Origin of the sequence: Roseateles sp. (assembly GCF_052436255.1) — a bacterium.
Classification (GTDB): Bacteria; Pseudomonadota; Gammaproteobacteria; order Burkholderiales; family Burkholderiaceae_C; genus Pelomonas.
In genome coordinates this window covers 1-55,121 of the sequence record NZ_JBQVNP010000016.1, presented here as the reverse complement: position 1 = coordinate 55,121, position 55,121 = coordinate 1, and the positions used below count along the sequence as shown (strand labels likewise).

47 protein-coding genes are annotated in these 55,121 nt (G+C 68.0%); 39 read left to right on the top strand and 8 right to left on the bottom strand.

Annotated features, from left to right (window positions below):
- Nucleotides 1–1,392: methyl-accepting chemotaxis protein (locus ACT6S0_RS06395; protein WP_444763053.1), on the bottom strand; the 1,392-nt coding region annotated here is incomplete at its 3' end.
- Between the two features lie 425 nt (nt 1,393–1,817).
- Between ACT6S0_RS06395 and mraZ the strand changes: the two genes are divergently transcribed.
- From mraZ to ftsZ, 15 genes are all read left to right on the top strand, one after another.
- On the top strand, nt 1,818–2,249 hold the full coding sequence (gene mraZ / locus ACT6S0_RS06390) for a division/cell wall cluster transcriptional repressor MraZ (protein ID WP_444763055.1): 432 nt from the start codon (nt 1,818–1,820) through the stop codon (nt 2,247–2,249).
- Nucleotides 2,249–3,202: a 16S rRNA (cytosine(1402)-N(4))-methyltransferase RsmH gene (gene rsmH / locus ACT6S0_RS06385; RefSeq protein ID WP_444763052.1), complete on the top strand. Its 954-nt coding sequence runs from the start codon at nt 2,249–2,251 to the stop codon at nt 3,200–3,202. Before mraZ ends, rsmH begins: the two co-directional genes overlap by 1 nt.
- An 8-nt stretch (nt 3,203–3,210) precedes the next feature.
- Nucleotides 3,211–3,474, top strand: coding sequence for a cell division protein FtsL (gene ftsL, locus ACT6S0_RS06380; protein WP_444763051.1), 264 nt, complete (start codon nt 3,211–3,213; stop codon nt 3,472–3,474).
- Nucleotides 3,471–5,252, top strand: a complete 1,782-nt coding sequence (locus ACT6S0_RS06375) for a peptidoglycan D,D-transpeptidase FtsI family protein (protein WP_444763050.1) — start codon at nt 3,471–3,473, stop codon at nt 5,250–5,252. The genes ftsL and ACT6S0_RS06375 overlap by 4 nt, the downstream gene beginning before the upstream one ends.
- Nucleotides 5,252–6,730: a UDP-N-acetylmuramoyl-L-alanyl-D-glutamate--2,6-diaminopimelate ligase gene (locus ACT6S0_RS06370; protein ID WP_444763049.1), complete on the top strand. Its 1,479-nt coding sequence runs from the start codon at nt 5,252–5,254 to the stop codon at nt 6,728–6,730. The genes ACT6S0_RS06375 and ACT6S0_RS06370 overlap by 1 nt, the downstream gene beginning before the upstream one ends.
- Nucleotides 6,727–8,118: a UDP-N-acetylmuramoyl-tripeptide--D-alanyl-D-alanine ligase gene (locus ACT6S0_RS06365; protein WP_444763048.1), complete on the top strand. Its 1,392-nt coding sequence runs from the start codon at nt 6,727–6,729 to the stop codon at nt 8,116–8,118. The genes ACT6S0_RS06370 and ACT6S0_RS06365 overlap by 4 nt, the downstream gene beginning before the upstream one ends.
- Nucleotides 8,108–9,286: a phospho-N-acetylmuramoyl-pentapeptide-transferase gene (gene mraY / locus ACT6S0_RS06360; protein WP_444763047.1), complete on the top strand. Its 1,179-nt coding sequence runs from the start codon at nt 8,108–8,110 to the stop codon at nt 9,284–9,286. The genes ACT6S0_RS06365 and mraY overlap by 11 nt, the downstream gene beginning before the upstream one ends.
- 4 nt (nt 9,287–9,290) lie before the next feature.
- Entirely contained in the window at nt 9,291–10,970 is a 1,680-nt protein-coding gene (murD, locus tag ACT6S0_RS06355) for a UDP-N-acetylmuramoyl-L-alanine--D-glutamate ligase (protein ID WP_444763046.1), read from the top strand.
- A gap of 5 nt (nt 10,971–10,975) precedes the next feature.
- Nucleotides 10,976–12,223 carry a putative lipid II flippase FtsW gene (gene ftsW, locus ACT6S0_RS06350; protein ID WP_444763054.1) on the top strand — a complete coding sequence of 416 codons (1,248 nt, stop codon included), beginning with the start codon at nt 10,976–10,978 and terminating at the stop codon, nt 12,221–12,223.
- 106 nt (nt 12,224–12,329) lie between these two features.
- Nucleotides 12,330–13,403, top strand: coding sequence for an undecaprenyldiphospho-muramoylpentapeptide beta-N-acetylglucosaminyltransferase (murG, locus tag ACT6S0_RS06345; RefSeq protein ID WP_444763045.1), 1,074 nt, complete (start codon nt 12,330–12,332; stop codon nt 13,401–13,403).
- Nucleotides 13,400–14,791 (top strand): UDP-N-acetylmuramate--L-alanine ligase, encoded by a 1,392-nt coding sequence (gene murC, locus ACT6S0_RS06340; protein WP_444763044.1) that lies wholly within the window; start codon nt 13,400–13,402, stop codon nt 14,789–14,791. Before murG ends, murC begins: the two co-directional genes overlap by 4 nt.
- Nucleotides 14,788–15,759 (top strand): D-alanine--D-alanine ligase, encoded by a 972-nt coding sequence (locus ACT6S0_RS06335; protein WP_444763043.1) that lies wholly within the window; start codon nt 14,788–14,790, stop codon nt 15,757–15,759. Before murC ends, ACT6S0_RS06335 begins: the two co-directional genes overlap by 4 nt.
- 8 nt (nt 15,760–15,767) lie before the next feature.
- Nucleotides 15,768–16,592: a cell division protein FtsQ/DivIB gene (locus tag ACT6S0_RS06330; RefSeq protein WP_444763042.1), complete on the top strand. Its 825-nt coding sequence runs from the start codon at nt 15,768–15,770 to the stop codon at nt 16,590–16,592.
- A gap of 7 nt (nt 16,593–16,599) precedes the next feature.
- Nucleotides 16,600–17,829, top strand: a complete 1,230-nt coding sequence (gene ftsA / locus ACT6S0_RS06325) for a cell division protein FtsA (RefSeq protein ID WP_444763041.1) — start codon at nt 16,600–16,602, stop codon at nt 17,827–17,829.
- Nucleotides 17,830–17,934: 105 nt separating this feature from the next.
- Complete coding sequence (gene ftsZ, locus ACT6S0_RS06320; RefSeq protein ID WP_444763040.1) at nt 17,935–19,170, top strand: cell division protein FtsZ; 1,236 nt, start codon at nt 17,935–17,937, stop codon at nt 19,168–19,170.
- 353 nt (nt 19,171–19,523) lie between these two features.
- On the opposite strand, the gene ACT6S0_RS06315 is transcribed toward ftsZ, so the two are convergent.
- Together ACT6S0_RS06315 and ACT6S0_RS06310 are read right to left on the bottom strand one after the other, a co-directional pair.
- Nucleotides 19,524–20,345: an alpha/beta hydrolase gene (locus ACT6S0_RS06315; protein WP_444763039.1), complete on the bottom strand. Its 822-nt coding sequence runs from the start codon at nt 20,343–20,345 to the stop codon at nt 19,524–19,526.
- Nucleotides 20,346–20,367: 22 nt separating this feature from the next.
- Entirely contained in the window at nt 20,368–21,063 is a 696-nt protein-coding gene (locus ACT6S0_RS06310; protein WP_444763038.1) for an SDR family oxidoreductase, read from the bottom strand.
- Between the two features lie 110 nt (nt 21,064–21,173).
- Between ACT6S0_RS06310 and ACT6S0_RS06305 the strand changes: the two genes are divergently transcribed.
- From ACT6S0_RS06305 to ACT6S0_RS06280, 6 genes are all read left to right on the top strand, one after another.
- Nucleotides 21,174–21,737 (top strand): TetR/AcrR family transcriptional regulator, encoded by a 564-nt coding sequence (locus ACT6S0_RS06305; RefSeq protein WP_444763037.1) that lies wholly within the window; start codon nt 21,174–21,176, stop codon nt 21,735–21,737.
- Nucleotides 21,738–21,839: 102 nt separating this feature from the next.
- Nucleotides 21,840–23,798 carry a sensor histidine kinase gene (locus tag ACT6S0_RS06300; RefSeq protein ID WP_444763036.1) on the top strand — a complete coding sequence of 653 codons (1,959 nt, stop codon included), beginning with the start codon at nt 21,840–21,842 and terminating at the stop codon, nt 23,796–23,798.
- Between the two features lie 23 nt (nt 23,799–23,821).
- Entirely contained in the window at nt 23,822–24,757 is a 936-nt protein-coding gene (lpxC, locus tag ACT6S0_RS06295; RefSeq protein ID WP_444763035.1) for a UDP-3-O-acyl-N-acetylglucosamine deacetylase, read from the top strand.
- Between the two features lie 7 nt (nt 24,758–24,764).
- Complete coding sequence (locus ACT6S0_RS06290; protein WP_444763034.1) at nt 24,765–25,451, top strand: hypothetical protein; 687 nt, start codon at nt 24,765–24,767, stop codon at nt 25,449–25,451.
- Nucleotides 25,452–25,467: 16 nt separating this feature from the next.
- Nucleotides 25,468–25,701: a hypothetical protein gene (locus ACT6S0_RS06285; protein WP_444763033.1), complete on the top strand. Its 234-nt coding sequence runs from the start codon at nt 25,468–25,470 to the stop codon at nt 25,699–25,701.
- Nucleotides 25,701–25,886: a hypothetical protein gene (locus ACT6S0_RS06280; RefSeq protein ID WP_444763032.1), complete on the top strand. Its 186-nt coding sequence runs from the start codon at nt 25,701–25,703 to the stop codon at nt 25,884–25,886. The genes ACT6S0_RS06285 and ACT6S0_RS06280 overlap by 1 nt, the downstream gene beginning before the upstream one ends.
- Before the next feature lie 275 nt (nt 25,887–26,161).
- Here the strand turns inward: ACT6S0_RS06280 and ACT6S0_RS06275 are convergent, their stop codons facing one another.
- Together ACT6S0_RS06275 and ACT6S0_RS06270 are read right to left on the bottom strand one after the other, a co-directional pair.
- Complete coding sequence (locus ACT6S0_RS06275) at nt 26,162–27,652, bottom strand: carboxypeptidase M32 (RefSeq protein ID WP_444763031.1); 1,491 nt, start codon at nt 27,650–27,652, stop codon at nt 26,162–26,164.
- On the bottom strand, nt 27,649–28,146 hold the full coding sequence (locus ACT6S0_RS06270; RefSeq protein WP_444763030.1) for a YqaA family protein: 498 nt from the start codon (nt 28,144–28,146) through the stop codon (nt 27,649–27,651). The genes ACT6S0_RS06275 and ACT6S0_RS06270 overlap by 4 nt, the downstream gene beginning before the upstream one ends.
- A 72-nt stretch (nt 28,147–28,218) precedes the next feature.
- On the opposite strand from ACT6S0_RS06270, the gene dusB reads away from it, so the two are divergent.
- The 11 genes from dusB to ruvC all read left to right on the top strand — a co-directional run bounded on the left by dusB (nt 28,219) and on the right by ruvC (nt 41,129).
- Complete coding sequence (dusB, locus tag ACT6S0_RS06265) at nt 28,219–29,268, top strand: tRNA dihydrouridine synthase DusB (protein ID WP_444763029.1); 1,050 nt, start codon at nt 28,219–28,221, stop codon at nt 29,266–29,268.
- 13 nt (nt 29,269–29,281) lie between these two features.
- Entirely contained in the window at nt 29,282–29,533 is a 252-nt protein-coding gene (locus tag ACT6S0_RS06260) for a helix-turn-helix domain-containing protein (RefSeq protein WP_444763028.1), read from the top strand.
- A 2-nt stretch (nt 29,534–29,535) separates the two neighbouring features.
- Nucleotides 29,536–31,143: a bifunctional phosphoribosylaminoimidazolecarboxamide formyltransferase/IMP cyclohydrolase gene (gene purH, locus ACT6S0_RS06255; protein ID WP_444763027.1), complete on the top strand. Its 1,608-nt coding sequence runs from the start codon at nt 29,536–29,538 to the stop codon at nt 31,141–31,143.
- Nucleotides 31,144–31,146: 3 nt separating this feature from the next.
- Nucleotides 31,147–34,572: an ATP-binding protein gene (locus ACT6S0_RS06250; protein ID WP_444763026.1), complete on the top strand. Its 3,426-nt coding sequence runs from the start codon at nt 31,147–31,149 to the stop codon at nt 34,570–34,572.
- Between the two features lie 76 nt (nt 34,573–34,648).
- Nucleotides 34,649–36,058, top strand: coding sequence for a coniferyl aldehyde dehydrogenase (locus ACT6S0_RS06245; RefSeq protein WP_444763025.1), 1,410 nt, complete (start codon nt 34,649–34,651; stop codon nt 36,056–36,058).
- A complete protein-coding gene (locus ACT6S0_RS06240; protein ID WP_444763024.1) occupies nt 36,058–36,567 on the top strand; it encodes a hypothetical protein in 510 nt (169 codons plus the stop codon). The genes ACT6S0_RS06245 and ACT6S0_RS06240 overlap by 1 nt, the downstream gene beginning before the upstream one ends.
- Nucleotides 36,564–38,174, top strand: a complete 1,611-nt coding sequence (locus ACT6S0_RS06235) for a GMC family oxidoreductase N-terminal domain-containing protein (RefSeq protein ID WP_444763023.1) — start codon at nt 36,564–36,566, stop codon at nt 38,172–38,174. Before ACT6S0_RS06240 ends, ACT6S0_RS06235 begins: the two co-directional genes overlap by 4 nt.
- Nucleotides 38,175–38,185: 11 nt before the next feature.
- Nucleotides 38,186–38,725 carry a GNAT family N-acetyltransferase gene (locus ACT6S0_RS06230; protein ID WP_444763022.1) on the top strand — a complete coding sequence of 180 codons (540 nt, stop codon included), beginning with the start codon at nt 38,186–38,188 and terminating at the stop codon, nt 38,723–38,725.
- A 52-nt stretch (nt 38,726–38,777) separates the two neighbouring features.
- The gene (locus ACT6S0_RS06225; protein ID WP_444763021.1) at nt 38,778–39,431 is read left to right on the top strand and encodes a lysophospholipid acyltransferase family protein; all 654 of its coding nucleotides are present in this window, start codon (nt 38,778–38,780) and stop codon (nt 39,429–39,431) included.
- Nucleotides 39,428–40,420 (top strand): phosphatidate cytidylyltransferase, encoded by a 993-nt coding sequence (locus ACT6S0_RS06220; RefSeq protein WP_444763020.1) that lies wholly within the window; start codon nt 39,428–39,430, stop codon nt 40,418–40,420. The genes ACT6S0_RS06225 and ACT6S0_RS06220 overlap by 4 nt, the downstream gene beginning before the upstream one ends.
- A 160-nt stretch (nt 40,421–40,580) precedes the next feature.
- Nucleotides 40,581–41,129: a crossover junction endodeoxyribonuclease RuvC gene (gene ruvC, locus ACT6S0_RS06215; protein WP_444763019.1), complete on the top strand. Its 549-nt coding sequence runs from the start codon at nt 40,581–40,583 to the stop codon at nt 41,127–41,129.
- 48 nt (nt 41,130–41,177) lie between these two features.
- On the opposite strand, the gene ACT6S0_RS06210 is transcribed toward ruvC, so the two are convergent.
- The gene (locus tag ACT6S0_RS06210; protein WP_444763018.1) at nt 41,178–41,669 is read right to left on the bottom strand and encodes a PEP-CTERM sorting domain-containing protein; all 492 of its coding nucleotides are present in this window, start codon (nt 41,667–41,669) and stop codon (nt 41,178–41,180) included.
- Between the two features lie 17 nt (nt 41,670–41,686).
- Nucleotides 41,687–44,728: an ExeM/NucH family extracellular endonuclease gene (locus ACT6S0_RS06205; protein ID WP_444763017.1), complete on the bottom strand. Its 3,042-nt coding sequence runs from the start codon at nt 44,726–44,728 to the stop codon at nt 41,687–41,689.
- A 105-nt stretch (nt 44,729–44,833) separates the two neighbouring features.
- Here ACT6S0_RS06205 and ACT6S0_RS06200 point away from each other — a divergent pair, with 105 nt between their 5' ends.
- The 7 genes from ACT6S0_RS06200 (at nt 44,834) to ACT6S0_RS06170 (ending at nt 54,314) form a co-directional block, all read left to right on the top strand.
- Nucleotides 44,834–46,267, top strand: a complete 1,434-nt coding sequence (locus ACT6S0_RS06200; protein WP_444763016.1) for a sodium:solute symporter — start codon at nt 44,834–44,836, stop codon at nt 46,265–46,267.
- 20 nt (nt 46,268–46,287) lie between these two features.
- Complete coding sequence (locus ACT6S0_RS06195) at nt 46,288–46,785, top strand: GNAT family N-acetyltransferase (protein WP_444763015.1); 498 nt, start codon at nt 46,288–46,290, stop codon at nt 46,783–46,785.
- Nucleotides 46,782–48,551 carry an ABC transporter ATP-binding protein gene (locus ACT6S0_RS06190; protein ID WP_444763014.1) on the top strand — a complete coding sequence of 590 codons (1,770 nt, stop codon included), beginning with the start codon at nt 46,782–46,784 and terminating at the stop codon, nt 48,549–48,551. The genes ACT6S0_RS06195 and ACT6S0_RS06190 overlap by 4 nt, the downstream gene beginning before the upstream one ends.
- A 145-nt stretch (nt 48,552–48,696) precedes the next feature.
- Nucleotides 48,697–50,562, top strand: coding sequence for an ABC transporter ATP-binding protein (locus tag ACT6S0_RS06185; protein ID WP_444763013.1), 1,866 nt, complete (start codon nt 48,697–48,699; stop codon nt 50,560–50,562).
- Between the two features lie 256 nt (nt 50,563–50,818).
- Nucleotides 50,819–51,964: an ABC-three component system protein gene (locus ACT6S0_RS06180; RefSeq protein WP_444763012.1), complete on the top strand. Its 1,146-nt coding sequence runs from the start codon at nt 50,819–50,821 to the stop codon at nt 51,962–51,964.
- Nucleotides 51,961–52,470, top strand: coding sequence for an ABC-three component system middle component 2 (locus ACT6S0_RS06175; RefSeq protein ID WP_444763011.1), 510 nt, complete (start codon nt 51,961–51,963; stop codon nt 52,468–52,470). The genes ACT6S0_RS06180 and ACT6S0_RS06175 overlap by 4 nt, the downstream gene beginning before the upstream one ends.
- Nucleotides 52,455–54,314: a hypothetical protein gene (locus ACT6S0_RS06170; protein WP_444763010.1), complete on the top strand. Its 1,860-nt coding sequence runs from the start codon at nt 52,455–52,457 to the stop codon at nt 54,312–54,314. Before ACT6S0_RS06175 ends, ACT6S0_RS06170 begins: the two co-directional genes overlap by 16 nt.
- A 278-nt stretch (nt 54,315–54,592) precedes the next feature.
- On the opposite strand, the gene ACT6S0_RS06165 is transcribed toward ACT6S0_RS06170, so the two are convergent.
- Nucleotides 54,593–55,121: SDR family NAD(P)-dependent oxidoreductase (locus ACT6S0_RS06165; RefSeq protein ID WP_444763009.1), on the bottom strand; the 529-nt coding region annotated here is incomplete at its 5' end.

The window sequence follows — 55,121 nt, the reverse complement described above, 5'->3', positions numbered from 1 at the left end:
GCTTTGCTCGGCGCTGGCGTGGGTGATCTCGCCCATGATGTCGGTCATCCGTTGCACGCTCGCCACCACGCCCTGCATGGTGCTGCCGGCTTTCGTCACCAGCTCGCTGCCCTGGGCGACTTTCTCGACCGAGTCGCCGATCAGGCGCTTGATCTCCTTGGCGGCATCGGCGCTGCGGCCGGCCAGCGAGCGCACCTCGCCGGCAACGACCGCGAAGCCGCGGCCCTGCTCGCCGGCCCGCGCCGCCTCGACGGCGGCGTTGAGCGCCAGGATATTGGTCTGGAAGGCGATGCCGTCGATGACACTGATGATGTCGACGATCTTCTTGGATGAGGCATCGATGCTGCCCATGGTCGTGACGACCTTGGCCACCACCGCGCCGCCCTCGCCAGCCACTTGGGAGGCGGCCTTGGCGAGCTGATTGGCCTGCTGGGCGTTCTGCGCGTTCTGCTGCACCGCGTCCGTCAGCGTCTTCATGGCCGACAGCGTCTGTTCCAGCGACGCCGCCTGCGCTTCGGTGCGCACCGACAGGTCCATGTTGCCGCTGGCGATTTCGCTGGACGCCGCCGCAATGGATTCCGTGCCCTCGCGTACCCGGCCGACGATGCCCTTGAGGCTCTCGTTCATGTCGTGCAGGGCCTGCATCAGCTCGCCGGTCTCGTCGCGGCTGCGCACCTCGATCTCACTGGTCAGGTTGCCCGAAGCCACCTTGCGCGCCACGCTCACCGCGCCGCGCAGCGGCACGACGATGCCGCGCGTGACCAGCACGCCGGTCAGCACGCTGGCAACGATGGCCGCCACGGCCAGGCCGGCCAGCAGCAGCTTGGTCTTGCCGGCCACGCCGTTGGATTTCAGGCCGGCCTCGTCCATGGCGGCATTGCGGGTCTCAACCAGCTTGTCGAGTGCGGCCAGGTACCTGATCTGGGCGGCGCGCACCGAGAACTGGAACTTCAGCGGCGCACCTTCGGTGTCGCCCGAGGCGACGGTCTTCACGAACGAGGCTTGCGCTGGCATGAACTTGGCACGGGCCTCCTTGACGACCTTGAGCTGCTCCAGGCTGGCCTCGTCGCGCAGCAGCGGCTCCAGCTCGGCCATGGTCTTCTCGTGAGCCGCCATCAGCGCAGCGACAGTGTCCAGCTCCTTCTTGATCTGCTCCTCGCCGGTCATGATCAGCGTCGTCATCATGCTGCGCGAGGCGTCGCCCAGTTCAGCCTTGGCCTTGTTGGCCAGCGCCACGGCCTTGTAGTCGCTGCTGATCAGTTGGCTGACCTCGTGGTTCAGTGTCTGGATGCCGTAGTAGCCCAGGCCGGCCATGGCCATCAGGCAGGCGATGACGACCGCGAAACCCGCGGCGAGGCGAGCCCCGATGCGCATGTGGGACAGGAAGTTCATGGGAGCGCCTTGATCGATTGGTGAAACACCGCCTGGCTCGTCGGACCGAGCGGCCGTAACAGCCTGAAATTTCAGCAGAAATCACCGCCCCCCATGCGGTATGAGCGCGCCGCTACAAAGACTCGCCGTGATATGTGCGGCAAAACCCTCGCTTCAATCCGGCGGTTCCGGTATCCCCCTCTGGCGCCAACTGCACGTTCATGCATGCCAACGCGGTGGTTGGCCAGCCGCGTCACTTCAAGCGGAGCTTTTCAATGCAGTGGCAAGTCCTTATTTTTGAACGCTATTTTTTCTACAACTGTATATAATGCCAGTTGTCGCTAAGTGATTGATTTCATTGAAAAAACTTGTGCGCAACCTTGACCGGGTGGGGTGCGGCACTTAAAGTGGGAAGAAGTGTCGTATGGTGGTGAAAAGTGTCGGAAATCGTCTTTCAGGGGGCCTCCAACTTGGCGTTAGACGCCAAGGGTCGCCTGAGTGTGCCCAGCCGGCATCGTGAGGTGCTGCAGCTGATCTGCCAGGGGCGCCTGACCGTCACCAAGCATCCGGACGGGTGTCTGATGCTGTTTCCCCGCCCGACCTGGGAGGCGTTTCGGGACAAGGTGGCCGCATTGCCGATGTCTGCGGCCGGCTGGAAGCGTGTTTTCCTCGGTAATGCGATGGACGTCGACATCGACTCGGCATCGCGCGTACTGATCTCGCCCGAACTGCGCAAGAGCGCCGGCCTCACGAGCGACGTGATGCTGCTGGGCATGGGCAGCCACTTCGAGCTGTGGGATGCGCAGACCCATGCCGCCCATGAGGCCGAGGTGATGGCCGGGCCGCTGCCCGATGCGCTCAAGGACTTCAGCTTCTGATGGGCGCCGACGTGAACGAGAGCGCCGAGTTCCGCCACACCACCGTGCTGCTGAACGAGGCGGTCGACGGTGTGCTTTCGCGCCCGGACGGCGTCTACGTGGACGGCACCTTCGGCCGCGGCGGCCATTCGCGCGCACTGCTGGCCAGGCTGGCGCCGCAGGGCCGGCTGATCGGTATCGACCGCGACCCCGAGGCGGTTGCCGCGGCGGCCGCCATTCAAGACCCGCGCTTTTCCATCTGCCACAGCGCCTTTGCCGACATGGCCGAGCAACTGGCGGGCATGGGTGTTCATCAGGTGGATGGCGTGCTGCTGGACCTGGGCGTCTCCAGCCCGCAGATCGACAACCCGGAGCGCGGCTTCAGCTTTCGCTTCAGCGGCCCGCTGGACATGCGCATGGATACGACCCGCGGCATCAGCGCGGCGGACTTCCTCGCGCGCGCCGAGGAGCGCGACATTGCACGGGTGATCAAGGACTATGGCGAAGAACGGTTTGCTTCACAGATTGCAAAGGCGGTTGTTGCTCGCCGGGAAGCCGGCACGCCGCTCACGCGCACCGACGAGCTGCGCGAACTCGTGGCTCGCACGGTCAAGACCCGCGAGCCCGGCCAAGACCCGGCCACGCGTACCTTTCAAGCCCTTCGGATTCATGTCAATGGCGAGCTTGAGGAACTTGAGCAAGGGCTGAGGGCCGCGCTGCGCCTCCTCGGGGCCGGTGGGCGGTTGTCCGTCATCAGCTTCCATTCGCTGGAAGACCGCCGCGTCAAGCAGTTCATCGCCGAGCACAGCAAGGCCGTGTTCGACCGCCGCGCGCCCTTTGCCGAGCCGGCGCCGTTGATCCTGAACGCGCTGGGCCGCATCAAACCCAGCGACGCCGAAGTGGCCGCCAACCCGCGAGCGCGCTCGGCCGTGCTGCGCATCGCCGAGCGCACCGACGCTCCGCTCAAGACCTGATCGCCGCTGTGGCCAAGCTCAATCTGCTGCTCATCCTGGCGGTGCTGGCGACCGGCCTCGTGCTCGTGCACAACGCTTACGAGTCGCGTCGTCTGTTTGCCGAGCGCGAGCGCACCAAGGCCGAGGGCCAGCGGCTGGCGGCGGACGCCGAGCGCCTGAAGGCCGAGCGTCATGCGCAAGCCACCAACCTGCGCGTCGAGCAGGTGGCGCGCGAGCGCCTGGGCATGCGGCTGATCTCGCCGGCTGTCGTGGCGTCGGGGGTGGCGCAGTGACCAAACCGAAGTCCGGCGCACGCGCCCTGGGCTCGGGCCGGGGCGTCACCTACTCCACCAGCCCGCTGCTGGCGTCCAAGACGCCGCCGTGGCGTTCGCGCTTCCTGGTTGCCCTCGTCGGCCTGGCCTTCGCCGGCCTGCTGGGCCGCGCCGTCTATGTGCAGATCCTGCACACCGAGTTCTTCCAGAAGCAGGGCGAGGCTCGCTACGCCCACACGCTGGAACTGCCAGCCAGCCGCGGCCGCATCAACGACCGCAGCGGCCAGGTACTGGCCGCCAGCGTGGCGGTGCCGTCGATCTGGGCCATCCCGAAGGAAGTCGATGCCGACCCGGAGAAGCGCCAGGCCCTGGCCAAGGTGCTGGGCATCAAGCGCAGCGAGCTCGAAGCCAAGCTCAACCCCGAGACGCGCTTCGTCTGGCTCAAGCGCCTGGCCGATGACGAGACCGCCGCCCAGGTGAAGGCCCTTGGTCTCAAGGGCATCTTCCAGGACCGCGAGTACCGCCGCAAATATCCCGAAGGCGAGGCGGCAGCCCATGTCGTCGGCTTCACCAATGTCGAGGACCGCGGTCAGGAAGGCATCGAGCTGGCCTTCCAGAAGGAGCTGCAGGGCCGCGACGGCTCGCGCTCCGTCGTGCGTGACCGCCTGGGCCGCGTCGTCGAGGACATCGGCGACATCGTGCCGGCCGCCAATGGGCACGACATCGATCTGTCGGTCGACTCCAAGGTGCAGTTCTTCGCCTACCAGCGCATCCGCGACGCGGTGGCCGCCAACAAGGCCAAGGCCGGCTCGGTCGTCGTGCTGGACGCGCAGAGCGGCGAGGTGCTGGCCCTGGCCAACTTCCCGAGCTACGACCCTGGCAATCGCAAGCACCTGTCCGGCGAGCAGCTGCGCAACCGCGCGCTGACCGATGTCTTCGAGCCCGGCTCGACGATGAAGCCCTTCATCGCCGGCCTGGCGCTGGAGAGCGGCCGCGCCAAGCCGCAGACCCTGGTGGACACCGGCAACGGCCGCTATCCCTTTCAGGGCGCGGTCATCACCGACACCAAGCCGCACGGGACGATCACCGTGCACGAGGTCATCCAGATGTCGAGCAACATCGGCACGACCAAGCTGGCCATGCAGATGCCGGCGCGCGAGATGCACGAGATGTTCACGGCCATCGGCCTGGGCCAGCGGCCGCAGATCAGTTTCCCCGGCGCGGTCTCGGGCAAGCTGCGGCCCCACAAGACCTGGCGGCCCATCGAGCAGGCGACGATGAGCTATGGCTACGGCCTGTCGGCCTCGCTGTTCCAGCTGGCGCGGGCCTACACGGTGTTTGCGCGCGACGGCGAGATCATCCCGGTCAGCATGCTGCGCCAACCGCATGACGAGCCGGTGGCCGGCATCCGCGTCTTCAGCCCCCAGGTCGCGCGCGACGTGCGCAGCATGCTGCAGGACGCCGCCGGCCCCGCCGGCACGGCGCGGCTGGCCCAGGTGCCGGGCTACAGCGTCGGCGGCAAGAGCGGCACGGCGCGCAAGCAAGAAGGCCGGGGCTACACCAACAAGTACCGCTCCTGGTTCGTCGGCGTGGCGCCGATCAACAAACCACGCATCGTTGTCGCGGTCATGGTCGACGAGCCCACGGCCGGTGCCTATTACGGCGGCGCCGTGGCCGGCCCGGTGTTCAGCGAGGTGACCGCGCAGACGCTGCGCTTGCTCGGCGTAGCGCCCGATCTGGACGTGAGGAGCCAGATCGTCGCCAACCAGAAGGCGGTGCCCGTGGAAGAAAGCTTTTGATGCTGACTCGTTTGAAGTCCCCCGACGCAGCGGCGCGCTGGCTCGCCGAGTGGTGCACCGGCACGCTGCGCACCGACAGTCGCCAGGTCCAGCCGGGTGACGCCTTCATCGCCTGGCCTGGCTATGCACGCGATGGCCGTGAGTTCGTTGCAGCCGCACTCGCCGCTGGCGCGGCCACCTGCCTGGTCGAGGATGCCGATGTGGAGCGCTTCGGCTTTGTCGACGCCCGCGTCGCCTCGCTGCCCGGCCTGAAGGCCCGCACCGGGGAGATCGCCGCTGCCTTCTTCGGCAAGCCCACCGACACGCTGGACGTCATCGCCGTCACCGGCACCAACGGCAAGACTTCGTCGGCCTGGTGGATCGCGCAGGCGATGGCGCAGTTGGGAAAACGCTGCGGTGTCGTCGGCACGCTGGGGATCGGCGAGCCGCCCAAGCTCGAGTACAACGGCCTGACGACGCCCGACCCCGTGCTGCTGCAGGCGGCGTTTGCGCGCATGCGCGACGACGCCTTTGCCGCCTGTGCGATCGAGGCCTCGAGCATCGGCATCGTCGAGGGCCGCCTGGCCGGCAGCGCCGTGCGTGTGGCGGTGTTCACCAACTTCACGCAGGATCATCTCGACTATCACCGCACGATGGACGCCTACTGGGCGGCCAAGCGGGCACTGTTCAGCTTCCCCGGCCTGCGCGCGGCGGTCGTCAATCTCGACGATCCCAAGGGTGCGGAGCTCGCGGCCGAGCTGGCGTCGCTGGATGTCTGGACCACCGGCGTCGGCCGCAGCGATGCGCGCCTGTCGGCCCGGGACCTGCACTACACCGGCGAAGGCCTGGCCTTTGCGCTGCACGAGCAGGACGCCAAGGGGGGCGAGTCCCTGCCCGTGCAGACCAGCCTGATCGGCGACTACAACGCGGCCAACCTGCTCGGCGTCGCCGGTGCGCTGCGCGCACAGGGCGTCGCGCTGGCCAGCGTCGCCCGCGTGCTGGGCCGGGTGACGCCGGTGCCGGGCCGCATGCAGCGCGTCGGCAATGGCCGCGAGCTGCCCCAGGTCGTGGTCGACTACGCCCACACGCCGGACGCGCTCGACAAGGCGCTGTCCGCCCTGCAAGGCCTGGCCCAGGCACGCGGCGGCGAGCTGGTCTGCGTCTTTGGCTGCGGTGGCGATCGCGACCGCGGCAAGCGGCCGCAGATGGGCGCCATCGCCGCGCGCCAGGCCGCCCGCGTCCTGCTGACCAGCGACAACCCGCGCACCGAGGCGCCCACCCAGATCCTGGCCGATATCGCCGTCGCGGCGCCCGAGGCCATCGTGCTGGAAGCGCGTGAGGAAGCCATCCGCTTTGCCATCACGCAGGCCGGCTCGCGCGACATCGTGCTGATCGCCGGCAAGGGCCATGAGGACTACCAGGAAGTGAACGGCGTGCGGCGGCGCTTCTCCGATGTGGCTGAGGCGCGCGCGGCGCTGCTGGAAAGGGTGGAGCTGTGAGTGGTTTCCTGACGCTCGCCCAGGCGCAGGCGCTGCTGCCAGGATCGACCTTGGTCGGCGAGGGCGCGACGGCCTTCGCCCGCGTGCACAGTGACACCCGCACGCTGCGCACCGGCGACCTGTTCGTCGCGCTGCGCGGGGAGCGCTTCGATGCCCACGACTTCCTGCCCCAGGCCCAGGCCGCGGGGGCCGTGGCGGCCTTGGCCGAGCGCAACCTCGGCGCGCTGCCGGGCCTGCTGGTGCCCGATGCCAAGGCCGCCCTCGGCCAGCTCGCCGCCGCCTGGCGCCGCCAGCAGCAGTTGCCGGTCATTGCCGTCACCGGCAGCAACGGCAAGACGACGACGACGCAGATGATCGCCAGCATCCTGCGCGCCTGGGTGGGCGACGCGGCCCTGGCGACCGAAGGCAACTACAACAACGACATCGGCGTGCCGCTGACGCTGCTGCGCCTGCGCCATGACGACGAGGTCAGCCACCGTGCCGCCGTCGTCGAGCTGGGTATGAACCACCCTGGCGAGATCGCGCCGCTGGCGGCGATGACGCAGCCGACCGTGGCCCTGGTCAACAACGCCCAGCGCGAGCACCTGGAGTTCATGGCCACGGTCGAGGCCGTCGCCCGCGAGAACGGCGTCGTCATCGAGGCCCTGGGCCCGACCGGCTGCGCCGTCTTCCCGGCCGAGGACGCCTGCGCGCCGATCTGGCTGGAGCTGGCTGGATCGCGCCCGCACCTGAGCTTTGCCTTGCGCGGCGAGGCGGACGTCACCGGCGAGGCCATCTGGATCGGCGCGCACTGGGCGGTCGAGGTCCACACGCCGGCCGGCAGCGTGCCGGTCGCCCTGCACATGGCCGGCGAGCACACCGTGCGCAATGCGCTGGCGGCGGCCGCCTGCGCGCTTGCCGCCGGGGCACCGCTGTCCGCCATCGGCCAGGGGCTGGAAGCCTTCCGCGCCGTCAAGGGGCGCTCGGAGCTGAAGACCGACGCACGCGGCCGCACGCTGATCGACGACAGCTACAACGCCAACCCCGACAGCGTGCGCGCCGCCATCGACGTGCTGGCCGGCATGCCCGGTGCGGGCTGGCTGGTGTTGGGCGACATGGGCGAGGTCGGTAACGACGGCCCGGCCTTCCATCGCGAGGTCGGCGCCTATGCGGGCGAGCGGGGTATCGCCCACCTCTGGACGGCCGGCGCCGCCGCGCGCGACGCCGCTGCGGCCTACGGCCCGCGCGCCCGCGCCTTCGACGACACGGCCGCGCTGATTGCCGCCCTTGCAGAACAACCCGACGCGGCCCAGACCCTGGTCAAGGGCTCGCGCTTCATGAAGATGGAACAAGTGGTCGCCGCACTGCAGAAGAACAACACCCCCAACGGAGACCCGCATGCTGCTTAGCCTGGCCCAGTGGCTGCAGGGGCTCTATCCCGACCTCGGCTTTCTGCGTGTCTTCCAGTACATCACCTTCCGTGCGGTGATGGCGGCGATGACGGCGCTGTTGATCGGCCTGGCGTTCGGCCCCTGGGTCATCCGCAGCCTGACGGCGATGAAGATCGGCCAGCCGATCCGCGCCTACGGCGTGCAGCAGCACCTGGCCAAGAGTGGCACGCCGACGATGGGCGGCGTGCTGATCCTGATCGGCATCGGCGTGTCGACGCTGCTGTGGTTCGACTGGAGCAACCGCTTCGTCTGGGTCGTCATGCTGGTCACGATGGGCTTCGGTGCCATCGGCTGGGTGGACGACTGGCGCAAGGTGGTCGACAAGAACCCCGAGGGCATGCGCAGCCGCGAGAAGTTCTTCTGGCAGTCGCTGATCGGTCTGGTCGCGGCGCTCTATCTTGCGTTCAGCGTGTCGGAGACGAGCTTTCTCGGCGTCGTGCAGTTGTTCTTCCGCTGGGTGTCCAGCGGCTTCTCGACGCCGCTGCCGCCGTCGGCCGACCTGCTCATCCCGTTCTTCAAGACCATCAGCATGCCGCTGGGCGTGTGGGGCTTCGTGGCGCTGGCCTACTTCGTCATCGTCGGCACCAGCAACGCGGTGAACTTCACCGATGGCCTGGACGGGCTGGCCATCATGCCGGTCGTGCTGGTCGGCTCGGCGCTGGGCCTGTTCGCCTACCTGACCGGCTCGTCGGTGTTCTCCAAGTACCTGCTGCTGCCCTATATCCCGGGCGCCGGCGAGTTGCTGATCTTCTGCGCGGCGATGGCCGGCGCAGGCCTGGCCTTCCTGTGGTTCAACGCCCATCCGGCCCAGGTCTTCATGGGCGACGTCGGCGCGCTCGCCTTGGGCGGGGGCCTGGGAACGCTGGCCGTCATCACGCGCCAGGAGATCGTGCTCGGCATCATGGGCGGCATCTTCGTGGCCGAAGTGCTGAGCGTGATGATCCAGGTCAGCTGGTTCAAGTTCACGAAGAAGAAGTTCGGCACCGGCCGGCGCATCTTCAAGATGGCACCGCTGCACCACCACTTCGAGAAAAGCGGCTGGAACGAGACTCAGGTCGTGATCCGCTTCTGGATCATCACGATGCTGCTGTGCCTGGTGGGTCTTGCGAGCCTGAAGCTGCGGTAGACACATGAAGCTGGACCTGCCGCAATTCGCCCAACAGCGCGTGCTCGTGCTGGGCCTCGGAGACTCCGGTCTCGCGATGGCCCGCTGGTGTGCGCGCTTCGGCGCGCAGGTCACGGTGTGGGATTCGCGCGAGCAGCCGCCGCAGTTGGCCGCGCTGGGTGATGCGGCGGTCTTCAGCCGCGGTGAGTTGACGGCAGAGATCGCGGCGGGCTTCAACGCGGTGCTCAAGAGCCCCGGCCTGTCGCCACTGGACGAGCGCCTGGCAGCGGTCTATGCCCACGGCCCGGCGGTGCGGGGTGAACTGGATCTGTTCGCCGATGCGCTGGCGGCGTTGAAGGCCCAACACGGCTATGCGCCCGCCGTGCTCGCCATCACCGGCACCAACGGCAAGACGACGACGACCTGCATGACCGGGCTGCTCGTCGAGCGCGCCGGCAAGCGCATGACCATTGCCGGCAACATCGGCCCGACGCTGCTGGACACGCTGAGCGAGGCGCTGGACAAGGAGCCCGAGCCGGTGCCGGTCCAAACACCGGGCCAAGTGATTGCGGCCGAGATCGAAGACGCACCTGTCGAGGAAGTCGTGGAAACGCAGGCGGTGCTTCCCGACGAAGACACGCCCTTGCCCATCGAGCCCCCGCCCCCACGCGGCCCGGTGTTCGAGACCCTGCCCGAGGTCTGGGTGCTGGAGCTGTCCAGCTTCCAGCTCGACGGCGTGCAGGGCTTCGAACCCACCGCCGGCGCCGTGCTGAACCTGACGCAGGACCACCTCGACTGGCATGGCGACATGGCTGCCTACGGCCGGGCCAAGGCGCGCGTCTTCGGCCGCGAGTCGGTGCTGGTGGTCAACCGCGATGACGCCGATGTCGAAGCCCTGGTGCCGGCGCCGGTGTTCGTCAAAGGCAGCCGCGGCAAGCCCGGCCGCACCATGTCGCGCCGGGTCGTGCGCTTCGGCCTGAACCCGCCGCGCTCGGCCGGCGACTTCGGCCTGGTCGACGAGGGCGGCCTGACCTGGCTGGTGCGCGCCCTGGAGCTGGACCCGACGATCAAGCGCAGACGAGGCGACGAGGCAGAGCCGCTCATCATCCAGCGCCTGATGCCGGCCGACGCGCTGCGGGTGCGCGGCCGCCACAACGCCGCGAATGCGCTGGCGGCGCTCGCGCTCGCAACCACCGCCGGCTGCGAACTGGCGCCCATGCTGCACGGCCTGCGCGAGTACCGCGGCGAACCGCATCGCGTCGAAGCGGTCGGCAGCATCGACGGCGTCGAGTTCTACGACGACAGCAAGGGCACCAATGTCGGTGCCACCGTCGCTGCGATCACGGGCCTGGGCGCCGATCGCGCGCCGGCCAAGCTGGTGCTCATCCTCGGTGGCGATGGCAAGGGCCAGGACTTCGCGCCGCTGGCGCCGGGTGTCGGCCGCCATGCCCGCGCCGTGGCGCTGATCGGTCGCGACGGGCCGCAGATCGAAGCGGCACTCGCCGGCACCGGCGTGCCGCTGCAGCGCCACGAGACGCTGCAAGCCGCAACGGCCTGGTGCCTGGCGCAAGCGCAATCCGGCGACAGCGTGCTGTTGTCCCCCGCCTGCGCCAGCCTGGACATGTTCAGGAACTACGCCCACCGCGCCGAGGTCTTCGTCGCGGCCGTGCAGCAACTCGCCGATGAGCGCGGAGTGACGTTGTGAACGCGATGCTGAGCGGCGTCTCCGCCAGGCTGCAGTCCCTGTGGAAGCGCGACGGCGCCGAGGACGCCAGCGTGCCGGTGCGCGACTGGGTGTCCACCTCGGCCGGTCGCCCCACGCAGCTGCAGGGCTTCGACATCACGATGGTCTGGGTCGTGCTCGCGCTGATGGCCGTGGGCCTGCTGATGGTCTATTCGGCCTCCATCGCGCTGCCCGACAACCCGCGCTTCGCCAAATACCTGCCGACGCATTTCCTGACCCGCCACATGGTGGCCATCGGCTTTGCGCTGACGGCCGGCCTCATCACCGTGCAGATCCCGGTCGCGCTGTGGGAGCGCTATGCGCCCTGGGTCTTCGTCATCTCGCTGGTGCTGCTGGTGATCGTGCTGATCCCGGGCGTCGGCAAGGTCGTCTACGGCGCACGGCGCTGGATCCCGCTGGGCGTCATGAACTTCCAGCCCTCGGAGCTGGCCAAGTTCGGCATCGCGCTGTACGCGGCCAACTACATGATGCGCAAGATGGACGCGCGGGAGAACTTCTTCCGCGCCGTCACGCCCATGGCCATCTCGCTGGCCTTCGTCGGCCTGCTGCTGCTGGCCGAGCCCGACATGGGCGCCTTCATGGTCATCGCGACGATCGCGATGGGCATCCTGTTCCTGGGCGGCGTCAACGGCCGCATGTTCCTGCTCATCACGCTGGTGCTGGTGGGCGCCTTCGTGCTGATGATCAGCTTCAGCGAGTTCCGCCGCGAACGCATCTTTGCCTACCTCAATCCCTGGGACGAGAAGTACGCCCAGGGCAAGGCCTACCAGCTGACGCACAGCCTGATCGCCTTCGGTCGCGGCGAGTGGTTCGGCCAGGGCCTGGGGTCCAGCGTCGAGAAGCTGCACTACCTGCCCGAGGCCCACACCGACTTCCTGCTGGCCGTCATCGGCGAGGAGCTGGGCTTTGCCGGCGTGGCGATCATCATCCTGGCCTTCTTCTGGCTGACGCGCCGTTGCTTCCTGATCGGTCGCCAGGCCATCGCGCTGGACCGCGTGTTCGCGGGCTTGTACGCGCAGGGCATCGGCATCTGGATGGGCGGCCAGGCCTTCATCAACATGGGCGTCAACCTGGGCGCGCTGCCGACCAAGGGGCTGACGCTGCCGCTGATGAGCTTCGGCGGCTCGGCCATCCTGATGAACTGCGTGGCGCTGGCGGTGGTGCTGCGGATCGACTTGGAAAACAGGCAACTCATGCGAGGGGGCCGCGCGTGAGCAATACGAAAAGCGACCACAGAGGCACAGAGGCACGGAGGAAAGCCAGGAGTTCCTCGGTGTCTGCGTGCCTCTGTGGTTGCATTTACTTTGAGGTGACGGTGGCATGACCCGCCACCTCGTCGTCATGGCCGCAGGCACCGGCGGCCATGTCATCCCCGGGCTCGCCGTAGCTGAAGAAATGCAGCGCCGCGGCTGGACCGTGTCGTGGATAGGCACGCCGCACGGCATGGAGAACCGCCTCGTGCCGGCGCGCGGCATCGAACTGGACGCGCTGCCCTTCGCCGGCCTGCGTGGCAAGGGACTCAAGCACACGCTGCGCGGCATCGTCGGTTTCTTCAAGTCGCTGGGCCAGTCGCGGCGCGTCTACGAGCAGCGCCATGCGACGGCCGTGCTCGGCATGGGCGGCTATGTCTGCGTGCCGGCCGGCCTGACCGCGGCACTGACCGGGCGCCCGCTGATGCTGGTCAACGCCGACGCGGCGATGCTCAAGAGCAACGCCGCGCTCAAGCCGTTTGCGCGCCGCATCGCCTTCGGCTTCGACGGTGCGGCTGCGGCTTCGACGCGCGGCGCCATCGTCAGCGGCAATCCGGTGCGCGCCGAGATCGAGGCGCTGCCGCTGCCGTCCGAGCGCTTTGCTGACCGCATCGGTCCGCTGCGTCTGCTGGTACTGGGCGGCTCGCTGGGCGCGCGTGCGATCAACGAGGCTTTGCCTGCGGTGCTGGCGCTGTGGCCCGAGGAGCAACGCCCGCAGGTCCTGCACCAATCGGGGCAGGACCATCTCGGCGCCGTCTGGCAGGCCTACACCGATGCGGGCCTGACGGCCGAAGTGCGCCCCTTCATCGATGACATGGCCGCGGCGCTGGCCTGGGCGGATGTCGTCGTCTGCCGCGCCGGCGCCATCACCGTCAGCGAGCTTTGCGCGGCCGGCTGCGCCGCGGTGCTGGTGCCGCTGGTCGTCAGCACAACTTCGCACCAGCGCGACAACGCCGTCTTCATGGCCCAGCACGGCGCGGCCATCCATCTGCCGCAGACCGAGCTGACGCCGGCCAGTCTGCACGAGCTGCTGAGCCGTCTGGACCGCAGCGCGCTGCTGGCCATGGCCGAGAAGTCCCGCGCGCTGGCGCGGCCCCGTGCCGCCGCGCGGGTGGCCGACGAGATCGAAGGAATGCTCAAGTGAAGCACGCCGTACAGAGACTGCACTTCGTCGGCATCGGCGGCGCCGGCATGAGCGGCATCGCCGAGATCCTGCACAACCTCGGCTTCAGCGTCACAGGCTCGGACGCCGTCGAGAGCGCGACGACCGAGCGCCTGCGGGCCTTGGGCCTGCGCGTCGAGATCGGCCACGCGGCGCCCAACATCGGCGACGCGCAGGCCCTGGTGACCAGCACCGCCGTCGCCGCTGAGAACCCCGAGGTGCAGGCCGCGCGCGGCCGGCAGATCCCGGTCGTGCCTCGCGCCATCATGCTGGCCGAGTTGATGCGGCTGCGCCGCGGCATCGCCATCGCCGGCACGCACGGCAAGACGACGACGACGTCGCTGGTCACGGCCATCCTCGTCGAGGCCGGCCTGGACCCGACCTTCGTCATCGGCGGCAAACTCAATGCCGCCGGCGCCAATTCGCGCCTCGGGCAGGGCGAGTTCATCGTCGTCGAGGCCGACGAGAGCGACGCCTCCTTCCTCAAGCTCAGCCCCGTGCTGGCCGTCGTCACCAATATCGACGAGGACCACATGGACACCTACGGCCATTCGGTCGAGAAGTTGCACGAGGCCTTCGTCGAGTTCCTGCACCGCATGCCCTTCTACGGCGCGGCGGTGGTCTGCGCGGACGACCCCGGCGTGCAGGCGGTGATCGGACGCATCGAGCGCCCTGTCGTCAGCTACGGCCTGTCGGCCGGCGTCAGCGTGCGCGCGGTCGACGTACAGGCGCTGGCCGATGCGCAGATGCGCTTCACCTGTCAGCGCGAGGCTTGCGAAGACATCGAGGTGCTGCTGAACCTGGCCGGCGAGCACAACGTGCGCAACGCCCTCGCGGCCATCGCCATCGCCACCGAGCTGGGCTGCGCGGACGCCGACATCCTGAAGGCGCTGGCCAACTTCTCCGGCGTGGGTCGCCGCTTCGAGAAGCACGGTGAATGGCCGGCCGCAGATGGCGGGCGCTTCGCGTTGATCGACGACTACGGCCACCATCCGGTGGAGATGGCCGCCGTGCTCGCCGCCGCGCGCGGCGCCTACCCGGGCCGCCGCCTCGTGCTGGCCTTCCAGCCACACCGCTACACGCGCACGCGGGACTGCTTCGCCGATTTCGTGCGCGTGATGCGCGGCGCCGATGTCGTGCTGCTGACCGAGGTGTATTCGGCGGGCGAGGCGCCCATCGAGGGCGCCACCGGCGCGGCGCTCGCCGAGGCCGTCGGCACGCCGCATTTCGTGCCCGGCGTGGCCGACATGCCGGCCGCGCTGGCGGCGCTGACGCGCGCCGGCGATGTCGTCATCGGCATGGGCGCGGGCTCGATGAGTTCGCTGCCGGGGCGGGTGGCGGCGCATTTCCCTGAAGGAGCTTCGGCATGAACCCGCCGATCAACCTGAACATCGATGCGAAAAGCCTCGGCCGCGTCGCCGTGCTGCTGGGCGGCCACAGCGCCGAGCGGCCGGTGTCGCTGATGAGCGGCCATGGCGTGCTCGCGGCGCTGCAGTCCATCGGCGTGGACGCCCACGGCTTCGACCCCGCCGAGCGACCGCTGCAGGCGCTCAAGGACGAGGGCTTCACGCGCGCCTTCATCGCGCTGCATGGCCGCGGCGGCGAGGACGGCACGATCCAGGGCGCCCTCGAATGGCTGGGCATCCCCTACACGGGCTCCGGCGTGACGGCCTCCGGCGTCGCGATGGACAAGACCATGACCAAGCGGCTGTGGGCCAACGAGGCCTTGCCGACGCCGCAATACCTGGCCCTGTCCCGCACTGAGCTGACGCGTGAGCGCATCCGCACGATTCCCGACGAACTTGGTCTGCCCGTCGTCGTCAAGCCGCCGCATGAGGGCAGCAGCATCGGCATCACCAAGGCCGCCGGCTACTCGGACATGCAGGGCGCCGTCGAGCTGGCGCTCGGCTTCGATGACGAGCTGTTGTTTGAGCAATGCATCGAAGGCCCCGAGGTCACCAGTGCCGTGCTGGGCCAGGGCGCCGGCGCCGTCGCGCTGCCGGTGGTCGAGATCCGCGCCGAGGGCGGCGACTACAGCTACGAGAACAAGTACGTCTCCAATGACACGAAATACCTGTTCGGCACCTTGCCCGCAGCGCTCGAAGCCGAGATCCAGCAACTCGTGCTGCACGCCTACCGCCTGCTCGGCTGCCGCGGCTGGGGCCGCGCCGACCTGATGCTGCGCAAGGCCGACATGAAGCCCTTCCTGCTGGAGATGAACACCAGCCCGGGCATGACCTCGCACTCCCTCGTCCCCAAGGCCGCGCAGGCCGTGGGCATCGACTATCCGCACCTGTGCCTGTGGCTGCTCGCCCAGGCGCGGCTCGACCGCGCGTGATTGACTGGATGAACTCCGCCGCCGCCGCCGCGCTGCCGTCCGACGTCCGCCTGATGAATGCGGTGTCGGCCCTGCTCGTGGCGGCCCTGCTGGCAACGGCGGCCTGGGCGGCCCTTCGCTGGGTGGTGGGCCTGCAGGTGTTCAACCTTCGTGCCGTGCAGGTCGAAGGCGACGTCAGCCGCAACAGCGTTGCATCGCTGCGTGCCAACGCACTCTCGCGTCTGCAAGGCTCCTTCCTCAGCATGAACCTGGCAGAAGGTCGCGCCGCCTTCGAGGCCGTGCCCTGGGTGAGGCATGCGCAACTCACACGCGTCTGGCCGATGCGGCTCAAGGTCACGCTCGAAGAGCACCGCGCCGCCGCCTATTGGGAGGCGCGTGCCGACGGGGCCGACTCGGCCACCGAGGCCGCAGCCGAGCGGGCGCTGGTCAACAGCTTCGGCGAGGTCTTCCACGCCAACCTCGGCGATGTCGAGGACGAGACCTTGCCCGTGCTGGCCGGCCCTTCGCATGCCGCCGACAGCATGCTGCGGATGTGGGGCGCCCTGTCGCCGGCCGCCCAGCGGCTGGGTGAAAGCATCGAGCGTCTGGATCTGTCGGGCCGCGGCTCCTGGCGCGCCACCTTCGGCAACGGCGCCGTCGTCGAACTCGGCCGCGGCAGCCAGGCCGATGTCGTCGAACGCTTTGGCCGCTTTGCCCAATCCATCCCGCAGGTCAGCGCGACCTACGGCAGCCCGCTGCTGTCGGCCGACCTGCGCCATGCCGACGGCTACGCGGTCAGGCTGCGCGGCGTGACGACAGAAATGCCGGGTAAACCCGTAAATAAGAAACGCTGAGGACGATATGGCCAAGGAATACAAGGATTTGGTCGTCGGGCTGGATATTGGGACCGCCAAGATCATGGCAGTCGTCGCCGAGGTTTTGCCGGGCGGGGATTTGCGCATCGCCGGGCTCGGCGTCGCGCCCTCCAACGGCCTCAAGCGCGGCGTGGTCGTCAATATCGACGCGACCGTGCAGTCCATCCAGCAGGCCTTGAAAGAGGCCGAAATGATGGCCGACTGCAAAATATCCCGGGTTTACACGGGGATCACGGGTAGCCATATCCGTGGCCAGAACTCCACCGGCATGGTCATCGTGCGGGACAAGGAGGTCACGCCGGTCGACGTGACGCGGGTCGTTGAAACCGCAAAGGCCATCAATATCCCCAACGACCAGCGCCTGCTGCTGGTCGAGCCGCAGGAATTTGTCATCGACGGCCACGAGGTGAAAGAGCCCATCGGCATGAGCGGGGGCCGGTTGGAGGTCAAGGTCCATATCGTGACCGGTGCCCAAAGTGCCGCCGAAAACATCGTCAAATGTGTGCGCCGCTGCGGCTTGGAGGTGGACCAGCTGGTTTTGAACCCGAGCGCCTCCAGCCATGCGGCGCTGACCGCCGACGAGCGCGACCTGGGCGTGGCCCTGGTGGATATCGGTGCCGGCACGACGGATGTGGCGATATTCACCGGCGGCTCCATCCGGCATACCGCCGTCATTCCGATCGCCGGCGACCTGATCACCAGCGATATCGCGATGGCCCTGCGCACGCCGACCAAGGACGCCGAGGAAATCAAGGTCGAGTACGGCGTGGCCAAGCAGCTGCTGGCCGACCCGTCCGACCAGGTGGAAGTGCCCGGCCTGGGAGACCGCAGCCCGCGGATGTTGTCCAAGCAGGCGCTGGCCGGCGTCATCGAGCCGCGCGTCGAGGAAATCTTTTCCCTGGTCCACCAGGTCATTCGCGACAGCGGATATGAGGAATTGCTGTCCTCCGGAATTGTGCTGACCGGCGGATCGGCGGTGATGCCCGGCATGGTCGAACTCGCGGAAGACATTTTCCTGAAACCCGTCCGGCGCGGTCTGCCAACCTATTCCGGCGCGTTGTCGGACATGGTGGCCAACCCGCGATCGGCCACCGTCATGGGTTTGCTCGAAGAAGCCAGGCTGTCGCGCAGCCGGGGTTTCAAGGCGGCGCAGCAGGCGGGCTCCGTGCAAACCCTGCTCGGCCGTATCAAGGACTGGTTCATGGGGAATTTTTGACCCCCTAAAAACCACGGTCGGCCTCGACTTGCCACGAAAAAGTTGTTTCAGCAACTAGTCATTCATTCAGTGCCACGGCACAATTGCACCAGTTAGGAGGTTTATATGCCCATCGAGATGATCGAAGAGTTTGACCAAGGCACCCAAATCAAGGTGATCGGGGTCGGTGGTGGCGGCGGTAACGCCGTGGATCACATGATCGCCCAGGGCGTTCAAGGGGTGGAATTCATCTGCGCCAATACCGATGCGCAGGCGCTCAACCGCTCCAAGGCCGACCAATTGCTGCAACTCGGCACGTCGGGCCTTGGCGCAGGTGCCAAACCCGAAATGGGCCGTTCGGCCGCCGAGGAAGCCGAATCTCGCATTCGTGAATCGATTGCCGGCGCCAATATGTTGTTCATCACTGCCGGCATGGGCGGAGGCACCGGCACGGGCGCTGCGCCGGTGATTGCGCGCGTCGCCAAGGAAATGGGCATCCTGACCGTCGGTGTCGTCACCAAGCCCTTCGAATTTGAAGGTGGCCGGCGCGCCAAGGCTGCCGACGCCGGCCTGGCCGAACTCGAAGCCAATGTCGACTCGCTGATCGTCGTGTTGAACGACAAGCTGCTTGACGTGCTGGGCGACGACGTCACCCAGGATCAGGCCTTCGCGCACGCCAATGACGTCCTGAAGAACGCCGTTGGCGGCATTTCGGACATCATCCACATCCCAGGGCTGGTCAACGTCGACTTCGAAGACGTCAAGACCGTGATGAGCGAACCGGGCAAGGCGATGATGGGCACGGCGCAAGCCGGCGGCCCGGACCGCGCCACCAAGGCCGCCGAGGCCGCCGTGGCCTGCCCGCTGCTGGAGGGCATCGACCTGTCCGGCGCACGTGGCGTGCTGGTGCTGATTGCCGCGAGCCGCGCCAACTTCAAGCTGAGCGAATCACGCAACGCGATGAACGCGATCAAGCGTTACGCCTCGGAAGAAGCCCACATCATCTATGGCACGGCCTATGACGAGAGCCTGGGTGACCAGCTGCGCGTGACCGTCATCGCCACCGGCCTGACCGCCGGCCGGGCCCGCCAGCAGGCGCCGCTGCAGGTCATCCAGACCCAGCCGGTGGTGCGCAATGGCACCGACGGCATGCCCGTGTTGACCCAGGCCGTTTCTATGGCTACGCCGAACGCGCAGCAGGCCAATGTCGGCCTGGGCCTGGGTGACTTTGCCAACGCCAATGTGCCGAGCGTCTGGCGCCATGGCCGGTCCGGCAGCGCCGCTGCCAAGGTGGAGGCGCTGTCGTCCAACGGCATGGACGAGATCGAGATCCCGGCCTTCCTGCGCAAGCAAGCGGACTGAGCACGGTCTCCATAGAGAAGGGCGGGCCAGACGGCTCGCCCTTTTTTGCTTGGCTCTTTGCGCGTCAGGTAGTGATGCCTCTACGTGACAGAGTCTGAAGTGCGGTTTGCTGTAGTCGCCTGCAAGTGACTCTCACAGAACGCATGGTCGGATCGCCGCGTTGAAGCGCTCTCAGCCAACGCACAAAGAGCTCTTGTTTTGTCGGGAGGCGCGGGCGCATGAAGCGCGCATCGCCGAGCAGGGCGACAGGGCCGCGCGCCAGTGCGAGCCCCGCCAGCACCGGCGCAACGAACCGCGCGGATGTTTGGTGGACAAGGTGGCCAGCGTCAGCAGCCAGGGGCGGGGAACGGCGCTCATCGCGGCCGCCCGGCGGCGACGAAGGCGACGCTGCGCGCGATGACGTCGGCATCCGCGAGCAGGCGACGGTGGCCCAGGCCGGCGGCCGTGTCGAGCAGCGAGCCGTCCCAAGCGGCGTGCAACGCCTGCGACGCCGCGAAAGGCACGGTGCGGTCCTCGGGATCGTGCACGATCAGGCCGGGATGGCGCAGGCCGTGCTGCAGCCGCTCCAGGTCGACGTAGGCCATGCGCGTTCCGATGAATCGTTCGACCCAGCCGGCGAACGCGGCGGCGTCTACAGGATCGAGACCGTGGGCCCTGGCGATGCCCTTGATCATGGGCGTCAGCGACGACGGCCCGGCGAGATGCACGCTGCGCCGGACCTGCCGCCCGTGGGCGAAGGCCAGCAGCGCTGCGGCCGAACCCATCGAATGGCCGATGACGGCGTGGACGTCGCCGATGGCCGACATCAGCGCCCGCAGCGCCCGGCCGGCGTGCACGACGCTGGATGCATGCCCCCCCGAATCTCCGTGAGCCGGCAGATCGAACAGCGTCACCGAGAAGCCTGCCTCGACCAGCGGCCGGGCGAAGCCGAGCAGGTGGGCGCCGCGGCTGTTCCAGCCGTGCACCAGGACGACGCGCGGGCCCGCACCCAGTGTCCAGCGCGCCAGCTTGATGCCCTCATGGCGCAAGGGCGGCTCTGCCACGCCGGCCAGCAGCGCGCGCTCGCTGGCGCTCAGCGCGATGCGCTCCGGCGCCGAGAAGGCATGGCGTGCGGCCGCCATGCGGCCGTTGACGTCGACCGCCGGCGAGGCGGCAAGGGCAGGGGACCCGACCATGGCATTCTGCTGTTGCGAAAGATCAGGCGGCGTAGGCCGGCGCCGACGTGGCCAGGCTCTGCTTGACGTGCCGGCTGAGTTCGTCGGCCAGCACTTCGAAGGCCCCGGCCTCGATGCCATCGAGCGCCAACCGGGCGACATCGGCGGGAGCGGACTTGGGCGCGTCCAGGCCGCGGGTCATGTCGGTGTCCATGTAGCCGACGTGCAGGCTGGTCACCTGCGTGCCCTGGGCTTTCAACTCGTTGCGCAGGCCGTTGCTCAGCGCCCAGGCCGCAGACTTGCTGGCGCTGTAGGGCGTCAGGCCGGGCAGCGTCAACCAGCTCAGCACCGACAGCACGTTCAGCACCGCGCCACCGCCGTTGGCCTGCAGCGTCGGCGCAAAGGCCTGGGTGAGCGCCCAGACGCCGAAGACGTTGGTCTCGAAGTGCCGGCGTGCCGTGGCGATCGCGTCGGCGGCGAGCACGCCCGCGCCCTGGGAGACGCCGGCGTTGTTGATCAGCAGCGTGACATCCGTGCACCGTGCGGCGGCCGCGGCGACCTGGGCCGCGTCGGTCACGTCGAGTGCCACCGGCACGACGCCGGGCAGGTCGATGCTGTCGGGGTCGCGCGCGGCGGCATAGACCTTGGCGGCACCCGCGGCGAGCGCGGCCTGGGCAAAGGCGCGGCCGAGGCCGCGATTGGCACCGGTGACGAAGACGACGGCGTTCTTGAGCTGCATGGTGTTTCCTTCACATCCGTGTATTCATGTCGACTGACATGATTGAGTTAAATGTCGTTCAACATATAAACTCCGTCAAGCCCATCTGCCAGAAACCCCAGGAGACCGCCATGAAGGTCAGCCGCGCCCAGGCCGAAGAGAACCGCGAACGCATCCTCGACAGCGCCGCCCAGTTGTTCCGTGAGCGCGGCTTTGACGGCATCGGTCTGAACGACCTGATGCAGGCCGCCGGCCTGACGCGCGGCGGCTTCTATGGCCATTTCGAGTCCAAGGAGGACCTCGCCGCCCAGGCCAGTCAGCGCGCGCTGGCGACCAACCGGGCGCAGTGGCAGCAGCAGGCCGAGCGCAACCTGTCGGCCTGGGTCAAGGCCTATCTGTCGGACGCGCATCGCGACCACATCGGCGCCGGTTGCGGCCTGGTGGCGCTTGCCGGCGATGCGGCGCGCGGCGGGCCGGCGGTGCAGCAGGTCTTCGCGGAAGGCGTCGAGAGCATGGCGGCGACGCTGGCCTCACAGATGCCCGGCGGCGATGCCGCCGAACGCCGCAGCCAGGCGCTGGCGATGCTGTCGACGCTGGTTGGCGCGCTGCTGCTGTCGCGTGCGGTGGGCGATGTGGCGCTGTCGCGGCAGCTGCGCGAGGCGGCGCGCAAGAGCCTGCCCGTGGCCGCCGGCTGAACGGTCGCCCCAGCGGATCGGGCGGTCACGCCGGAGTGGGGGGCGGCCACCCCCCTGTGGCATGCTCGCGCCCCATGTCAATCGCCAGAAGAATTCATCGGGATGCGTGAGTTGGGCCACACGCTGCGCAGTTGGCTGTTGTTGCTGCTGTTGGTGGCCTGTCTGCCCGCGCTGGCGCAACGCCTGCCCCAGCCCAGCACGCGCATTGCCGGTGACGATTCGGCGCCTGCGGAGCTGGCCACCAGCGCCTGGACGCGCGACCAGCTCGACACCTGGTGGGCGGCGCTGCGACAGCACACGGTGAGCGGCGGCGCCCATCTGGCGCTGCCCGCAGAGCTGCTCCCGCCTGCCGACGGCGCCGCCTGGCAGCCGGTGGCCATGCCCGACGTGCAGCCACGCCCCGGAGCTGCCATGGTCAGCAATGCGCGAGGCTACGAGATGCGCTGGTACCGCCTGCACGTGCCGCCCGGCCGCAAGGCGGCGATGGCCCTGTATATGCCCCGCCTGGTCACGTTGTCGGCCGCCGTGCTGGCGCGCTCGGACCAGGGCTGGCAGCTGCTGCTGGACAACCAGCATGCCGAGCGTGAGCAATGGGTGCAACCTATCTGGCTGCCGCTGCCGGGCGTGGGGGCACAGGGGCTGGACATCGTCGTCGCGCTGCCGGTACCGGCGGGCAGCTTCCACACCGTGTCGCGCATGTGGGTGGCGCCGCGCGACCAACTGGAGAAGCGCTGGCTTTGGCGCGTGCGCGCGCAAACCGGGCTGCCGCAGGCCGTCAGCCTGACGCTCGCCGTCCTCGGCCTGTTTGCGCTGACGCTCTGGGTGCGCCGGCCCGCCGAGGCCATCTACGGCCTGTTCGCACTCGGTGCGGCGGCCTGGCTGGTGCGCAACCTGCATTACTACGTCAGCCTGCCGGCGTCGGCGGTGGCGCAGGACTGGTTCTGGTGGGCCACGCATGCTTCGATGGGCTGGGTCATGCTGACGGCGCTGCTGTTCGCGCTGCGCTTCGCGAGCCGACGCATGCGCTGGCTGGAATGGGCGCTGATCGCCAGCGTGCTGGCCGTCAGCATGCTGAGCATGCCGCTGTGGCTGCGCCAGCTCGACATGGTCGTCCTGCAATATGCGGTGACGGCGGGCGTGGCGGCCATCGGCACGGCCTGGGTCGCCTGGCTGGCCTGGCGCGAGCGCCGCACCGAGCTGCGCGTCATGGCGCTGGCCTTGATCATCGGCGTGCTCATCGGCGCCCATGACCTGGCCGTGCTGGCGGGCTGGGCCTGGCCCGAGCATTTCTTCCTGATGCCGTTCGCGACGCTGATCGTCATGCTCAGCTTCCTGCATGCCGTGCAGCGCCGCTACGTCGGTGCCGTCGAGCAGGTCAAGGCCGAGAACAGCCAGCTGCAGGAGGACCTGGACGAACAGGTCTCGGTGCTGCATGCCCAGAATGCCCAGCTGCGCGAGGCCGAGCGTCAGCAGGCGCTGCTGCTGGAGCGCCAGCGCATCATGGCCGACATGCACGACGGCCTGGGCTCGTCGCTGCTGTCGGCGCTGGTGGCGATGGAGCAGGGCAGCATGTCGCACGAGCAATGCGTGGAGGTGCTGCGCGAATGCGTGGACGACCTGCGTCTGGTCATCGACTCGCTGGAACCGGTCGGCCACGACTTGGTGTCGCTGCTGGCGACGATGCGCTACCGCCTCGGCAAGCGCCTGCAGATTGGCGGCCTCAAGCTCGATTGGGATGTGCAGGACCTGCCGCCGCTGCCCTGGCTGGAGCCGCCCGACGCCCTGCATGTGCTGCGCCTGATGCAGGAGGCGCTGAACAACGTGCTCAAGCACGCCCAGGCCAGCCGCGTGCGCATGGTCACCCGCCACCACGACACCTATGTCGAGATCCGCGTCGAGGACGACGGGGCTGGCTTCGACCTGCAGACCATCCAGCACGGCCGCGGCCTGAAGAGCCAGATCAAGCGTGCTCAGCGCCTGGGCGGCAAGCTGCGCATCGACTCCAGCCCCGGCATGGGCACGCGGCTGTCGCTGCGATTGCCCGTGGAGCGAAAGGCCTAGGGTCTTCCCCGACAATCGCGCCCATGGTCAAGCAACGCACCCTGAAGTCGATCACGCGCGCTGTCGGCGTGGGCATCCACAGCGGCCAGAAGGTCGAGCTGACGCTGCGGCCCGCGCCGGTCGACACCGGCATCGTCTTCCGCCGTGTCGACCTTTGCCCGCCGGTGGATATCCCGGTCGGCGTCATGTCGGTCAGCGACACCCGCATGGCCACGACCATCAGCCCCGGCGGCGACCCGGGCGCGCCGAAGGTGCAGACCATCGAGCACCTGCTCTCCGCCTGCGCCGGGCTGGGGCTGGACAACCTCATCATCGACATCAACGCTGACGAGGTGCCCGTGCTGGACGGCTCGGCCGCCAGCTTCGTCTTCCTGCTGCAGTCCGCCGGCATCCTCATGCAGGACGCGCCCAAGCGCTTCCTGCGCGTGAAGAAGCGCGTCGAGGTCCGTCAGGGCGAGGGCAAAAAGCTGATGTGGGCCCGGCTGGAACCGCACCATGGCTACACGCTGAGCTTCGAGATCGAGTTCGACAACCCGGCCGTGGCGGCCACCGGCAGCCAGTTCGTGTTCGACATGGGCTCGGGCGCCTACAAGAAGGACATCGCCCGCGCCCGCACCTTCGGCATGACGGCCGACATCGACTTGATGCGCTCGCGTGGCCTGACCTTGGGCGGCTCGATGGACAACGCCATCGTCGTCGACGACTACAAGGTGCTCAATGCCGACGGCCTGCGCTACGACGACGAGTTCGTCAAGCACAAGATCCTTGACGCCATCGGCGACATGCAGGTCGCCGGCATGCCGCTGCTGGCTGCCTACACGTCCTTCAAGGGCGGCCATGCACTGAACAACAAGCTGCTGCGCGCGCTGCTGGCGGATGAGTCGGCCTATGAGGTCGTCAGCTTCGATGACGCGCGCGAGGCGCCCAAGGGCTTTGCCGAGCTGGCCCCGGCCTGGTAGCTCAGTGATGACGCCGAACCAGATTGACAAACTCGGCGAACGGTTGCGCGACACGGTCACTGAATCTGACTTGCGCGCGCTGGATGTTTATCGGAACTCCTTTGCACCAGCCAGCACGGAAGTGCTGAACGCCCTCCGCAAAGACTTCCAGCTGGAGTCCACCGCGCGGCCCGCCAAGTCCACGCGAGCCATCGTGGCGAAACTTCGCCGTGAAGGCACGCGGTTGTCCACAATGCAAGACATCGCAGGCTGCCGAGTCGTCGTTCCGACGCGCCGTTCACAACGGGCTCACGTCGAATTGCTCGTGGAGCGTTTTCCAGCGCACAAGCTGATCGACCGCCTTTCAAAGCCGAGTCATGGCTATCGCGCGCTCCACCTCGTGATAAAGCTGCAGGGCCGCTGGGTGGAGATCCAGGTCAGGACTGAATTGCAGCATCTGTGGGCGCAGCTTTGCGAATTGATTGCAGACCGCCGTGGCATAGAGATCAAGTACGGCGGCGGCAGCGCAAATGTGCGTCAGTGGCTGGACTGGCTCTCAGCGGCGGTCGACATCATCGAGCGGTACGAGGAAGATCCAACCGTCGGGCCAGTCCTCGGCCGACACGAAGTCCAGCTGTTGCCGGGTTTGCCGCCTACGCGCCTGGACCGCCAAGGCTTGAAGGACGTTCTGGAATCAATCGGCCCTTTGATTTGAACCACGCATGATTTACTTGATCGACTACGACTGGAAAGCGGAGCGGCTTGTTGGCATGGTGTCATTCGATGACACCTGCCGGCCAGCTGCGCAGGCCGCCCGCAGCGCGCTTGAGATTCAATTGCTGAAGGAAAAGCAGGAGCGCGAAGTGGTGCTTCTGGAGGCCTTGGACGAAGCCGGCCTGCGGCGTACGCATGCGCGCTACTTCAAGTCCCTGGAAGAAATGCTGGCGCAGGCTGCAAGCGCCTGATGCTGATCGCCCGCCTCGTCATCGGCCTGCTGCTGTTTTCGGCCGTGCTCTGCTTCGCGCTCTCCATCGCGACCGGGCAGCTGCGCTGGCGGCGGATGGGCATCGTCATCATGAAATGGACGCTGATCGCTGGCCTGGCCTTCTTCGCCGTGCTGATCCTGGAGCGGCTGGCGCTGCTGTTGTGATGGGCTTCACGCCTTGTCATGCCGCCCCCTCGGCTTGCGGGGATGGCAGCGCGAGCCGACGTGTTCAGAATGACTTCATGGTCGCTGATCGAAGTAGCGGCGGCCTAGCCCGGGTAGAGCAACAAAGCCTGGGCGCCACGCGCGGAGATGGCCGGGGGGCCGGGGAAGCGCAGTGGGTTTGACACAGAGAGATCGTTGGACGTGATTGGGCCGCCCCCGCCGGGGCGGCCCTCTTTTTTTGCGCCGACGCCGGATAGCTGGCGCTGCGGTGCGGCTCAGGCGCCCAGATAGCGACCGCGCAGGTGTGCTTCGAAGTGGGCGGGGTTCAGCGCCTCGCCGCTGGCCCGCTGCACGAGTTCGGGCGTCTCATGGCGGCTGGCCGCCTGCCAGACATGGGTGGACAGCCAGTCGAACACGCCGCCCAGCTCGCCGCGGGCGATCTGTTCGTCGAGCGCCGGTTGGCGGGCCCGCATGGTCGCGAACCATTGCGCCGCATACATCGCGCCCAGCGTGTAGCAGGGGAAGTAGCCGAACAGCCCGGCCGGCCAGTGCACGTCCTGCATCGGGCCGTCCTTGAAATTGCCGCGCGTGTCCAGGCCGAGCAGCTCGGCCATCTTCGCGTCCCACAGTGCCGGGATGTCGTCGACCTCGGCGTCGCCTTCGATCAGCGCCCGCTCGATATCGAAGCGCAGCAGGATGTGGGCAGGGTAGGTCACCTCGTCGGCGTCGACGCGGATCAAGCCGGGCTGCACGCGCGTCAGCAGCTTGTGCAGGTTGCCGGGCTCGAAGGCGGGCTGGTCACCGAAGTGCTTGACCAGCAACGGCGACAGCAGGCCGGCGAAGGCCGGGTGGCTGCCCAGTTGCATCTCGAAGGACAGGCTCTGGCTTTCATGGATACCCATGGAGCGCGCGCGGCCGATGGGCTGGCCGAGCAGCTCGCGGGGCAGGCCCTGCTCATAGCGACCGTGGCCGGTCTCGTGGATGGTGCCCATCAGGGCGGGCAGGAAGTTGTCTTCGCGGTAGCGCGTCGTCATGCGCACGTCCTCGGGGACGCCGCCGCAGAAGGGGTGGGTGCTCTCGTCCAGGCGGCCCGCGTCGAAGTCGAAGCCCAGTAGCTTCATTGCGTCCAGGCCCAGCGCCTTTTGCGCCGCAGCGGGGAAGGGACCAACCGGCTCGATGACGGTCTCGTTGGCCTGCCTGGCGATGACATCGCGGATGAGCCCCGGCAACCAGCTGCGCAGCGGTGCAAACGCACGTTCCACATCGGCGCTGCGCATGCCCGGCTCGTACATATCCAGCAGCGCGTCGTACTTGGACAGGCCCGCGCTTTGCGACAGCAGCTCGGCCTCCTGCCGCGCGATCTTCAGCACCTCGCGCAAGTTCGGTGCAAAGCCGGCCCAGTCGTTGGCCGGGCGCTGGCTGCGCCAGGCATGCTCGCAGCGGTTGTTGGCCAGGCTCTTGGCCTCCACCAGCGCCTGCGGAAGCGCATTGGCGGCGCGCCAGGCGCGGCGGATCTCGCGCAGGTTGGCGCGCTGCGTGTCGTCAAGCGACTCGGCAGCGGCGGTGTCCAGCAGGCCGGCCAGCGCCGGGTCGGTCGCCAGTTGATGCAACAGGCCGTCCATCTCGGCCAGGGCCAGGCTGCGCGCCTCGTTGCCCTTGGCCGGCATGTTGGCCGCCTGGTCCCATTGAGCGATGGCCTGCAGGTGCCCAAGGCGGTGCAGGCGTTGCTGGCGGGCGGCGAGGTCTTGGTAGGCGGTAGTGTTCATGAAATCCAGGTCTCGGGAATCAGCCAAATCAGGGCGACGGTATAGATCAAAAAGCGCAGGAACTTGCCCAGCGCCATCCAGCCCACGCAGGGCCAGAACGGCAGCTTGAGCCAGCCGGCCACGGCGCAGAGCGGGTCGCCGACGATGGGCAGCCAGCTCATCACGCAGGCCTTGGGGCCGAAGTGCTGCAGCCAGCGCATCGCGCGTGAATGCGAGGGCTCGCGGTGCTTGACGGCCTCGACCGCTTTCTCGACGCCATAGCCCATCCACCACGACACCGCGCCGCCCAGCGTATTGCCGACGGTGGCCACCGCGATGACCGCCCAGAACATGCCCGGGTCGGCCTTGACGACCAAGTAGACGGCCGGCTCCGAGCCCAGCGGCAGCAGCGTCGCCGACACGAAGCTGATGACGAAAACCGCGACCAGGCCGACCTGGGGCAGGGCCAGGGCGGCGAGCAAGCCGCTGATGAACTGCGAGAGCCAGACTTCCATCGCGGCATTGTCGATGCCGTCGGCTGGCTACAATCGCGCCTCATTTTTGAGCAGACCTCCGTGCAGACCGGCGTGCAAATTGGCCCCCACCTTCTCCCCAACCGGCTCTTCGTGGCGCCGATGGCGGGGGTGACGGACCGGCCCTTCCGCCAGCTCTGCCGGCGCCTGGGCGCGGGCTATGCGGTCAGCGAGATGGTGACCTCGCGCAAGGAGCTGTGGAACAGCCTCAAGACCTCGCGCCGCGCCGACCACAGCGGCGAGCCGGGCCCCATCGCCGTGCAGATCGCCGGCACCGATGCGGCCATGCTGGCCGAGGCGGCCGTGCACAACATCGAGCGAGGCGCGCAGATCATCGACATCAACATGGGCTGCCCGGCCAAGAAGGTCTGCAACAAGTGGGCGGGCTCGGCGCTGATGCGCAACGAGGCGCTGGCGCTGGAGATCGCCGAGGCGGTCGTGGCCGTATGTGCGCCGCGCGGCGTGCCGGTCACGCTGAAGATGCGCACCGGCTGGAGCGCGGATGAGCGCAACGCGCTGCGGCTGGCGCGGCTGTTCGAGGCCGCCGGCATCGCCATGCTGACCATCCACGGCCGCACGCGCGAGCAGGGCTACAAGGGCCTGGCCGAATACGACACGATTGCCGCGGTGAAGGCCGCGCTGGCCATTCCCGTCGTCGCCAACGGCGACATCGACAGCCCCGAGAAGGCCCGCGACGTACTGGCCTACACCGGCGCCGATGCGCTGATGATTGGCCGCGCCGCACAGGGCCGGCCATGGATCTTCCGCGAGGTGACGCATTTTCTGGCGACAGGCGAACACCTAGCCGCGCCGACCGTCGCGGAGGCGCGCGACTGGTTCACCGAGCACCTGCACGACCACTACGGCCTGTACGGCGAGCTCAGTGGCATGCGCAGCGCCCGCAAGCACATCGGCTGGGCCGTGCGCGGCCTGCCGGGTGGCGAAGCCTTCCGCCAGCACATGAATACCCTGGAGCACTGCCAAGCGCAGTTGCAGGCGCTCCGCGACTGGTTCGATGAACTCGGCCAGACCCATGACCGCCTGCCCCCCGCCGCGGCCGCCAACGACGACCAAGTCCCGGCCGACGAAGCCGGTGTCGCCTAACCATGCTCCTGTCATGAGTGCCCAGAAAAACCCCCCGCCCAACCCCATCGACGCCTGCGTGCGCGACAACCTCGAAGCCTTCTTCCGTGACCTCGATGGCCAACAGCCGCATTCGATGCATGAGATGCTGATCAAGCTGGTGGAGAAGCCGCTGTTCGAGATCGTCATGCGCGAGGCCAGCGGCAACCAGAGCAAGGCCGCCCAATGGCTGGGCATCAACCGCAACACGCTGCGGCGCAAACTCAACGATCACGAACTCGGCTGAACATGACCCAACTCACTGCCTTGCTGTCCGTCTCCGACAAGACCGGCATCCTCGAATTCGCCCAAGCGCTTCACGCCCTGGGTGCCCGGCTGCTGTCCACCGGCGGCACCGCCAAGCTGCTGGCCGAGGCCGGCCTGCCGGTGACGGAGGTGGCCGAGCACACTGGCTTCCCCGAGATGATGGACGGCCGCGTCAAGACGCTGCACCCCAAGATCCACGGCGGCCTGCTGGCGCGCAGCGATCTGCCCGAGCATGTGACCGCGATGGCTCAGCATGGCATCACGCGCATCGACATCCTGGCCGTCAACCTCTACCCGTTCGAAGCCACGGTGGCCAAGCCCGGCTGCACGCTCGAGGACGCCATCGAGAACATCGACATCGGCGGACCGGCCATGGTGCGCAGCGCGGCCAAGAACTGGCGTGACGTGACGGTGCTGACCGACGCGGCCCAGTACGCCGGCGTGCTCGATGAACTCAAGGCCAGCGGCAGGACCAGCGACAAGACGCGTTTCGCCTGCAGCGTGGCCGCCTTCAACCGCATCGCGCAGTACGACGCGGCCATCAGCAACTATTTGTCGGCGCTGAACGAAGACGGCAGCAAGGCTGAATACCCCGCGCAGATGAACGCGACCTTCGTCAAGGTGCAGGACCTGCGCTACGGCGAGAACTCGCACCAGAGCGCGGCGCTCTACCGCGACCTCTACCCGGCACCCGGCTCGCTGGTCACGGGCAAGCAGCTGCAGGGCAAGGAGCTCTCGTACAACAACATCGCCGATGCCGATGCGGCCTGGGAGTGCGTGAAGAGCTTCGACACCCCGGCCTGCGTCATCGTCAAGCACGCCAACCCCTGTGGCGTGGCCATCGCGGCGACATCTGCCGAGGCCTACGGCAAGGCCTTCAAGACCGACCCCACCAGCGCCTTCGGCGGCATCATCGCCTTCAACCGCGAGGTGGACGCTGCGGCGGCCCAGCTCGTCGCCAAGCAGTTCGTTGAGGTGCTGATGGCGCCCGCTTTCAGTGCCGAGGCGCTGGACATCTTCAAGGGCAAGGCCAATGTGCGCCTGCTGCAGATCGCCCTGCCACCAACCCCGGAGGGCGCCTCTGTCGGGTCGCGGAGCCCGCGCCCCTGGGACCAGGGCCGCAATGCCACAGACAGCAAGCGCGTCGGCTCGGGCCTGCTGCTGCAGACCTCGGACAACCATTTCCTGACGAAGGAAGACCTCAAGATCGTCACGACGCTACAGCCCACGGCCCAGCAGCTCGACGACCTGATGTTCGCCTGGACGGTCGCGCAATACGTGAAGAGCAATGCCATCGTCTTCTGCGGCGGCGGCATGACGCTCGGCGTCGGTGCCGGCCAGATGAGCCGGCTGGACTCCGCCCGCATCGCCTCCATCAAGGCCCAGCACGCCGGCCTGGCGCTGACGGGCTCGGCCGTCGCCAGCGACGCCTTCTTCCCCTTCCGCGATGGCCTGGACGTGCTGGCCGATGCGGGCGCGACCTGCGTCATCCAGCCGGGCGGTTCCATGCGCGACGCCGAAGTCATCGCTGCCGCCAACGAGCGTGGCATCGCGATGGTGCTGACGGGCGTGCGGCACTTCAGGCACTGAGCGATGGCAAGCCGGCCGACGCCGGGTGACCCGGGCGGGGAGGGCGGGGAGGGGGCCTGGCCTGGCGACGGCGACCCGACCCTTCGCCTGCGCGACGAGGGCCCGATGCGCGCGGTGGTGCTGGCTGCGCTGACGGCCGGCGAAATGGCCGCCTGGCACAGCGACCTGGTCACGCGTGAACGCTGGTGGTCGGCGCAGATGTTCGTCCTGCACGGGCTGTCGGGCGATGCACCCGTGCCGGCCGACTACATGGACCTGGTCCTGCCCGAGGACAGGCCGGTCGTCGAGAGGGCGTTCAGCGAGTCCATCACCCAGGGCTCGCATCGCGTGCAGTACCGCGTCGTCTGGCCGGACGGCTCGGTGCACTGGCTCGAAGGCCGCGGGCAGGCCCACCGCCGGCACGGCCAGCCGGCCGAGATCAGCGGCGTCTGCCAGCTCATCGACAACCGCAAGCGCGAGGAGGCCGACCTGGCCTTCCTGGCGGCCGCCAGCCTGGAGTTCGCGCGCAGCATCGACTATGAGGACACCTTGCGGCGCATCGCCGCGATGGCCGTGCCGCATTTCGCCGACTGGTGCGCGGTCGACATGCTCGACGACGAGGGCATGCTGCGTCGCGTTGCAGTGGCCCATGTCGAAGCTGCCAAGGTCGCACTCGCTCAGCAGCTGCACCAGACCTACCCGCCGGCGCAGGACGGCGCGAGCGGCGTCTGGCAGGTGCTGCGCAGCGGCCAGGCCGAGCTGGTGGCGCAGATTACCGAGGACATGCTGGTGCAAGGCGCTGCCGATGCCGCCCACCTGGACATCCTGCGCCAGCTCGGGCTGCGGTCGTACATGGGCGTGCCCATCACGATGCAGCAAGGCGTGGCCGGCGTCCTCACCTTCGTCTCGGCCGAGTCCGGGCGCATCTACGGCCGGCGCGACCTCGACATCGCGGCCGACCTGGCTTCGCGCGCCGCGGTGGCGATCAGCAACGCGAAGCTGTTCCAGGAGCTGCAGCGCTCGCAGCGCCGGCAGGAGTTCCTGCTCCGGCTCACCGATGTGCTGCGCACCAACGGCAGCACGGCGCAGGTGCTGCAGCAGGTCAGCGAGATGGTGGGCCTGCATTTCGGCGTCAACCGCGTCGGCTACGGCCATGTCGATGAGCACCTGGACCGCATCGACTTCGACATCTGCTGGACGGACGGGAGCGTGCCCGCGCTTGGCGGCCGCTTCCCGGCGAGTGCCTTCGGCCCGCAGGTCATCGCCCGGCTGCGCGCCGGGCACACGGTGGTCATCGGCAATGTGCGCCAGCATCCGCTGACCAGCGAGCCGACGACGGTCGAGACCTCGCACGAGGTGGACACCCGCGCCATCCTGGTGGTGCCGCTGTTCAAGGCGGGCCGGCTGCGCACCATCGTCTATCTCAACCAGCGGATGGAGCGCGACTGGGCGAGCGACGACGTGGCGCTGATGGAAGAGGTGGCCGAGCGCACCCGCGAGCTCATCGAGCGCGGCCGCACCGAGGAGGCCCTGCGCAGCAGCGAGGCGCGCTGGCGCGGGCTTTTCGAGCGCATGAACGAAGGCTTCTTCGTCGCCGAGGCCATCCGCGACGACGCCGGCGAGATGGTCGACTTCTGGTTTCTGCAGGCCAATCCGGCCTTCGAGAAGCTGACCGGCGTCGCCACGTCGGCCGCCATCGGGCGGACCGTCCGGGAAGTCATCCCGGGCGTGCCGCAAGCGATCATCGACACCTACGCCCGCGCGCTGGCCGACCAGGCGCCGCAGGAGTTCGAGGTTCACGTGCCCGCGCTGGGCGACCGCTGGTATGAGGCGCGGCTGATGCGGCTCGGTGCCGAGCAGTTCTCGGTGCTGTTCGTCGAGATCACCGACCGCAAGCGCGCCCAGCAGGCGCTGGAGCAGAGCGCGAGCCGCTACCGCACGCTGTTCGAGTCCATCGACGAGGGCTTCTGCCTCATCGACGTGTTGTTCGACGCCGCCGGCCGACCCGTGGACTACCGCTTCGCCGAGGTCAACCCGGCCTTCGAGCGCCAGTCCGGGCTGGTCGCGGCCCAGGGTCGCACCGTGCGCGAGCTGGTGCCCGACATCGAGACGGCCTATATCGACACCTATGCAGGGGTGGCGCTGACCGGCGAGTCGCTGCGTTTTGAAAGCCACTCCGACTCGCTGCAGCGCTGGTTCGACACCTTCGCCTTTCGCGTCGGCGAGCCGCATGACCGCCGGGTGGGCCTGCTGTTCACCGACATCACCGCCCGCAAGCGCGTCGAGGAGGCGCTGCGCCTGGCCGATGTGCGCAAGAACGAGTTCCTCGCCACGCTGGCGCATGAGCTGCGCAACCCGCTCGCCCCGCTGCGCAACGGCCTGATGATCCTTCGCAACGCCAACGCGGCCGATGCGGCGGCGGTCCGGGCGCGCGAGCTGATGGACCGCCAGCTGTCGCATCTGGTGCGGTTGGTGGACGACCTGCTGGATGTGTCCCGCGTCAGCCAGGGCAAGGTCACGATGAGGAAAAGCGCGACCTCGCTGCAGGCCGTGGTTGAGACGGCGCTCGAGACCGCGCGCCCCGTCATCGATGCGGCCGGTCACCGTCTCAGCGTCGAGCTGCCCGCCCAGACCGTGCCGCTCGATGTCGACCCGACCCGCATCGCCCAGGTGCTGTCCAACCTGCTCAACAACGCCGCCAAATACACGCCGACCGGTGGGCGCATCCAGCTGCGCGCCGCAGTGTGCGAAGGGCCCTCCCTTCGCATCGAGGTCGAGGACAACGGCCTGGGCATTCCGGCCCACATGATGGAGGACATCTTCGAGCTCTTCACCCAGGTGGGCAGCGCGCTGGAGCGGTCGCAGGGCGGGCTGGGCATCGGGCTGTCACTGGCCCGGCGGTTGGTCGAACTGCACGGCGGCAGCATCCATGCGCGCAGCCCCGGCGCCGAAGGCGGCAGCATCTTCGTCGTCGAGCTGCCGTTGCCGCCCAACCTGGACTTGCAGCAAGGGTCGGGCGGCGCCGCCAGCGATGCCGACGGCGCGCCGGGGCGGCAGCGCCGCATCCTGGTGGTGGACGACAACGTCGATGCGGCCGAGAGCCTGCAGATGCTGCTGGCCCTCGGCGGCCACGAGGTTCACATCGCCCATACCGGCGCCACGGCCCTGGCGGCCGTGGCCAAGCATGCGCCTGACCTGGTCTTTCTCGACATCGGCCTGCCCGACATGACGGGCTATGCGGTCGCCCAGGGCATCCGTGCCCAGCCGCTGGGTGCCGGCGTCGTGCTGGTGGCGCTGACCGGCTGGGGCAGCGCGCATGACCAGCAGCGCGCACGCGCGGCCGGCGTGGACCTGCACCTGACCAAACCGGTCGCTGCCAAGGACCTGGCGCATGCGCTGGGTTTGCAGCACGCGGCCAGCAACTCTGCGCGCTTAGACGCCGGCCTCTAGACCGCCGCCGGCAGCGGGAATCGTGGCCGCCGTGGGTTAGCCTTCCGCACTCCAACAGAGTGCCGGAGACAAGCCCATGGACACCGCGCTGCAGGAACGCCTTCATCTGGCGCTGCTCGCGCAGCGCCGCGCCTTCCAGGCCGAGCGCATGCCGACCTACGAGGTGCGCCGCGACCGCCTGCAACGCCTGCTGGCCATGACCCGCCAGCATGGCCAGGCCCTGGCGGCCGCCATGGCCCAGGACTTCGGCCACCGGGCGCGGCAGGAGTCGCTGCTGGCCGACATCTTCACGGTCGAGGCCGGCACGCGCCATGCGCTGCGCCATCTGCGACGCTGGATGAAACCCCGCCGCGTGGCCACGCCACTGCACTTCCTGCCCGGCCGCAATCTGCTGATGCGCCAGCCACTCGGCGTCGTCGGCGTCGTGTCGCCCTGGAACTACCCCTACTACCTGGCCATGGAGCCCGCCGTCGCGGCGCTGGCCGCCGGCAACCGTGTGCTGATCAAGCCGTCGGAGCTGACGCCTGCCACGTCCGAGCTGATGGCCCGCCTGGTCGGCGAGCGTTTCTCGCCCGAGGAGATGCAGGTCATCACCGGTGACGCCGAAGTCGGCAAGGCCTTCACCGAGCTGCCTTTCGACCACCTCTTCTTCACCGGCTCCACGGCCGTGGGCCGCCATGTGGCCCAGGCGGCCGCCAGGAACCTGACACCCGTCACGCTCGAACTGGGCGGCAAGTCGCCCGCCATCATTGACCGCAGCTGCGACCTGCAGCTCACTGCATCGCGCCTGGCCTTCGGCAAGCTCTTCAATGCCGGCCAGACCTGCGTCGCGCCCGACTATCTGCTGGTGCCGCGCGAACTGGTCGAGCCGCTCGCCCAGCAGATCCTGGCCGAGATGCGGCGCATGTATCCGCGCATCGCCGGCAATGCCGACTACACCAGCATCGCCACGCCGCGCCACCACGCGCGGCTGCAGGGCCTGCTCGCCGATGCCGCCGCGCGCGGCGCGCGCGTGCTGCGCAGCCATGAGGAGCAACCCGCAGATCGCCGCCTCGTGCCGGCCCTGCTGCTGGACGTGCCGCCCGAGGCCACCGTCATGCAGGAAGAGATCTTTGGCCCGCTGCTGCCCGTCATCGCTTACGAGCATGTGGACCAGGCGCTGGCTCACGTCAACCGCGGCGACCGCCCGCTGGCGCTCTACTGGTTCGGCCAGGACGGCGCCGCGCGCGACCATGTCATGCGCCAGACCCATGCCGGCGGCGTGACCATCAACGACTGCCTGTGGCACCTCGGCCAGGAAGACCAGCCGTTCGGCGGCGTGGGCGCCAGCGGCATGGGCTCGTACCACGGTGAATGGGGCTTTCGCACCTTCAGCAAGGAGAAGCCGATGTTCATCCAGTCGCGCTTTGCCGGCACCAAGCTGTTCCAGCCGCCCTATGGCGCGACCTTCGAGCGCCTGCTGGGCCTGTTGAAGAAAGTGATTTGATGCAGCGCCGTGGACTCTTGAAGTTGGGCCTGGGCGCCGCCGTCGTCATCGGCGTGGCGGGTGCGGGCATCGCGCTGATCAGGCCGGGGCTGGTCGACAGCCGGCTCAGCCCGGGCTCGCGCAAGCTGATGCGCGCCGCCGCCCAAGGCGTGCTGGGCGAGCTGCTGCCGCCCGCCGGAGCGGCGCGCGAAGCGGCCCTCGACGCCCAGCTCGCCCGGCTCGACGCCTTCCTCGTCGGCATGCCGGCGCACACGCGCAAGGAGTTGTCTGACGCCCTGGGCCTGCTCGGCACCGCCGCCGGCCGCTATGCCCTGGTGGGGCTGTCCAAGCCTTGGGACGAGGCGAGCGCCGAAGACATCCAGCAAGCGTTCAACGCCATGCGGCTGTCCTCGTCCAACACCCGGCAGCAGGTCTATCACGCGCTGCGCGACCTCAACGCCATCGCCTTCTTCACCGAGCCGGGCAACTGGCTGACCGCGGGCTACCCCGGCCAGCGCCCCATCCCATGAGTTCACTGCCTGATCCCATCCTGGAAGGCCTGCAGCGCGGCTGGAAAGTCCACGGCGGCCCGCATGCGGCGCTGCCCGCCGCGCTGGACTGCGACGTCGCCATCATCGGCAGCGGCGCCGGTGCGGGCATCACAGCCGAGATGCTGGCCCGCGCCGGCCTGCAGATCGTCATCGTCGAGGAAGGCCCGCTGCGCTCCAGCAGCCAGTTCAAGCAGCGCGAGCTAGACGCCTACACCGAGCTCTACCAGGAGTCCGGCGGCCGCAAGACGGTCGACCAGGCCATGAACATCCTGCAGGGCCGCTGCGTCGGCGGCTCGACGACGGTCAACTGGACCGGCTCGTTCCGCACGCCACCCGATGCGCTGGCCTGGTGGGGCGACAAGTTCGGCCTGACCGACTTCAACGAGGCCGCGATGGCGCCCTGGTTCGAGCAGGTCGAGCGGCGCCTGAACATCGGCGACTGGCTGACCGAGCCCAACGAGAACAACGACGTGCTCAGGCGCGGCGCGGGCAAGCTCGGCATTCCGACCAAGGTCGTGCGCCGCAACGTCAAGGGCTGCTGGAATCTCGGTTCCTGCGGCATGGGCTGCCCGACCAATGCCAAGCAGTCGATGCTGGTCAGCACCCTGCCCGCCGCGCTGGACCTGGGTGCCACGCTGCTGGTGCAGACGCGCGCGACGCGCTTGGAGCTGCAGGGCGGCCAGGTCGCGGCGCTCATCGCCGAGCCCGTGGCGCTCGACGGTGGCGTCAAAGGCGTGCCGCTGCGCATCACCGCCAGGCACTATGTCGTGGCCGGAGGCGCCATCAACTCGCCGGCCCTGCTGATGCGTTCGGGCGCGCCCGACCCGCACGGCCTGCTCGGCAAGCGCACCTTCCTGCACCCGACGGCCGGCGGCGTCGCGTTGTTCGACCACGAGGTGGCCGGTTGGGCCGGGGCGCCGCTGTCGGTGTTCAGCGACCATTTCCTGCACACCGGCCCGCTCGACGGCCCGGCGGGCTACAAACTGGAGGTCGCGCCGGTGCACCCGGCCTTCGCGCTGACCAACGGCGGTGGCGTCGGCCCCGAGCTGGCCCAGCGCGCGCGCGACATGCCGCGCACGCAATTGATGATCGCCCTGCTGCGCGACGGCTTCCATGCCGAGGCGGCCGGCGGTGCCGTCAGGCTGCGCAGCGATGGCACGCCCCAGCTCGACTATGCGTTGACCGACTACCTGCTCGAGGGCGCGCGCCGGGCCTACGCGACGATGGCCGAGATCCAGTTCGCCGCCGGCGCCAGGACCGTGCGCCCCGTGCATGAGCAAACCGCCGGCTACGCCAACCTGGCCGACGCCAAGGCCGGCATCGCCGCGCTGACGATGAAGCCCTTCCTCGCCACCATCGGCAGCGCCCATGTGATGGGCGGCTGCACGCTGGCGGCCGACGCGGCCCGGGGCGTCGTGCGGCCCGACGGCCAGCACTGGCAGCTCGGCAATCTGTCGATACACGACGGCTCGCTATTCCCGACCAGCCTGGGCGCCAACCCGCAGCTGACGGTCTACGGCCTTGCGACGCGCATGAGCAGCGGCCTGATCCAGCGCCTGGGCGGCAAGGCGGTGACGCTGGCTTGAGAATCGTCGGCATGCCGACGACTCCCGCCATTCGCTTTGCCACCGCCGATGACGCCGCACCACTGGCGGCCTTCGCGGGCCAGGCCTTCACCGACACCTATCGCGGCCTGGACGACCCGCAGGAGATCACCGACTACGTCGCCGAGCACTTCCAGCCCGGCGTCATGCACAGCGTCATCCGCGACCCGGCCTGCACGACGCTGCTGGCCCGGGTGGGCCAGCAGTTGGCCGGTTATGCGATCCTGCGTGCCGAGCCTGCACCTGACTGCGTGACAGGGCCTGCGCCGTTGCAGCTGTGGCGCCTCTACCTGGGCAGCGGCTTCATCGGACAGGGCCTGGGCGCACGGCTGATGGCCGCCGTCCATGAGCAGGCCCGGCGCCGCGCCGCGCAGACACTCTGGCTGGGTGTCTACGACCGCAATGTGCGCGCCGTCGAGTTCTACAAGCGCTTTGGCTTCAGCCAGGTCGGCGGCAAGGAATTCCTGTTCGGTGGGCGCGTCTACATCGACCCCATCTACGCCGCGGCCGTGCGTGCGCCGGCAGCGGCCTGATGTAGGTAAGCCCTGCCATGGCCAACGGGGCCGGCACTGATAATCCGCCCCCATGACGCCAGCCGCCTTCACCGGCCAGTTGCTCGCCTTCATCGCCCGGCTCATCACGGGTGCGCAAGGCCACTGGAAGGGCTGCCCGCCAAAAGCCGAGCAGCGCATCTACATCGCCAATCACCAGAGTCACTTTGATCTCGTGCTGATCTGGGCCGCCTTCCCGCACGAGCTGCGCGCCCAGACCCGCGCCATCGCCGCGCGCGACTACTGGACCCGGAGCGCCTTCAAGCGCTGGCTGACCACCGAGGTCTTCAATGCCATCTATGTGAGCCGCAGCCGCGCCACGCCCGACGAAGACCCGCTGGAGCCGCTGGTCGAGGCGCTGGCCAATGGCGACTCGCTGGTCATCTTTCCCGAGGGCACGCGCTCCAACAAGGGCAACCCCATGCCCTTCAAGAGCGGCATCTTTCATCTCGCCCAGCAGTTTCCGCATGTGCAGCTGATCCCGACCTGGATCGACAACGTGCAGCGCGTCATGCCCAAGGGCGAGGTCGTGCCGGTGCCCATCCTGTGCACGGTCACCTTCGGCGCGCCCATCCAGCTGCAGCCCGGCGAGAGCAAGGCCGATTTCCTGTGCCGGGCCCGCGAGGCCGTCATGGAACAGCGGCCCGACCCCGCCCTGGTGGGCCGCCTCGCCGAGGCCGATGGATGAAGTGGCTCGCGCAACTGACCGCCAGCGAGCAGGTGGCGCTGCTCTTCGTCGTGCTGTTCGGCTTCCTGCTATTGCTCACGGTCGGCCTGTTCCTGAACTCGCTGCGCGAGCGCGAAGACGAGGAAGCCCGGCGCGCCTCCGAGCTGACCTGGGAACGCGTGCGCCGCGACCTGCGCGCGGCCTGGATCGGCGGCTGCATGTTCTGGGTCGCGTGGATCTCCGGGCCCATGGGCGCGACGCTGCTGTTCGCGCTGTTCTCCTTCCTGGCGCTGCGCGAATTCATCACGCTGATGCACACGCAGCGCAGCGACCACCGCACGCTGATCGTCGCCTTCTTCGGGCTGCTGCCGGTGCAGTACATGCTGTGCGGCACGCGCTTCTTCGACCTGTTCACGGTCTTCCTGCCGGTCTACGGCTTCCTGGTGCTGCCCATCGTCAGCGCACTGGCCGACGACCCCAGCCGCTTCCTCGAACGTAACGCCAAGATCCAGTGGGGCGTGATGGTCTGCGTCTACGGCCTGTCGCATGCGCCGGCCTTGCTGCTGCTGGACTTCCCCGGCTACACCGGCCGTGGGGCCTTCCTGCTGTTCTTCCTCGTCATGGTGGTGGCGGCCTCGCAGATCGCCCAGGAGATCGCGACCCGCTCGCTGCGCCGCCGCCCGGTGGCGCGGCGCATCAGCCGCAGCTTCTCGATGCGCGCCTGGTGGATAGGCACCCTGACCGGCGCGCTCGCCGGTGGCCTGCTGTTCTGGATCACGCCCTTCAAATTCGGTCAGGCACTGGCCATGGCCTTCATCACTGCAGCGGCGGCCGGCTTCGGCGGCCTCGTCATGAAGGCGTTGAAGAAGGATGCCGGCGTGCGCTACTGGGGCAACCGCAGCTCCATCACGGGCGCGGTGGGCCTGCTGGACCGGATCGCGGTGCTGTGCTTTGCGGCGCCGGTGTTCTTCCATTCGGCGCGCTGGTACTTTGCCGGCGCGGCAAGATGATGCCCCTCGCCCAGCCCCGCGCCGCTGAACGCGGGCGCGCCTGGTTGGTCCCCCGAGGGGACGAGGCCACTGGCGGCATCGAGCCGCCAGCAGCCTCAGGCGGGCCGGCTTGGGGCGGCCCGGCGCGCGGCCCGAAGACCAAAGACACCGGAGAACTGAAGTGAGGATCCTTGGCATCGACCCGGGCCTGCAGACCACTGGCTTCGGCGTGATCGAAGCCGACGGCCCACGTCTGGCCTATGTCGCCAGTGGCACCATCAAGACCAATGCCGTCGCGACCGGCGACCTGCCGGCGCGGCTGAAGATCCTGTTCGACGGCATCCGCGAGGTGGTCACGCGCTACCAGCCGCAATGCGCCGCGGTCGAGATCGTCTTCGTCAACGTCAACCCGCAGTCCACGCTGCTGCTGGGGCAGGCGCGTGGCGCGGCCATCACGGCACTGGTGTCCAGCGACCTGGCCGTCAGCGAGTACACGGCGCTGCAGATGAAAAAGGCCATCGTCGGCCATGGACATGCCAAGAAGGAACAGATCCAGGCCATGGTGCAGCGCCTGCTGAACCTGCCCGGCCTGCCCGGCACCGATGCGGCCGACGGCCTGGGCATCGCCATCATGCATGCCCACGCCAGCGTCAGCTTCGAGGCCATGAGCCGCAGCACGACGCTGCAGCGGCGCCAGCATGCGCAGTTCAAGGGCGGCAGGACTTACTGACGGCAAAACGGCCCGCCGAGGCGGGCCGTTCTAGCCGAGCGAGTTCGCTCAGGCTTTGCGGCGGCGGGCCATGAAGCCGATCAGGCCCAGGCCGGCCAGCATCAGCGCATAGCTTTCGGGCTCGGGCACCGGAGTGGTGGTGAAGCTCAGGTTCGCCGAGCCGAAGTTGGTTGCGCTGGTTTGGTAGAAGGCGTAGGGAGATCCAAAGCCATCGTTGAGGTCGACGTTCATCGCGCCCGTGAAAGATGCGTTGAGGCCGCTGACGGCTCCAGCGCTGAACGTCACGTTGGGCACTCCCGTGACCTCTTGCCCAAGGGTGAAGCTTTGGCCGCCCAGCGAGAAGCTCAGGCTCAGCAGGGGCAGGCTCGCGGTGTTGGCGCCAAGGCTGGCGTCGTCGAAGCTGAAGCTGCCGAAGAAGGTCTGACCGAGCAGCGTGCCAGCGTCAAAGGAGTCGCTGGTGAAGTTCACGACGACGGTTTTGGCCTGGGCTGAAAGCAAGGCAGCGCCGAGGGCAACGGTGATCAAGGTCTTGCGGAACATGGCGTGGCTTTCTCTGTTCAGAATTTGAAGTTGGCGGCGGACAACAGCGCGGCGCAGGAGACGTTGAGTAGCTGGGCCAACGGGCGGGCACGCTGCGCGCCGGAACTGCCATCGGGGTCGATGTTGACGACGGCATTTGCGCCGGACGCCGTGCAGCTCACATGGCCGCTGGCCAGCGGGTCCGCCGACGCGATGCTCAACGACGTGAACAGCTTTGTCAGTACCAGCGTGTCCTTTCCAGGCACGAAGTCGGTAATGGTGTCGCCAGCGTCCAGCATGTTGCTATAGACGAACTGATTCATGCCGCCCTTGCCGGTCAACGTGTCGCGCCCCAGGCCGCCTTCGATGACATCGTCGCCATCCGTGCCGACGATGACGTCGTTGCCCGCAGTCCCGTCGAGCTTCTTGACGATGCTCAACCCGATCAGCACCGGGTCATGGTCCGACGCACGGAACACATTCGGCTGGTACCAGTCATTGCCGGCGGCCTTGTCCTCCGTGTTGTAGTCGGTCCAGGCGGGTTCGTCGGCATTGATGTGCCAGCTGGTGGCGCCCACGGTCTTGGCGGCAATGCTGGCGGTGCCCAGGGCGTGGTCCAGGCGGCCGGCACCGGCGTCGAAGACATAGCTGTAGTCGGCCGGGTCGAACTTGGCCACCAGGTCGACGATGCCGCCGTTGGCCAGCAGCTCCATCGGGTCTTCCTTGGCATAGGCGTTCATGTCGCCGACGAGGATGACGTCCTCGGTCTGGGCCGTGGCCTTGACGGTGGGCAGCCAGGCCAGCAGGCGCTGGGCCTGGTCCTTGCGGGTCTGGTTGTGGCAGCCCTGCAGGTCGCCCTGGTCGGCGTTGAGGCCCGAGCCGCAGCTGCCCTTGCTCTTGAGGTGGTTGACCATGACGGCGAACTTCTCGCCGTTGGCGGCGACGAAGCCCTGCGCAAAGGTCGGGCGGCTGTTGACGGCGTTGGTGTCGGACATCGACGCGCCGATCAGGCCCAGCTTGCCCGGCTTGTAGATCATCGCCACGCGGATGGCGTCACTGCCGGTGCCGGCGGCCGGCAGCGGCACGGCGGCATAGGTGTTGGCGCCCAGCATGGCGTTCAGGCCATTGACCAGGTCCTGCACGGCGAAGTTGCTGCCGCTGTTCTGGATCTCCATCAGGCCGACGACGTCGGCGTTCATGCCCGAGAGCATGCCCAGGATCTTGGTGCGCTGGCGGTTGAACTCGGCCAGCGTGTTGGCGCCGCGGCAGTTGCTGCCGCAGCTCGGGCTGCCGGGCACGAAGGCGCCGCCGCTGCCGCTGGTGAAGTAGTTCAGCACGTTGGCGCTGCCGATGCGGATGTTGCCGCCCACCGCCGGTGCGAGGGTGGGGCGGGCCAGCGGGCGCGCGAACACCGGCGCTGCCGTCGGGTGGATCTTGTACGACAGCGGGCCGTTGGCCGAGTCGGTGGCCGGGCCGAAATCGACGACGCCGGTCACGCCCTCGACGGTGTCACCGCCGCGCACGGTGCCGTCCTGCCAGAGGTAGGGCGTCGGGTTGGGGAACTTGAGCGCGCTGCCGTCATCCAGCACGACGCTGCGGGCCAGGTTGGCCGCCAGCAGGGCGTGGGCATCCGGGCCGGGCCGCAACACGTTGGTGGGCGTCAGCGTGCGGCCGCCGGCCGAGACGGTCAGCTGGCCCCAGCTGCCGACGAAGTTGGTCTGGTTGACGGTCAGCGTGTCGGTGATCTGGACCAACATGCCCTCGTAGCGTTCCATGTCGGACTGGCTGGCCAGGCTGGCCAGGCTGACCGGCATCGGCTGGGGCAGCTGGTTGCCCGAGCTGATGATGCTGATGGCGGAGACGTTGGTCAGCTCGGTCAACGGGTTGGCCTGGCTGGCCGCGCTGGTCGACACCGAGTACTCCATCACCTTGGCCGAGACGGTGATGCGGTCGCCCACAGCGACCGTGGGCGCCGTGCTGGTGAAGACGAAGATGCCGTCCGATGTGGCGGCGTCGCCGTCGCCCAGCGGATCCTGCAGGTAAAAACCGTTGTTGAGCAGCTTGGTGACGATGCCGCTGGTGGTGACGCTGGCGCCGTCCATCGGGCTCTTGGCACCCGCGCCCTGGATGGCCGGGATGCTGACCACGCCGCTGACGGTCAGCTTGAAGCTGCAACTGGCCGTCTGCGCTTCGTCGTTGTCCCACTTCAGGCTGAGGTTGTAGCTGCCGGCAGCCAGCGTGTTGGACACGTTGAAGGCCTGCGTTGCGGGCACGTCGTCGGCGCTGGAAGCGACGAAGCTGTCGAGCGTCACGCCGCCGGGCAGGCTGCCGACGACGGTCGCGGCGGTCACGCGACTGTCGCTGTCCTTGGCGCTGACGGTGAAGCTGGAGGCGGTGCCGTTGACGGCGACCTGGTCGGGGCAGCTCGGCACGATGGGCGCATTGCCGCCGCCACCGCCGCCGCAAAGATTCAGCGGGCTGCTGGTGTTGCGCGGCGCCGGTGTGCCGCGGCTGAAGTCGCTGGCGTTGTCGTCGCTGTCGGTGCACCCGTTGGCGGCACGGAACAGGCTGGTCGCGCTGGTGGCGGCGATGGAGGCCGCGCCCTCGAAGAAGTTGGCCGTGCCATAGCCCAGCAGGTCGACGATCAGCGCCAGCTGGCTGGCGTTGCAGACATTGGAGCCGCCGTTGCAGCCGATGCTGCCGGTCTGGCTGGCGAGGATCACCTTGCCATTGGTGCCCGACAGGTCGGTCGTACCGGTCGCGTCGGCGGTGATCAGATCCGCGCCGGTCGCGCTGGTGGGGCCGAGCTTGACCAGGTAGTACTGACCGGGCTGCAGCGTCACGCTGGTCAGCGGCACGGCGACGAAGTTGCCGGTGCCGGTCGCGCTGGCGTACTGCACCGACATGCCGCCGAGCGCCACGGGAGCGGCCCCGGCGTTGAACAGCTCGACGTAGTCGTTCTTGTAGACATTGCCATTGCCGCCGTAGACCTGGCTGATGACGACGCCGTTGGCCGAAGCCAGCACGGCCGGCGCGGCGAAGGCCGCTGCAAGGAAGGACACCAGAGGTTTGAGGCGCATGACTATTTAGTAAAAATTACCGCGATGGGCGGCGATGCTAACGAGCGTCTGTGACGGTTTGGCCCCGCGCATTCGGGGGGGTGACCTCGGGCATCATCCGGGCCCATGTCACCTGCACTGCTTTTGATCGGGGTTCTCACCTACTTCGCCCTGCTGTTGGTGCTGGCGCGGTGCGTCTCGCACGGTTCCGGGGCTGAGGGTTTCTACGTGGGGGGCAGGGAAAGTCCCTGGCCGGTCGTCGCCTTCGGAATGATCGGCACGTCGCTGTCCGGCGTCACTTTCATCAGCGTGCCGGGCTCGGTGGCGGTCAACGGCTTCACCTATCTGCAGATCGTCATCGGCCAGTTGGCCGGCTATGCCGTCATCGCCTTCGTGCTGCTGCCGGCCTATCACCGGCTCAGGCTGGCCTCCATCTACGGCCTGCTCGGCGAGCGGCTGGGCCCGGCCGCTCAGCGCCTGGGTTCGGCCTTTTTCATCCTGAGCCGCACGCTGGGCGCGACGGCGCGGCTCTATCTCGTCGTGGCGGTGCTGCACACGTTGATCCTGGCGCCGCTGGGCGTGCCCTTTGCCATCGGCGCGGCGGTGGTGCTGGCGATGATCCTGCTCTACACCGTCGAGGGTGGCGTGAAGGCGCTGGTCTGGACGGACACGCTGCAGACCGCCGGCATGCTGACGGGCCTGTTCGTCTGCATCGCGCTGCTGTGGCAGACCGGCGCCCTGGCCCAACTCGACGCCGCCGGCCTGAGCCGCGTCTGGGTCGGCGACCCATTGAGCCGCGACTTCTCCGCCAAGGCCCTGCTGGCCGGCATGTTCATCGCCATCGCGATGACGGGGCTGGATCAGGAAATGATGCAGAAGAGCCTGTCGGTGGCCAAGCTGCGCGACGCGCAGAAGAACCTGCTGGTGTTGGCCGTGCTGATGCTGATCGTCGTCGGCGCCTTCCTGCTGCTGGGCGGGCTGCTGACCCTGTTTGCGCAAGCCAACGGCATCGCGGTCAAGGGCGATGCGCTCTTCCCCACCGTCGTCATGCAGCACCTGCCGGGCTGGGTGCAGATCGTCTTCGTGCTGGCCCTGGTGTCGGCCCTGCTGCCCAGCGCCGACGGCGCGCTGACGGCCCTGACTGCCAGCACCTGTCTGGACCTGCTGCGCGTACCGCGCGAGGACACGCGCACGCGGCGGCGGGTGCATTACGGCTTCGCGCTGCTCTTCCTCGCGCTGGTGCTGGGCTTCAAGGCGCTGGACAGCACCAGCATGATCTATCTGATCCTGAAGCTGGCGGGCTACACCTACGGGCCGCTGCTGGGGCTGTTCGCATTCGCGATGTTCACGCCGCGGGCCGTGTCGGGGCGGGCCCTGGTGGCGGTCTGCATTGCCGCGCCGTTGCTGTGCGCGGTGCTGGACTTCGGGCAGCCTTGGCGTGGGTACCAGATCGGGTTGGAGCTGTTGCTGTTGAACGGGCTGCTGACCTGGCTCGGGCTCTACCTGGTCAGGTCGAGCGATGCACGGGTGCCGCTGGCGTCGTCCAGGCCGAACAGATGACACTGAGGGAGGGCGGGGCCGTGGGCGGCGAGACGAAAGTGCGACAAGCGACTGCCGCGGACTTGCCGCGGCTGTGCGAGGCGAGGAACACCGACCGCCTGTTCAGGGCCTATCTGCATGAGTGCGATGGTCAAAGGGCCTATTTCCTGTTGGCCGAGACCGCGGGGCGCATCGCCGGGTTCGGCCTGCTCTACCTGGACGTCACCAAGAACGGCAAGAAGAAGTCGCGGCTGCCGAAGCTGAGCGACCTGTATGTCGTCGAGCAATACCGACGCAGGGGCGTCGCCACGGCATTGATCCAGGCCCGGGAGGACATCGCCCGGCGGCATGGTCATGCGGAGCTCTACGTCAGCATCGACCCGTTCGAAAGCCCGGAAATGCGCTTGCTGGCCCACAAGCTCGGGTATGAGGCATTGCAAAGCGAGCCTTATCGCGCCTGCGCTGTTCATCACGACACCCAGGGCGTGGCGTCTGAAAAAACCTACTTCCGGCTGGACTTCAAAAAATGCCTGACATGACGCCGCGTAGCCTGGCCACGATGCTCGCCGCCTTCGTGCGCGAACACTGGCGCAACTATGCGGCGGCGGGCGCCATGCTCAGCTGCATCGCCGCGCTGACGGTCTGGATCCCGCGCCAGGTCGGCCATGTCGTCGACGACCTGGTGGCCGGCGGGCTCCAGGGCGACGCCCTGCTGAAGCAGCTCGGCCTGCTGGTGCTGGCCGGCCTCGTCATCTACCTGCTGCGTGCGGGCTGGCGGTTGACCTTGTTCAAGGCGTCCTTCCGCCTCGGCGCGCGGCTGCGCACGCGGCTGTATGGGCGGCTCGCGCTGCAAGGGCCTGCTTACTTCCAGTCTCAGCGCACGGGCGACCTGATGGCGCTGGCGACCAACGACATCGACACCGTCGAGCAGGCCGCGGGCGAGGCCATGCTGGCGGGTTTCGACGGCACACAGACGCTGGTGCTGGTGCTGGCCATGATGACGATCGGCATCGACTGGCGCCTGGGCCTGGCGGCGCTCGTGCCCTTCCCGCTGATGGCCCTGGCCTTCTGGTGGATCTCGCGGCACCTGCACCAGGCCGCGCAGGATTCGCTCGGCGCCTTCAGCGGCCTGAACCAGCAGGTGCAGGAGAGCCTGTCCGGCGTGCGCACCGTGCGGGCGCTGGGCCTGGTGGCGCGCAGCGAGGGGCAGTTCGGCGAGCTGGCCGGCAAGGCCGCCGAGGCGACCTTCCGCTCGCAACGCTGGGAGGCTGCCTACGAGCCAGCCGTCGGCATGACGCTGTCCGCCGCGTTCGCCATCGCGTTGGGTGTCGGCGGCTGGCTGGTGGCGCGCGGCGAGCTGAGCATCGGCCAGCTGACCGCCTTCACGATGTACCTGGGCCAGCTGATCTGGCCGATGTTCGCGGCCGGCTGGGTGCTGGCCCTGCTGGAACGCGGCCGCGCGGCCTGGGCGCGGCTGGCGCCGGTGCTGGACGCGCCGCTGACGCTGGCCGATGAGGGCAGGGCGGCCTTGGCGGGCTCAGCGGCCGACACGACGCTGCGGGCCGAGGGGCTGACCTTTGCCTTCCCCGGTGCCAAGCGGCCGGCGCTGGAAGGCGTGGACATCACGCTCGCACCCGGCCGCACGCTGGGCATCGTCGGCGCCACCGGCGCGGGCAAGTCGACGCTGGAGCGCCTGCTGCTGCGCCAGGCGGAGCCCGATGCGGGCCGGCTGACGCTGGGCGGCGTGGCGCTGCCCGAGCTGCCGCTGGCCACCTTGCGCGCCCACATCGCCTGGGTGCCGCAGGAGCCCTTTTTGTTCTCGGCCTCGGTGGCCGACAACATCGCGCTGGCAAGACCTGGCGCCACGCCGGCCGAGATCGAAGCCGCCGCCCGCCTGGCCTCGGTGCACGACGACATCGCGCGCCTGCCGCACGGATACGCGACCGAGGTCGGCGAGCGCGGCGTGACGCTGTCGGGCGGCCAGCGCCAGCGGGTGGCCATCGCGCGGGCGCTGCTGTCCGACGCTTCGCTGCTGGTGCTGGACGACGCGCTGTCGGCGGTAGACACCGGCACCGAGACCGACATCCTCAGCCACCTGCGCGAGCTGCGCGCGGCGCGCCCCGACCGCAGCGTCATCGTCATCGCGCACCGGCTGTCGGCGGTGATGGATGCCGACGAGGTCATCGTGCTCAAGCAGGGCCATGTCATCGAGCGCGGCACTCATCAGCAACTGCTGGCATTGGGTGGCTGGTACGCGGCGCAATGGCGCTATCAACAGATCGAGGCCAGCCTTGAAGCCGCTTGAGATGAAAACCAAAGGCAACCACAGAGGCACAGAGACACCGAGGAACGCGCAGAGGCCTTCCCTTCGCATCTCTGTGCCTCTGTGGTTGCATTTCCGTACCCGTTTCATCCGCTGCGTGTGGCGCATGGCGCCATGGACAACTGAAATGACGAAGGACCCAGTGCCCGCCTCGCCCTGGCAAAGCGTCGGCCTGCTGCTCGACGCCGCCAAGCCCGAGAAGCCCCATCTCATCCGCGGCGGCCTCTGGCTGGTCGCTGCGGCGGCCCTCGAAGTGCTTGCCCCCATCCTCGGCAAGCGCTACATCGACCACCACCTCTTGCCGCGCCAGTTCGACATCACCGAGATGGCCACGCTGCTGGCGCTGATGCTGCTGACCGGCTGGGCGGCGAGCTGGATCCGCTATGCCCAGCTGTCGCGCATGGCCGGCGTGGCGCGGCGCTCGGTCCTGCGGCTGCGCGAGCGGGTCTATGCCCATGTGCTGGCCCTGCCCATGGCCTTCTTCGACAAGGCCATCACCGGCCAGCTGGTCAGCCGCGTCACCAACGACACCGAGGCCGTCAACCAGTTGTACCGGCAAGTCCTCTACGTGATGCTGGACTCGACCATCGTCGTTGCCGGCTCGCTGGTGGCCATGGCCTTTCTCGACTGGCGGCTGATGCTGATCGTCGCCACCCTGGTGCCGGTCATGGTCGTCATCATCCTGGCCTATCAGAAGCTGTCCGCACCTGCGGTGCAGCGCACCCGCCAGCTGCGCAGCGACATCAATGCGCAGATGGCCGAGAGCATGGCGGGCATGGCGGTGCTGCAGGCCAGCGGCGCGGCGGGGCGCTTCGGCGCGCGCTTCGAAACGACCAATGCCGAGCACCGCCTCTCGCGCATTGCCGAGCTGCGCGCCAACGCCTGGCTGCTGCGCCCGGCGCTGGACCTGATGAATGTGCTGCTGCTCGTCACCGTCATCTACGCCTTCGGCCGGCGCGAGCTGGTGGGGCCGATGGGCGTGCTGGAGGTGGGCCTGCTCTACGCCTTCCTCAGCTACATCGCCCGCGTGGTCGAGCCGCTGATCCAGATCACCATGCAGTTCGGCCAGCTCCAGCAGTCCATGGTGGCGGCCTCGCGCGTGCGCTCGCTGCTGGAGGAGGACGAACATCGCGGCCTGGCCCAGGACGGCCGCGCCATCGCGCAGGGCGGCATCCGCATCGAGGGCATCAGCTTCGGCTACGACCCCGCGCGCCCGGTGTTGCACGGCGTGGATGTGGACATCGCGCCCGGCAGCTTTGTCGGCATCGTCGGCCACACCGGCAGCGGCAAGAGCACGCTGCTGTCGCTGCTGCTGCGCTTCTACACGGCGCAGGCCGGGCGCATCACGGTGGATGGCCAGCCGCTGGCCAGCGTGCCCGATGCGGCCTTCCGCGACGCGGTGGGCCTGGTGCCGCAGGAGCCCTATCTGATGTCGGCCAGCGTGCGCGACAACATCGCGATGGGCCGGCCGGGCATTGCCGAGGCGGACATCCAGGCCGCAGCCAAAGCAGCCCGGGCACACGACTTCATCAGCGCGCTGCCGCAGGGCTACGACACCTTGCTCGGCGAAGGCGGCGCCCGCGTGTCCACCGGCGAGAAGCAGCTGCTGGCCATGGCCCGCGCCCTGGCCGGTGCGCCGCGCATCCTGTTCCTGGACGAGGCCACCAGCAACATCGACAGCGCGACGGAGCAGCGCGTGGGCGAGGCGCTGACGGCGCTGCGCGGGCGCGTGACGGTGGTGGCCATCGCGCACCGGCTGTCCACCATCCGCGCGGCCGACCAGATCCTGGTGCTCAATCACGGCCACCTGCAGGAGCGCGGCAGCCACGAGGCCCTGATGGCGCTGGACGGCGGCCTGTACCGCCGCCTGGTGGAACTGCAGACGCTGGAGCAGGCCGAGGAGGAGGACGGCGGTGTTGCCCGCGTGGGCCAGCACGTAGGTCCGAACTCGGTTGCCGAGCGGGCTGGGGCCGGCCTGCCGGGACCGGGTTGAAGGGTCAGCGACGAGCGCCGCCGAGGCTCTGGTGATGGGCTCCTGAGGGCGCGGTTAAGCAGACGTGGCGGCGATGGTTTCACACGGTGGGGGACGGTTTGAGGCTGGAAGCGGTCAGTCGCCAGTGGCTGCTTGGATGGTCACCTGGTGGCAGCCCAACTAACGACTTGAGGGTGTCTGAGGAATCCGGGGCTATTCGTCCCAGTAGCGGCGCTGAAGCGGTTGCGACCGTTCTCCGTAGGTAGACTCCGTGCACGTGGCCGCTCAAGCGCCATGGCTGGAAAGGGGGGATGGAGCGCATGCGCCGAAGAGCGCGGCCTCCCAGGCGATGGCGAAGTCAGCATCAGTGCCGCGCAAGCCGCGGAAGAACAGCTTTGAAGTGAAGCGCGGGGTAGTGCCTCCGTCATCGCTTGTTCTCCATTTCTCCCCTGACCAGTGGGAAAAGTTCATTGAGGAAGCCTGCCTGCAACGCAAGCTCCCCAACGCAGCCACGTATGCGGCTGTGAAGCAGCTCGGTGGCGCAGGTGACGGCGGCCGCGACGTTGAGGCACGACTGGTCCCAGCGCTCGTGGCCGGTCAGTGGGACCTCTATCAGGCAAAGCACTACAGCGCCGGCATCACGCCCTCGGAGTTTTTCCCTGAGTTGGCGAAGTTCTTCCTGCAGCTTGTTGCGGGCACCTACCCGGCACCGCGCCAATACCTGCTGTGCGCGCCGCGAGGCGTTGGCAATGATTTGCATAACCTCCTCAGCAAGCCGTCGGAGCTTAAGCAGCGCTTCCTTGATGACTGGACTGCGGGCAAGACTGGACTGCAGGGGCGGAGCGCAGAGCTCACACCAAAGGTAAAGACCGTCATTGGCACCTACGACTTCTCGACCATCGTGGAGTGCCAGTTGCGCGACCTTCTGGAGTGGCACGCGCTCAATCGAGCCAAGCACTTCGAGTTGTTCGGCGTTGAAGCTGAACGTGGCGACGACCCAACCACTCCTGCTGTTCCGACAACGGCCGAGCATGCCTACGTTGACGAGCTGCGCCGGCTGTACGAGGAGCATGCTGGGAAGCCGATGACCCTCCCCGAGGTGCTTCAGGAACAGCGCTACCAGGAGCATCTGCAGAGCCACCGTGCGCTCTTCTACTGCGCGGAGGGGCTGAAGATGTTCAGCCGCGACCTCTACGGCGAAGAGGAGTTCAACACCCTGATTGATATGGTGCTGGTGGGTGTCCGCCCTAGCGTAAATAGCCTCAAGCACAAGTCTGGAGAAGAGCGCCTCGATGCGGGGCTGTCTTCGGTCGTGGGGCTGAAGGTCAACGATAGCGTCCTGTCGCCACGGCTGCGTCCGGGAGACCTTCCGGGCACGTGCCACCACTTGGCCAATCAGGGGAAGCTGACATGGGTCAAATGAAGCCCACCAGGCGTCGTGCGCTACCAGTGTTCAACTCACCGTTCGAGTTGGGCATCCGCATGGTCTACCTGCTGCAGTCACTTGGGCCGCGAGGTGCCGATCTGCAGAAGCTCGTGCTCTTGGACTACGCCATCGTCTACTCGGCGGACTTGAATGGGCCGAGCAGCCTGCATACCCCGGTCCCCTTCCGCGGAGCAGAGCTCCTGAGTCGCCGAGAGCTCATCGAACAAGGTCTGTACCTGATGAGCACACGAGGTCTGGTCACGGCCTCGTGGGATGACAACGGCATCACGTACCACGCTGGCGAGGCATCGAGGTCGATGACCTCTTCGCTGACGTCGACGTACCTGCGGAAGCTGGAAACGCGATGTGAATGGGTCGCTCGGCATTTCCGGGACTCTGACTCGGCCGACCTGACCAAGCAGTTCGCTGACAGCGGCCATCTCTGGGGCGCCGAACTCGAGACGGCGGCATCTAACCTGGAGGTCTCGTGGCAATTGTCCTGAAGCGTCTCAAGTCCATTGGTCCGGACAGGGAAGACGCGGTACTCGAGTTCGGCGAGAAGCGAACCCTCATCCGAGGCCCCAGCGACACCGGGAAGTCCTACATCCGCGATTGCCTCTGGTTCTTGCTTGGCGGAGACAAATTACCAAAGAAGTTTCCGCTCGCCGAGCGCTACCAAGAACTGCTGCTGCGCTTCGAAAGTGAGGGCTTTGAGTACGAGGTGCGTCGGGCACTGATTGGCGGCCAGCCGACGGTGTACGTCCGAGCGATGGGCAACGAGGAGGAACTGGCGTTCGAGCCACTCGACGACGACATCGGTGAACTTCTGGTCGAGCGCAGCGGTGCCCATGGTAAGCAAATCATCCGGTCTTTGAGTGAACGTGGCGCGGTGACTGGCGACGATGTTCGCCATTGGGCTCTGTGGTCCCAGACAGCCATTCTGAGCGAGAACCCAACCAGTGGTGAGGGCTTCGCAGTTACCAAGAGAACGGCCTCGTTCAGCTTGTTCCTAACCGGCGTTGACGACGCCAAGGTGGAGCTGCGGAAGAAGACGTCTGAGGTCGAGCGCATCAAGGGTCAACTGTCGTCCGCCGAGGACGCACTGGCGCGCGTACAGATAGGGCTGCCCAAGGACGTTAAGCGAGTCGACGTTTCAGATGCGCTTGAACGGGTCGATGAGGTCCTGGTGGCGATGTCCTCCCAGTACGACCAGCGTGCCGCCAAGCTGCGCGAACTGCGCCGCGAGATTGCGGATGCATCGGACCAGTTAGCACGAGCCACGAACAGCCGAAATCACGCCAAATCCATGATTGGCCGATTCGAGCTGTTGGAGCAGAAGTACTCGAACGACTTGGAACGGCTCGGGGCGGCACACGAGGGCGTGGCTTTCTTCGAAGAGCTTCCCGCTGTTCCTTGCCCCCTTTGCAGGACGCCTACCGCAGCTCAGACGGAAGCGCAGGACGCGAAGCCTGAGACAGCAGGTCGATACAGGGCTGCTATCAACGCGGAGGCCGGAAAGATTCGAGGGCTTCGCACCGGCCTCTTGACCGCCCTGGAAGGGGAGCGTCGCCGCTTTGGCTCTTGGCAAGCCGATGTGGACCGGTTCAGCAGCGAGCTGAATGCACTGCAGAACCGAGAGGCGATGGTGATGCAGGGCACGCGCATCGAGTTCTCCGCCGACCCCAAGCAGTTGGCGGTCCGCCGCACTGAACTCTCCGCTCAGCTTGCCATCTTCGATGAGATGGAGCGCCTCCAGGTCGAGATTGAGCGGCTCAAAAAGCAGAAGCTGCGCCCGAAGGTCCATGTGAACCGCGATGGCGGCACGTCCGGGCGCTCTGTCGCGAATACGGCGCTGGGCTACTTGACGCATTGGGGATTCACGGACATCGAAAACATTTCTCTCGATGCGGAGGCATGCGACCTAGTGCTGAACGACCGCACCCGGCTCAGCTTCGGCGCCGGACTGCGCGCTCTGTATCTGTCCGCGCTTGTCATCGCACTGATGGAGCACGCACTTGAGCAGGGACATCCGCACCTTGGCGTCGTGGTCATCGACTCGCCCCTGAAGGCCTACGCGGACCCTGACTCGGATGAAACGCACGACGTCCCTGTCGCGACGGTCACGGAGAAGTTCTACGCGTGGCTGGCAGAGTTCTCAGGCCGCGGCCAAATCATCGTGCTTGAGAACGAGCGAATTTCCGCAGAGACCGCTGAAAAGCTCAAGCCGATTCAGTTCACGAAGAAGCCTGGTGTCGGCCGGTCCGGCTTCTATCCCCATCGGGTTGTTGGGCCGTCTCAGCCGCTGACGCCGGCTGACGATGACGGCCCTGACGCGGCCGACGACTGAGACAGCTCAATTCCCATCCCGGTCGAAATAGAGAAGTCTTCCTGGCACTCGCGGTTGTGTTTCGAAATTGTCCGACCGCCTTACGGCAACGATATCGGTGAGTCAAGGACCGCACCCGCTGCATAGGGGCCAGCTAGCCGGACTCCCTGCCTGCCCCTACGCATCGCGTCATCGGACATCTGAAATCGAGCCATCGACATCCAGCTTCGGCGTCCAAGCCGCCCGCCTGTCCGCGCGCAACCGTCAGTTCAAGGCGTAGGTGTCAAGCTCTCCTAGGCCTACCTCACCAGCGGCCGGATGCGCGTGAACCCGCCGTCCACCGGCAAGACCTGGCCCGTCAGCCGGTCGGCCGCGTCGGACAGCAGCCAGGCCATCACGCCGGCCACCTGCTCGGCGGTCTGCACGCCGCCCAGCGGGTATTGCTTGCCGGCGCCTTCGCGCATGGCGGGCTGCTTGAGCATGGCGGCCGTCATCGGCGTGTCCGTCATGCCGGGTGCGACCGCATTGATGCGCAGGCCTAGCGGCGCGTAGGTGGCCGCCGCGCTGCGCACCAGGGCCTCGATGCCGCCCTTGGCGGCGGCAATTGCCTCGTGGTTGGCCACGCCGATGCCGGCCACGACCGAGCTGACCAGCACGGCTGCGCCCGGTTGCGCAGGCTCACGCATGGCCTCCACCCAGGCGCCCAGGGTGAACAGCGCGCTTTCCAGGTTGATGCGCAGTACCTCGCGCACTTGCTCGGCCCGGCTGCGGTGCAGCGGCGCGATCAGCGTGCTGCCCACGCAATGGGCCAGGCGCGTGGGCACGCCG

Bases quoted from the DNA above. Each gene is read 5' to 3' on its own strand.
- ACT6S0_RS06250 (WP_444763026.1), top strand. From the start codon at position 31,147: ATGGCAAGCCGGCCGACGCCGGGTGACCCGGGCGGGGAGGGCGGGGAG.
- ACT6S0_RS06370 (WP_444763049.1), top strand. From the start codon at position 5,252: ATGCTGACTCGTTTGAAGTCCCCCGACGCAGCGGCGCGCTGGCTCGCC.
- ftsW (WP_444763054.1), top strand. From the start codon at position 10,976: ATGCTGAGCGGCGTCTCCGCCAGGCTGCAGTCCCTGTGGAAGCGCGAC.
- ACT6S0_RS06175 (WP_444763011.1), top strand. From the start codon at position 51,961: ATGAAGCCCACCAGGCGTCGTGCGCTACCAGTGTTCAACTCACCGTTC.
- murG (WP_444763045.1), top strand. From the start codon at position 12,330: ATGACCCGCCACCTCGTCGTCATGGCCGCAGGCACCGGCGGCCATGTC.
- ACT6S0_RS06210 (WP_444763018.1), bottom strand. From the start codon at position 41,669: ATGTTCCGCAAGACCTTGATCACCGTTGCCCTCGGCGCTGCCTTGCTT.
- ACT6S0_RS06330 (WP_444763042.1), top strand. From the start codon at position 15,768: ATGAACTCCGCCGCCGCCGCCGCGCTGCCGTCCGACGTCCGCCTGATG.
- ftsZ (WP_444763040.1), top strand. From the start codon at position 17,935: ATGCCCATCGAGATGATCGAAGAGTTTGACCAAGGCACCCAAATCAAG.
- ACT6S0_RS06300 (WP_444763036.1), top strand. From the start codon at position 21,840: ATGCGTGAGTTGGGCCACACGCTGCGCAGTTGGCTGTTGTTGCTGCTG.
- ACT6S0_RS06230 (WP_444763022.1), top strand. From the start codon at position 38,186: ATGCCGACGACTCCCGCCATTCGCTTTGCCACCGCCGATGACGCCGCA.
- ACT6S0_RS06305 (WP_444763037.1), top strand. From the start codon at position 21,174: ATGAAGGTCAGCCGCGCCCAGGCCGAAGAGAACCGCGAACGCATCCTC.
- ACT6S0_RS06200 (WP_444763016.1), top strand. From the start codon at position 44,834: ATGTCACCTGCACTGCTTTTGATCGGGGTTCTCACCTACTTCGCCCTG.
- ACT6S0_RS06205 (WP_444763017.1), bottom strand. From the start codon at position 44,728: ATGCGCCTCAAACCTCTGGTGTCCTTCCTTGCAGCGGCCTTCGCCGCG.
- ACT6S0_RS06225 (WP_444763021.1), top strand. From the start codon at position 38,778: ATGACGCCAGCCGCCTTCACCGGCCAGTTGCTCGCCTTCATCGCCCGG.
- mraY (WP_444763047.1), top strand. From the start codon at position 8,108: ATGCTGCTTAGCCTGGCCCAGTGGCTGCAGGGGCTCTATCCCGACCTC.
- ACT6S0_RS06270 (WP_444763030.1), bottom strand. From the start codon at position 28,146: ATGGAAGTCTGGCTCTCGCAGTTCATCAGCGGCTTGCTCGCCGCCCTG.
- ACT6S0_RS06280 (WP_444763032.1), top strand. From the start codon at position 25,701: ATGCTGATCGCCCGCCTCGTCATCGGCCTGCTGCTGTTTTCGGCCGTG.
- ACT6S0_RS06185 (WP_444763013.1), top strand. From the start codon at position 48,697: ATGACGAAGGACCCAGTGCCCGCCTCGCCCTGGCAAAGCGTCGGCCTG.
- ACT6S0_RS06235 (WP_444763023.1), top strand. From the start codon at position 36,564: ATGAGTTCACTGCCTGATCCCATCCTGGAAGGCCTGCAGCGCGGCTGG.
- rsmH (WP_444763052.1), top strand. From the start codon at position 2,249: ATGGGCGCCGACGTGAACGAGAGCGCCGAGTTCCGCCACACCACCGTG.
- ftsA (WP_444763041.1), top strand. From the start codon at position 16,600: ATGGCCAAGGAATACAAGGATTTGGTCGTCGGGCTGGATATTGGGACC.
- purH (WP_444763027.1), top strand. From the start codon at position 29,536: ATGACCCAACTCACTGCCTTGCTGTCCGTCTCCGACAAGACCGGCATC.
- ACT6S0_RS06335 (WP_444763043.1), top strand. From the start codon at position 14,788: ATGAACCCGCCGATCAACCTGAACATCGATGCGAAAAGCCTCGGCCGC.
- murD (WP_444763046.1), top strand. From the start codon at position 9,291: ATGAAGCTGGACCTGCCGCAATTCGCCCAACAGCGCGTGCTCGTGCTG.
- ACT6S0_RS06245 (WP_444763025.1), top strand. From the start codon at position 34,649: ATGGACACCGCGCTGCAGGAACGCCTTCATCTGGCGCTGCTCGCGCAG.
- ACT6S0_RS06310 (WP_444763038.1), bottom strand. From the start codon at position 21,063: ATGCAGCTCAAGAACGCCGTCGTCTTCGTCACCGGTGCCAATCGCGGC.
- lpxC (WP_444763035.1), top strand. From the start codon at position 23,822: ATGGTCAAGCAACGCACCCTGAAGTCGATCACGCGCGCTGTCGGCGTG.
- ACT6S0_RS06190 (WP_444763014.1), top strand. From the start codon at position 46,782: ATGACGCCGCGTAGCCTGGCCACGATGCTCGCCGCCTTCGTGCGCGAA.
- ACT6S0_RS06315 (WP_444763039.1), bottom strand. From the start codon at position 20,345: ATGGTCGGGTCCCCTGCCCTTGCCGCCTCGCCGGCGGTCGACGTCAAC.
- ACT6S0_RS06220 (WP_444763020.1), top strand. From the start codon at position 39,428: ATGAAGTGGCTCGCGCAACTGACCGCCAGCGAGCAGGTGGCGCTGCTC.
- ACT6S0_RS06275 (WP_444763031.1), bottom strand. From the start codon at position 27,652: ATGAACACTACCGCCTACCAAGACCTCGCCGCCCGCCAGCAACGCCTG.
- ACT6S0_RS06290 (WP_444763034.1), top strand. From the start codon at position 24,765: ATGACGCCGAACCAGATTGACAAACTCGGCGAACGGTTGCGCGACACG.
- ACT6S0_RS06240 (WP_444763024.1), top strand. From the start codon at position 36,058: ATGCAGCGCCGTGGACTCTTGAAGTTGGGCCTGGGCGCCGCCGTCGTC.
- ACT6S0_RS06260 (WP_444763028.1), top strand. From the start codon at position 29,282: ATGAGTGCCCAGAAAAACCCCCCGCCCAACCCCATCGACGCCTGCGTG.